General features: G+C 43.8%; 62 protein-coding genes and 1 pseudogene (1 of these 63 running past the window's edge). 40 read left to right on the top strand and 23 right to left on the bottom strand.

Annotation, left to right across the window (positions count from 1 at the left end):
- From AOC28_RS06985 to AOC28_RS06945, 9 genes and pseudogenes are all read left to right on the top strand, one after another.
- Positions 1-988, top strand: the 3' portion of a protein-coding gene (locus tag AOC28_RS06985; protein ID WP_072583256.1) for a hypothetical protein. 368 nt of this gene lie to the left of the window's left edge; only the last 988 of its 1,356 coding nucleotides appear in the window; its start codon lies off the left edge, out of view; the stop codon is at positions 986-988.
- Positions 978-1,724 carry a glycosyltransferase gene (locus AOC28_RS06980; protein ID WP_072583255.1) on the top strand — a complete coding sequence of 249 codons (747 nt, stop codon included), beginning with the start codon at positions 978-980 and terminating at the stop codon, positions 1,722-1,724. The genes AOC28_RS06985 and AOC28_RS06980 overlap by 11 nt, the downstream gene beginning before the upstream one ends.
- Positions 1,717-2,316 carry a DapH/DapD/GlmU-related protein gene (locus AOC28_RS06975; RefSeq protein WP_072583254.1) on the top strand — a complete coding sequence of 200 codons (600 nt, stop codon included), beginning with the start codon at positions 1,717-1,719 and terminating at the stop codon, positions 2,314-2,316. The genes AOC28_RS06980 and AOC28_RS06975 overlap by 8 nt, the downstream gene beginning before the upstream one ends.
- A complete protein-coding gene (locus AOC28_RS06970) occupies positions 2,313-3,413 on the top strand; it encodes a glycosyltransferase (RefSeq protein WP_072583431.1) in 1,101 nt (366 codons plus the stop codon). The genes AOC28_RS06975 and AOC28_RS06970 overlap by 4 nt, the downstream gene beginning before the upstream one ends.
- On the top strand, positions 3,414-4,226 hold the full coding sequence (locus AOC28_RS06965; protein ID WP_083564257.1) for a hypothetical protein: 813 nt from the start codon (positions 3,414-3,416) through the stop codon (positions 4,224-4,226). It begins immediately after the preceding gene.
- A gap of 172 nt (positions 4,227-4,398) precedes the next feature.
- Complete coding sequence (locus AOC28_RS06960; RefSeq protein ID WP_143143902.1) at positions 4,399-4,581, top strand: hypothetical protein; 183 nt, start codon at positions 4,399-4,401, stop codon at positions 4,579-4,581.
- Between the two features lie 65 nt (positions 4,582-4,646).
- A pseudogene (locus AOC28_RS06955) lies at positions 4,647-4,907 on the top strand (transposase); the annotation flags it as partial.
- A 421-nt stretch (positions 4,908-5,328) separates the two neighbouring features.
- Positions 5,329-6,120 carry a transcriptional regulator gene (locus AOC28_RS06950; protein WP_072583252.1) on the top strand — a complete coding sequence of 264 codons (792 nt, stop codon included), beginning with the start codon at positions 5,329-5,331 and terminating at the stop codon, positions 6,118-6,120.
- Positions 6,120-6,953 (top strand): nucleotidyl transferase AbiEii/AbiGii toxin family protein, encoded by an 834-nt coding sequence (locus AOC28_RS06945; RefSeq protein ID WP_071467093.1) that lies wholly within the window; start codon positions 6,120-6,122, stop codon positions 6,951-6,953. The genes AOC28_RS06950 and AOC28_RS06945 overlap by 1 nt, the downstream gene beginning before the upstream one ends.
- A 127-nt stretch (positions 6,954-7,080) precedes the next feature.
- Here the strand turns inward: AOC28_RS06945 and AOC28_RS06940 are convergent, their stop codons facing one another.
- From AOC28_RS06940 to AOC28_RS06930, 3 genes are all read right to left on the bottom strand, one after another.
- Positions 7,081-8,004 carry a tyrosine-type recombinase/integrase gene (locus AOC28_RS06940; RefSeq protein WP_072583251.1) on the bottom strand — a complete coding sequence of 308 codons (924 nt, stop codon included), beginning with the start codon at positions 8,002-8,004 and terminating at the stop codon, positions 7,081-7,083.
- 46 nt (positions 8,005-8,050) lie between these two features.
- A complete protein-coding gene (locus tag AOC28_RS06935) occupies positions 8,051-9,022 on the bottom strand; it encodes a hypothetical protein (RefSeq protein ID WP_072583250.1) in 972 nt (323 codons plus the stop codon).
- Between the two features lie 276 nt (positions 9,023-9,298).
- Positions 9,299-10,255 (bottom strand): tyrosine-type recombinase/integrase, encoded by a 957-nt coding sequence (locus AOC28_RS06930; protein WP_072583249.1) that lies wholly within the window; start codon positions 10,253-10,255, stop codon positions 9,299-9,301.
- A 239-nt stretch (positions 10,256-10,494) separates the two neighbouring features.
- Here AOC28_RS06930 and AOC28_RS06925 point away from each other — a divergent pair, with 239 nt between their 5' ends.
- The gene (locus AOC28_RS06925; RefSeq protein WP_072583248.1) at positions 10,495-10,713 is read left to right on the top strand and encodes a helix-turn-helix transcriptional regulator; all 219 of its coding nucleotides are present in this window, start codon (positions 10,495-10,497) and stop codon (positions 10,711-10,713) included.
- Positions 10,714-10,783: 70 nt separating this feature from the next.
- The gene (locus tag AOC28_RS06920) at positions 10,784-11,407 is read left to right on the top strand and encodes a hypothetical protein (protein ID WP_072583247.1); all 624 of its coding nucleotides are present in this window, start codon (positions 10,784-10,786) and stop codon (positions 11,405-11,407) included.
- A gap of 300 nt (positions 11,408-11,707) precedes the next feature.
- On the opposite strand, the gene AOC28_RS06915 is transcribed toward AOC28_RS06920, so the two are convergent.
- The gene (locus AOC28_RS06915) at positions 11,708-12,436 is read right to left on the bottom strand and encodes a nucleotidyl transferase AbiEii/AbiGii toxin family protein (protein ID WP_072583246.1); all 729 of its coding nucleotides are present in this window, start codon (positions 12,434-12,436) and stop codon (positions 11,708-11,710) included.
- Positions 12,423-12,932 (bottom strand): helix-turn-helix transcriptional regulator, encoded by a 510-nt coding sequence (locus AOC28_RS06910; RefSeq protein ID WP_237767763.1) that lies wholly within the window; start codon positions 12,930-12,932, stop codon positions 12,423-12,425. Before AOC28_RS06910 ends, AOC28_RS06915 begins: the two co-directional genes overlap by 14 nt.
- An 88-nt stretch (positions 12,933-13,020) precedes the next feature.
- On the opposite strand from AOC28_RS06910, the gene AOC28_RS06905 reads away from it, so the two are divergent.
- On the top strand, positions 13,021-14,589 hold the full coding sequence (locus AOC28_RS06905) for a DUF5677 domain-containing protein (RefSeq protein WP_072583244.1): 1,569 nt from the start codon (positions 13,021-13,023) through the stop codon (positions 14,587-14,589).
- Positions 14,590-14,911: 322 nt separating this feature from the next.
- Here AOC28_RS06905 and AOC28_RS06900 read toward each other — a convergent pair whose 3' ends face one another.
- A complete protein-coding gene (locus AOC28_RS06900; RefSeq protein ID WP_072583243.1) occupies positions 14,912-15,529 on the bottom strand; it encodes a hypothetical protein in 618 nt (205 codons plus the stop codon).
- Positions 15,530-15,639: 110 nt separating this feature from the next.
- Complete coding sequence (locus AOC28_RS06895) at positions 15,640-16,728, bottom strand: glycosyltransferase (RefSeq protein WP_072583242.1); 1,089 nt, start codon at positions 16,726-16,728, stop codon at positions 15,640-15,642.
- Positions 16,729-17,389: 661 nt separating this feature from the next.
- Between AOC28_RS06895 and AOC28_RS06890 the strand changes: the two genes are divergently transcribed.
- Entirely contained in the window at positions 17,390-17,578 is a 189-nt protein-coding gene (locus tag AOC28_RS06890; RefSeq protein WP_072583241.1) for a hypothetical protein, read from the top strand.
- 30 nt (positions 17,579-17,608) lie between these two features.
- Positions 17,609-19,927, top strand: a complete 2,319-nt coding sequence (locus AOC28_RS06885) for a hypothetical protein (protein WP_072583240.1) — start codon at positions 17,609-17,611, stop codon at positions 19,925-19,927.
- 38 nt (positions 19,928-19,965) lie between these two features.
- Here the strand turns inward: AOC28_RS06885 and AOC28_RS06880 are convergent, their stop codons facing one another.
- The 3 genes from AOC28_RS06880 to AOC28_RS06870 all read right to left on the bottom strand — a co-directional run bounded on the left by AOC28_RS06880 (position 19,966) and on the right by AOC28_RS06870 (position 21,676).
- Positions 19,966-20,670, bottom strand: a complete 705-nt coding sequence (locus tag AOC28_RS06880; protein ID WP_072583239.1) for a hypothetical protein — start codon at positions 20,668-20,670, stop codon at positions 19,966-19,968.
- On the bottom strand, positions 20,661-21,074 hold the full coding sequence (locus tag AOC28_RS06875; protein ID WP_083564272.1) for a hypothetical protein: 414 nt from the start codon (positions 21,072-21,074) through the stop codon (positions 20,661-20,663). Before AOC28_RS06875 ends, AOC28_RS06880 begins: the two co-directional genes overlap by 10 nt.
- Before the next feature lie 128 nt (positions 21,075-21,202).
- Positions 21,203-21,676, bottom strand: coding sequence for a type II secretion system protein N (locus AOC28_RS06870; protein WP_158009040.1), 474 nt, complete (start codon positions 21,674-21,676; stop codon positions 21,203-21,205).
- A gap of 287 nt (positions 21,677-21,963) precedes the next feature.
- Between AOC28_RS06870 and gspG the strand changes: the two genes are divergently transcribed.
- The 15 genes from gspG to AOC28_RS06795 all read left to right on the top strand — a co-directional run bounded on the left by gspG (position 21,964) and on the right by AOC28_RS06795 (position 36,605).
- Positions 21,964-22,398 carry a type II secretion system major pseudopilin GspG gene (gspG, locus tag AOC28_RS06865; protein ID WP_072583429.1) on the top strand — a complete coding sequence of 145 codons (435 nt, stop codon included), beginning with the start codon at positions 21,964-21,966 and terminating at the stop codon, positions 22,396-22,398.
- Positions 22,373-23,038 carry a prepilin-type N-terminal cleavage/methylation domain-containing protein gene (locus tag AOC28_RS06860; RefSeq protein ID WP_072583236.1) on the top strand — a complete coding sequence of 222 codons (666 nt, stop codon included), beginning with the start codon at positions 22,373-22,375 and terminating at the stop codon, positions 23,036-23,038. Before gspG ends, AOC28_RS06860 begins: the two co-directional genes overlap by 26 nt.
- Complete coding sequence (gene gspI / locus AOC28_RS06855) at positions 23,035-23,463, top strand: type II secretion system minor pseudopilin GspI (RefSeq protein ID WP_072583235.1); 429 nt, start codon at positions 23,035-23,037, stop codon at positions 23,461-23,463. The genes AOC28_RS06860 and gspI overlap by 4 nt, the downstream gene beginning before the upstream one ends.
- 214 nt (positions 23,464-23,677) lie before the next feature.
- The gene (locus AOC28_RS11515) at positions 23,678-24,334 is read left to right on the top strand and encodes a DUF6088 family protein (RefSeq protein ID WP_072583234.1); all 657 of its coding nucleotides are present in this window, start codon (positions 23,678-23,680) and stop codon (positions 24,332-24,334) included.
- Positions 24,321-25,262 carry a nucleotidyl transferase AbiEii/AbiGii toxin family protein gene (locus tag AOC28_RS06845; RefSeq protein ID WP_072583233.1) on the top strand — a complete coding sequence of 314 codons (942 nt, stop codon included), beginning with the start codon at positions 24,321-24,323 and terminating at the stop codon, positions 25,260-25,262. The genes AOC28_RS11515 and AOC28_RS06845 overlap by 14 nt, the downstream gene beginning before the upstream one ends.
- A gap of 102 nt (positions 25,263-25,364) precedes the next feature.
- Positions 25,365-25,598: a hypothetical protein gene (locus AOC28_RS06840; protein ID WP_072583232.1), complete on the top strand. Its 234-nt coding sequence runs from the start codon at positions 25,365-25,367 to the stop codon at positions 25,596-25,598.
- 203 nt (positions 25,599-25,801) lie between these two features.
- Positions 25,802-26,590 carry a prepilin-type N-terminal cleavage/methylation domain-containing protein gene (locus AOC28_RS06835; RefSeq protein WP_072583231.1) on the top strand — a complete coding sequence of 263 codons (789 nt, stop codon included), beginning with the start codon at positions 25,802-25,804 and terminating at the stop codon, positions 26,588-26,590.
- Positions 26,587-27,561 carry a type II secretion system minor pseudopilin GspK gene (gspK, locus tag AOC28_RS06830; protein WP_158009039.1) on the top strand — a complete coding sequence of 325 codons (975 nt, stop codon included), beginning with the start codon at positions 26,587-26,589 and terminating at the stop codon, positions 27,559-27,561. The genes AOC28_RS06835 and gspK overlap by 4 nt, the downstream gene beginning before the upstream one ends.
- A gap of 38 nt (positions 27,562-27,599) precedes the next feature.
- Positions 27,600-29,018, top strand: coding sequence for a type II secretion system protein GspL (locus tag AOC28_RS06825; RefSeq protein ID WP_072583229.1), 1,419 nt, complete (start codon positions 27,600-27,602; stop codon positions 29,016-29,018).
- Complete coding sequence (locus AOC28_RS06820; protein WP_072583228.1) at positions 29,015-29,758, top strand: type II secretion system protein M; 744 nt, start codon at positions 29,015-29,017, stop codon at positions 29,756-29,758. Before AOC28_RS06825 ends, AOC28_RS06820 begins: the two co-directional genes overlap by 4 nt.
- Positions 29,759-29,769: 11 nt before the next feature.
- The gene (gene gspN, locus AOC28_RS06815) at positions 29,770-30,600 is read left to right on the top strand and encodes a type II secretion system protein N (RefSeq protein ID WP_072583227.1); all 831 of its coding nucleotides are present in this window, start codon (positions 29,770-29,772) and stop codon (positions 30,598-30,600) included.
- Between the two features lie 50 nt (positions 30,601-30,650).
- Positions 30,651-32,942, top strand: a complete 2,292-nt coding sequence (gene gspD, locus AOC28_RS06810; protein ID WP_158009038.1) for a type II secretion system secretin GspD — start codon at positions 30,651-30,653, stop codon at positions 32,940-32,942.
- A 46-nt stretch (positions 32,943-32,988) separates the two neighbouring features.
- Positions 32,989-34,416 carry an ATPase, T2SS/T4P/T4SS family gene (locus tag AOC28_RS06805; protein WP_083564253.1) on the top strand — a complete coding sequence of 476 codons (1,428 nt, stop codon included), beginning with the start codon at positions 32,989-32,991 and terminating at the stop codon, positions 34,414-34,416.
- 33 nt (positions 34,417-34,449) lie between these two features.
- Positions 34,450-35,670: a type II secretion system inner membrane protein GspF gene (gspF, locus tag AOC28_RS06800; RefSeq protein ID WP_072583226.1), complete on the top strand. Its 1,221-nt coding sequence runs from the start codon at positions 34,450-34,452 to the stop codon at positions 35,668-35,670.
- Positions 35,671-35,690: 20 nt separating this feature from the next.
- Positions 35,691-36,605: a M23 family metallopeptidase gene (locus AOC28_RS06795; protein ID WP_158009037.1), complete on the top strand. Its 915-nt coding sequence runs from the start codon at positions 35,691-35,693 to the stop codon at positions 36,603-36,605.
- Positions 36,606-36,635: 30 nt separating this feature from the next.
- On the opposite strand, the gene AOC28_RS06790 is transcribed toward AOC28_RS06795, so the two are convergent.
- Positions 36,636-37,655, bottom strand: coding sequence for an ionic transporter y4hA (locus AOC28_RS06790; protein WP_072583224.1), 1,020 nt, complete (start codon positions 37,653-37,655; stop codon positions 36,636-36,638).
- Between the two features lie 90 nt (positions 37,656-37,745).
- Between AOC28_RS06790 and AOC28_RS06785 the strand changes: the two genes are divergently transcribed.
- The 3 genes from AOC28_RS06785 (at position 37,746) to AOC28_RS06775 (ending at position 38,883) form a co-directional block, all read left to right on the top strand.
- On the top strand, positions 37,746-38,114 hold the full coding sequence (locus AOC28_RS06785; protein WP_072583223.1) for a CbiX/SirB N-terminal domain-containing protein: 369 nt from the start codon (positions 37,746-37,748) through the stop codon (positions 38,112-38,114).
- Positions 38,115-38,176: 62 nt separating this feature from the next.
- Positions 38,177-38,512, top strand: a complete 336-nt coding sequence (locus tag AOC28_RS06780; protein ID WP_083564252.1) for a DUF6516 family protein — start codon at positions 38,177-38,179, stop codon at positions 38,510-38,512.
- Positions 38,509-38,883, top strand: coding sequence for a hypothetical protein (locus tag AOC28_RS06775; protein WP_072583222.1), 375 nt, complete (start codon positions 38,509-38,511; stop codon positions 38,881-38,883). Before AOC28_RS06780 ends, AOC28_RS06775 begins: the two co-directional genes overlap by 4 nt.
- Positions 38,884-38,888: 5 nt before the next feature.
- Here the strand turns inward: AOC28_RS06775 and cobA are convergent, their stop codons facing one another.
- Genes cobA through AOC28_RS06760 form a run of 3 tightly spaced genes read right to left on the bottom strand, consistent with a single transcriptional unit; the run spans position 38,889 to position 42,001 of the window.
- A complete protein-coding gene (gene cobA, locus AOC28_RS06770; RefSeq protein ID WP_072583221.1) occupies positions 38,889-39,704 on the bottom strand; it encodes a uroporphyrinogen-III C-methyltransferase in 816 nt (271 codons plus the stop codon).
- 18 nt (positions 39,705-39,722) lie between these two features.
- On the bottom strand, positions 39,723-40,289 hold the full coding sequence (locus tag AOC28_RS06765) for a DUF934 domain-containing protein (protein WP_072583220.1): 567 nt from the start codon (positions 40,287-40,289) through the stop codon (positions 39,723-39,725).
- A complete protein-coding gene (locus AOC28_RS06760) occupies positions 40,286-42,001 on the bottom strand; it encodes a nitrite/sulfite reductase (protein ID WP_072583219.1) in 1,716 nt (571 codons plus the stop codon). The genes AOC28_RS06765 and AOC28_RS06760 overlap by 4 nt, the downstream gene beginning before the upstream one ends.
- 179 nt (positions 42,002-42,180) lie before the next feature.
- On the opposite strand from AOC28_RS06760, the gene AOC28_RS06755 reads away from it, so the two are divergent.
- Complete coding sequence (locus AOC28_RS06755; protein ID WP_072583218.1) at positions 42,181-43,458, top strand: serine hydrolase domain-containing protein; 1,278 nt, start codon at positions 42,181-42,183, stop codon at positions 43,456-43,458.
- Positions 43,459-43,606: 148 nt separating this feature from the next.
- Positions 43,607-43,921 (top strand): hypothetical protein, encoded by a 315-nt coding sequence (locus AOC28_RS06750; RefSeq protein ID WP_072583217.1) that lies wholly within the window; start codon positions 43,607-43,609, stop codon positions 43,919-43,921.
- A gap of 28 nt (positions 43,922-43,949) precedes the next feature.
- Here the strand turns inward: AOC28_RS06750 and AOC28_RS06745 are convergent, their stop codons facing one another.
- The 4 genes from AOC28_RS06745 to AOC28_RS06730 all read right to left on the bottom strand — a co-directional run bounded on the left by AOC28_RS06745 (position 43,950) and on the right by AOC28_RS06730 (position 45,231).
- The gene (locus tag AOC28_RS06745; RefSeq protein WP_072583216.1) at positions 43,950-44,321 is read right to left on the bottom strand and encodes a type II toxin-antitoxin system death-on-curing family toxin; all 372 of its coding nucleotides are present in this window, start codon (positions 44,319-44,321) and stop codon (positions 43,950-43,952) included.
- Positions 44,321-44,551, bottom strand: a complete 231-nt coding sequence (locus AOC28_RS06740) for a hypothetical protein (RefSeq protein ID WP_072583215.1) — start codon at positions 44,549-44,551, stop codon at positions 44,321-44,323. Before AOC28_RS06740 ends, AOC28_RS06745 begins: the two co-directional genes overlap by 1 nt.
- Positions 44,552-44,632: 81 nt before the next feature.
- The gene (locus tag AOC28_RS06735) at positions 44,633-44,992 is read right to left on the bottom strand and encodes a hypothetical protein (protein WP_237767762.1); all 360 of its coding nucleotides are present in this window, start codon (positions 44,990-44,992) and stop codon (positions 44,633-44,635) included.
- Between the two features lie 14 nt (positions 44,993-45,006).
- On the bottom strand, positions 45,007-45,231 hold the full coding sequence (locus tag AOC28_RS06730) for a hypothetical protein (RefSeq protein ID WP_072583213.1): 225 nt from the start codon (positions 45,229-45,231) through the stop codon (positions 45,007-45,009).
- A 186-nt stretch (positions 45,232-45,417) separates the two neighbouring features.
- On the opposite strand from AOC28_RS06730, the gene AOC28_RS06725 reads away from it, so the two are divergent.
- The 6 genes from AOC28_RS06725 to AOC28_RS06705 all read left to right on the top strand — a co-directional run bounded on the left by AOC28_RS06725 (position 45,418) and on the right by AOC28_RS06705 (position 51,468).
- Positions 45,418-45,996, top strand: coding sequence for a DUF308 domain-containing protein (locus tag AOC28_RS06725; protein WP_072583212.1), 579 nt, complete (start codon positions 45,418-45,420; stop codon positions 45,994-45,996).
- A gap of 34 nt (positions 45,997-46,030) precedes the next feature.
- Positions 46,031-46,207, top strand: a complete 177-nt coding sequence (locus tag AOC28_RS11380; protein ID WP_158009036.1) for a hypothetical protein — start codon at positions 46,031-46,033, stop codon at positions 46,205-46,207.
- 31 nt (positions 46,208-46,238) lie between these two features.
- Complete coding sequence (locus tag AOC28_RS06720; RefSeq protein ID WP_083564251.1) at positions 46,239-48,398, top strand: TonB-dependent receptor; 2,160 nt, start codon at positions 46,239-46,241, stop codon at positions 48,396-48,398.
- Positions 48,399-48,507: 109 nt separating this feature from the next.
- Positions 48,508-49,743 (top strand): PQQ-dependent sugar dehydrogenase, encoded by a 1,236-nt coding sequence (locus AOC28_RS06715; protein ID WP_237767761.1) that lies wholly within the window; start codon positions 48,508-48,510, stop codon positions 49,741-49,743.
- A complete protein-coding gene (locus AOC28_RS06710; RefSeq protein WP_072583210.1) occupies positions 49,740-50,339 on the top strand; it encodes a c-type cytochrome in 600 nt (199 codons plus the stop codon). The genes AOC28_RS06715 and AOC28_RS06710 overlap by 4 nt, the downstream gene beginning before the upstream one ends.
- A 40-nt stretch (positions 50,340-50,379) precedes the next feature.
- Positions 50,380-51,468 carry an acyltransferase gene (locus tag AOC28_RS06705; RefSeq protein ID WP_072583209.1) on the top strand — a complete coding sequence of 363 codons (1,089 nt, stop codon included), beginning with the start codon at positions 50,380-50,382 and terminating at the stop codon, positions 51,466-51,468.
- On the opposite strand, the gene yjgA is transcribed toward AOC28_RS06705, so the two are convergent.
- From yjgA to AOC28_RS06680, 5 genes are all read right to left on the bottom strand, one after another.
- Positions 51,465-51,992: a ribosome biogenesis factor YjgA gene (gene yjgA / locus AOC28_RS06700; RefSeq protein WP_072583208.1), complete on the bottom strand. Its 528-nt coding sequence runs from the start codon at positions 51,990-51,992 to the stop codon at positions 51,465-51,467. The two genes, AOC28_RS06705 and yjgA, sit on opposite strands and share 4 nt — an antisense overlap.
- A 59-nt stretch (positions 51,993-52,051) precedes the next feature.
- Complete coding sequence (locus AOC28_RS06695; protein WP_072583207.1) at positions 52,052-52,819, bottom strand: glycosyltransferase family 2 protein; 768 nt, start codon at positions 52,817-52,819, stop codon at positions 52,052-52,054.
- 3 nt (positions 52,820-52,822) lie between these two features.
- Complete coding sequence (locus AOC28_RS06690) at positions 52,823-54,784, bottom strand: hypothetical protein (protein WP_072583206.1); 1,962 nt, start codon at positions 54,782-54,784, stop codon at positions 52,823-52,825.
- Positions 54,785-54,786: 2 nt separating this feature from the next.
- A complete protein-coding gene (locus AOC28_RS06685; RefSeq protein ID WP_072583205.1) occupies positions 54,787-55,683 on the bottom strand; it encodes a hypothetical protein in 897 nt (298 codons plus the stop codon).
- 88 nt (positions 55,684-55,771) lie between these two features.
- The gene (locus AOC28_RS06680; protein ID WP_072583204.1) at positions 55,772-56,326 is read right to left on the bottom strand and encodes an integrase core domain-containing protein; all 555 of its coding nucleotides are present in this window, start codon (positions 56,324-56,326) and stop codon (positions 55,772-55,774) included.
- Positions 56,327-56,372: the final 46 nt, after the last annotated feature.

Raw genomic sequence — 56,372 nt, 5'->3', positions numbered from 1 at the left:
TAGGTTGAGTTTTGTTAATGGTGATCAAGATATATATTTTTTATCTAAAATTGGATCCTTATTAGCAGGCTTTGTATTTTTTATTTTCACTCAGCATATTTATGAGAAGTCTAAATTTTCTGCTATTGAAATAGCATCTATCTTATTGTTATTAACCATTCCATTTTTCATGGCTGGGCGACAGATCTTTCTTCAAGCACTTTTAATTATTATATTTTCTTTGGCTGTTAAACGACGATTTAAAAATAAATCGAATATCAGCCTTAATGGCGGCAATATCTTTCAGGATAAATTTATTTCATTAACCATTTTTCTCGCTTTTCTGGCAATTTTTTTGATGACACTTTTTCGAGCTGGCAGCATAGATTTAACTACCTATCAATCTCGACTTGAATTGTATGGGAGCACTAGCGGTATTGAATTAAATGATAATTATGAGGCAGTTTACTCATTGATACCCGTCTACGCCCAGGATATTTTAATTGAATCGACATATTATTTCTCGGCTCAGATTGCAAAATTTTCTGAATTTTTTAATCTCTATGATATTAGCGTCATAGATTATGGGATATTTGAAAAATCACTATTCATAAAGAACAATATTGTTAAGATTTTTGAGTTATTTGGTGCCGGAAGCCCGTTTCCTAACCGTCAGCTTGAATTAAGTTTGGGTTTCTTGCCAGCCGCATGTTGGGGTACCGTAGTTCAAACAAATTTAATGCTTTTTGGTTTTATTGGAGCTCTGCTGGTGCAAATTATATTCGGTGGAATATGCGCCATATCCTTTAAATCAGTTCTTAATAATAAATATAGCTACTATAATTTTAATTTTTATATAGCAAACTTGATTATAGTTTTTTATTCAATTTTAGATAGTGTTTTAAATGAAATATACTTCTTAATATATTACTTAATATCTATTGCATTTTTTATATTAACTAATAAATTTTTTATTAAAGCGGGGAAAAATTCCAATAATGCAATCTAAAATTTTTGTAATTACAGCAACTTACAATTGTGAAAATTTTCTACCAAGATTAATTCAATCTTTGCAAAAGCAAACTGACAATAATTTCACTTGGATCATAGTCGATGGAAATTCTACTGATGGAACTATTGAAATTATTAAAAATATTTGCAACATTAAGGTACAAATAATCATTGAGCCTGATTTTGGAATTTATGATGCGCTTAATAAAGCTGTTAAAAAAATTGATAATGGCTATTATTTGACAGTTGGGGCAGACGATATTTTGGATAAGCGGGCAATTAGTAATTTCAGGTCGGCTATGGTGGAGTCTAATGGTTCTGATTTAATAGCGGCTGCGTATTTGGTCAACGATAGAGTTTGTTACCCTGGGATGGAATTAGGTTGGCTTTATGGCATGCCTGGGATTGCTTCAAGTCATTCGGTGGCACTGCTTATTAATAAGTCCTTGCATGAAAAAATAGGCCTCTATACAAAAAAATTACCTATTGCTGCCGATCAGTTGTTTGTGTTAATGGCATTAAAGAAAGGGGCGACAATATTTCGAAGTAACTTTATTGCCGGTCGTTTTTCAACAAAAGGGACTAGCGGTGTTGATCAGATAGGAATGGTTACTGAGCTTTTTAGGGTTCAGGTCTTAATTGGTGAATCTTTTATGATTCAGTTTTTTTTGCTCTCAGCGAGGTTAATTAAGATTAGAGTGCTCGCCTTTATAGGGGCGGGTAAAATTGTTTAGTACATTTCAGACTTATGGATTGTTTGGTTTCATAAGACTCCTTGGGGATCTTTTAAGAACTAAGATTTTTTACCATAATGCAAGACTTATTCGAAGTCCTAATTATTTCAGGGGTAAGCCTTATATTTACTTTGGAAAGAATTTGACTACTGGCATTGGGCTTCGGTTAGATGCTTTTCCTGAAAAGAATTCAAATTTTTTAATAAAGTTTGGATCCAATGTTCAAATTAATGATTATGTGCATATTGGATCTATCTCATGTGTTGAGATAGGCGACGATGTTTTAATTGCCAGTCGAGTGTTCATTTCCGATCATAATCACGGTGCTTTTAATGGAAATAATCAATTCTATTCTCCGGAGATTGCGCCCGCATTGCGCCCCTTAACTGGAAGCCCTGTTTTCATTGGAAGCCGCGTTTGGATTGGTGAGGGCGTCTGCATTCTGCCGGGCGTCTCAATTGGGAGTGGATCTATTATTGGTGCAGGCGCAGTGGTTACTAAAAATATACCTGAGAATTCAGTAGCCGTTGGTAATCCAGCTCGAGTTATAAGGCGGTTTGATAGGACGATTAATGAGTGGAGAAGGGTTTGACAAAGAAACGAGTTGTCATTTCTGCAGTTAATTTTACAGAAGGGGGCCCTCTAACCGTCTTGCTAGATTCTCTGCGTTCTGCTGTTGAAGTGCTAGGTAGCAACTGGCAAATTTTTGCAATTGTTTCAAAAAAAGAATTAATTAAGGGTTTAGAGGTTAATTTAATTGAGTTCCCAAAATCTAAGCGATCTTGGTTAGTCAGAATTTGGTTGGAATACTGGTATTTCAAGAAATTATCTAAGCAGTTGCAGCCTGATCTTTGGCTGTCCTTGCACGACATATCGCCGAGGGTTGAGGCGAGGCGACAAGCAGTTTACTGCCATAATCCATCAATTTTTTATAGAGTCTCTTTTAGGGAGGCTATGTATGAGCCAAAATTTTTGCTTTTCAATCTGTTTTATAAATACTTATATCGCATAAATATTTACCGGAATGATTTTGTAATCGTTCAGCAGGACTGGATTAGGTCAGCCTTTAGAAAAATATATGGCTGCAAGAATATTGTAGTTGCCCATCCTGTTGGAATAATCTTTAATGATGAGTCGTTGCCACAAAAAACTCCATCTTCGAAAATAATTTTCATCTACCCGGCGCTACCTCGAGTATTTAAGAATTTTGATATTTTATGTGAGGCAGTTGCTAGCCTTCCTCCTGTTATTTTGGATAATATTGAATTACGTATGACTATAGATGGTAGTGAAAATCGTTATGCTCGTGGTTTGGTAGAGCGTTATCGAACCGTATCTGGGCTTCGATTTATTGGCAGGCAAGGAGTGGAAGATATGAAAAAACAATATCTTGAATCAGATGTAGTTATGTTTCCATCGAAGTTAGAGACTTGGGGTCTACCCATTGGCGAGGCTAAGACAATGGGAAAACCATTGCTTGTTGCGGATTTACCTTACGCAAGGGAGACGGTAGGCTGCTATAAAAATGTTTCATTTCTTAATCCGGATGATCCAAGGCTTTGGGCTGATGCTATGAAGTTAATTGCTTTGGGGTGTTATGGCTATGAGGGTAGTATTGAGACTATCCCTTTGGGCTCATACGCACCAGATTGGCACAGTCTATGGAAGCTACTTGTCAGGGGGTTGTGAATGATCATTTCAGGCTCGCTAGTACTATTTCATAATGACCCAAGTATTTTTGGTCAAGCAATAACCTCCTTTTTGGAAGGTTGCGATGGTGTTTTATATATAGTTGATAATTCTGAATATCAATCACATCACGAACTGTTTGAGAATTCTCGTGTTAAATATACCTTCCTGGGATGTAATATAGGATTCGGTGCTGCGCATAATTATGCGATCCATAGGCTGTTTCCAATTTCGGATATTCATTTAATTCTCAATCCAGATGTTAGGTTTAAGCCTGATGTGCTGCCCTTCCTCAGTAAGAAAATGGAAGCTGAGTTAGATATCGGCGCGATGATGCCAAAAGTGCTCTATCCCAATGGTGAGCTCCAATATTTGTGTAAGTTGCTTCCATCCCCGGCTACTCTTTTCTTTCGCCGTTTTATACCTATTAGCTATTTCCAGAATATTATCAATAGACGATACGAGCTTCATGCCCTTTCTGAAGAGCATTCCGCTGAAATCCCATCTATATCTGGCTGTTTTATGCTCGCACGCACATCTATCGCCCTCAAAATTGGGGGCTTTGATACGCGCTACTTTATGTACATGGAGGACGTTGATCTTGTTAGGCGCATCGGCGATCATGCTCGGATCTTATATGAGCCTTATGTATTTGTAGAGCATGGATATGCTAAAGGTTCTTATAAAAATAGAGCATTACTAATAATTCACTTGAAATCAGCAATTAAGTATTTTAATAAATGGGGTTGGTTTTATGATCCTATACGGATTCTTCGTAATAAAAAAGTAATACGTTTAATGCACAAATTATAATTATTTAAATATTAAGAAATGTATTTTTGATCCACATAAATGGCGTGAATTGAAAATTTGACTAAAGTATTTTTTAGTGGCGTTAATAAGAAGGCTAGAGTGAGTGCGGTGGCCCGGAGAAATGTTTCATGCCACACCTTCATATTTAAGTCTCATAAATTTAAAAGGCTTTATGACTAAAAAAACCGATTTAATTCTAGCATTTCTTATAGGCGTAGTTTTAGCCTGGGCTTCAATTGGATTTTCCAACTCCGGCTATTACGTAAGCACTTACGATGATGCAGCTTATATGATTAGGGGTTTGAATGCCGACATTAATGCCAGTAATGGCGGTTTAACTGGGTTGGTATGGTAATCCCCCCACCCCTTAACCTGACTTAAAAGTAGAATTTCTAAGTTGTTTGATTTAAAGGAAATTCTATGAAAACCTCCCGTTTTACCGATAGCCAAATCATGGGCATCCTCAAGCAAGCCGAGGCTGGCATGCCAGCCCCAGAGCTATGCCGTGAACACGGCATTAGCATTGCTAGCTTTTACAAGTGGCGCGCCAAGTATGGCGGTATGGATGCCTCACTAATGTCTCGCGTCAAAGAGCTTGAGCTAGAGAACGCTCGATTAAAGAAGATGTATGCGGAGGTTCAGCTCCAAGCTGATGTCCTTAAAGAAGTCTTACAAAAAAAGTAACTCGGCCACCATACGCCCCATTTTCCAGCTGGGGTATTTTCCAGTTGAATAGGAGTTAGACCGCTTTACTATTTTTCTAACCCTGACTTGCCCTATTTCCAGGGTGTAGATGGCGGTAATGCGATCTACATTTAAGTTGGCGTTTAAGTTTTGTTGCATTATATGTTTCCTTGTGGTTTCGCTGGCTAAACCTTTTATTACTTTTTAAAAAAGATGTTTAACTAACTTACAAACAGTTTAGCCCGCTAAACCCACTTTGTCAAGTAAAATTTAGGAATTGGGGTGAAATAGATGCAGGTGGTTTGTAGATAGTGCTATCAAGATCAAATAATGTTATATTCAAATCTCTATATATATCTTTATAGGATATAAATTGCACATAAATAATAATAATTCATCTAAAACTCTAGGCCCTCGCATGGCGGGGTTATTTACACGCCTATATGAGAAGGGGCTCTTAACGTTTAGGGTGGCTGACGCCGTCAAATACACGGGATTGTCTCCAATTGCAGTTAGTAACTTATTGCACAAAGCTCAACAGCGCGGGGTTGTTACACGATTAAAGCCGGGTCTATTCAATCTAGTACCTTTTGAGTTGGGGGGTGTGTCAGAGCATATTGATAGTCCTTACATCATCGCCAGAGAGCTTGTAGGGGCGGCACCCTATTTTTTATCGTATGGCACCGCATTTGAATTGCATCGGATGTTTACGCAACCGATGTTTACGACATACGTTTCATCCACTAAGCGTATGCGCTTCCAGACTGTTGGGGGGTATGAATTCAAGTTCGTCAAAGTGAGCAGCGATCAAGTCTTTGGGGTAGAGAAATACTGGGTGGATAAAGAGCGATTTGTGTTGATCAGTAATATTGAAAGAACACTCATTGATGGCTTGAAGCACCCAGAGTATGTTGGGGGGGTTACGGAGGTCGCAAAAGGTTTGTGGATGAAAAAAGACGCAATTAATTTTAAGACTCTGATTGAGTATGCAAAACAACTAGGTGTAGGTGCGGTAATTCGCCGACTCGGATATCTATTGGAGAGGTATGAATTGGTGGATGAAAGCATTTTGCGAGAATTACAAAAGCAGTTAAGTGCAACCTATCAGCGCTTAGATCCACAAATGCCTGCGCAGGGGATATTTCTTTCGAGATGGAAATTGCAACTGAATGTGAATCAAGAAGAGCTTGATGCCGTGAGGTTTGGATAATGATTCCGCAAAGAAATATTTCTCTAATTGCTAATAAATTATTAAAAGAGGGCGGTAAACGTGTTCCCGAGTCCGTGATTGAGCGCGACTATGTGTTGGCTTGGTTTTTGACCGGGCTTGCCAATCATCCTTTACGTGAGATATTGGTCTTTAAGGGTGGAACAGCCCTACGACGTTGCTGGATTGATCACTATCGATTTTCAGAAGACTTGGATTTCACTTTAACAAAACCCATTCAATTTTCAGAAATCTTAGTTGGATTAAATGAGGTATTTGAAAGCGTATATAGGGAGTGCGGCTTAAAAATAGAGTTCGATAGAGAAGATCGGGCCAGCCATCAAAATAGCTATACTTTTTATCTAAAGTATCAAGGACCGTTGCCAGCATCCAATGATGTCAAGGTGGATATCACGATTAATGAGGTATTTTGTTTTGGCGCACAAAGCAGGCCCATCTTTCAAACCTACGATGAGTTCGAAGATCTGCCACAGGGACCAATTCTCAATGTATATTCCATTGAAGAGATTGTGATTGAAAAGGTCGCAGCCCTAAGTGATCGTGCTAGAAATGAACCTAGAGATCTTTATGACCTTTGGCATTTATTTGGAGAGCATTCGATTGTTCTTCAAGAGTTACGCCCTGAACTTGTGCGCAAGTTAGCGCATCGCAATAGGCTCGTAAATGGTCTTGAGCAAGCAATTGCCGTTAAAAATGAGCGTTTAAAGCGTCTTTGGACAGGCCGCCTAGCTCATCAGATGAGTGCTCTTCCAGAGTTTGATGGCGTTTTCAGGGATGTTATGAGGGCAATTAGAGCTGCTGATTTACCGGAATGAAGGTATTTTTTGGATGAGGTTCATTTAATAAGGGCAGTTCATCATCAAAATTCAAGGCAGCTTATAAGTGGCAATCCGAACCCTAGAGAAAACAGTGATTTTGCTTATGATTTTTTCAAGGGTATGCCTACGGTAAATAATTGATATGCTCCACATACCTCATGACGGTATCCGTTTTTGACCATCGACCCATGCTCATGATGATGGGAAAGCTGGCTCCCGAAACAACTAAATCCTGGGCATGACCTACTCGCATTGAATGACCACTAATTCTGGCTACAAAAGATTCATCTAAGCCGGCTTTTCTGGCAATTCGCTTGAAGATCCTGTTAATTTGACCTCCACCCAGATGTGAGGATATCTTCTGCGATTTTCCAATGCCACGAAATATCTGACCCTCTTGATCCCCAATTTTCGCTATCCACTCCTTTAAGGCAAGATGAGCTCGTTGACAAACGTGTAGCCATTTGCCAGTAGAGTCTTGATCGGTTTTGCTTTTCCTAAGTAATATAGTCATAGATTCAATACTATTTTTAATAGTAATTTTGACATCTTGGATTTGCAGGGAAACTAATTCGCTTCGTCTGCATAGGGTGTCATAGGCAACCAGCAGAAGCGCTCTATCTCTAATGCCCATATTATCTGCATCGGTTGCGCTAAGCATCTGCTCTAAAACATCTTGATTAATTCCTTGAGCCTGTTCGGACGCGCGCCCTAGTTTTCTATGCATTCGCCTCATTTCCAATGTGACATCTGGATCTTTGCTTGGATCGTCAAAGCGATTTAACTTATGGATTGTGGCGATCCCTGTAATTGCACGTCGAATGCTAGCGGACGTTCTGCCGCCATTCGCAAGCATAACAATATAGTCGGCAAGGATTAGCGGGTCAACTGGCAGGGCAGTTTGATTGTGCAGACTGCAATAAGTAATGAAATCAATAAAGTCAGCGCGATATGCCCTGATGGTCGAGGCAGAATAGGCGCCATCAATTTTTAGAACTGTTTTGGCCAACTGTTCGCTTGGGCTGAGTATTATTTTTGGTATTTCCATAATTGTCTTTTACAGTTTAGCTAGCTAATGTACCGTAGCCAAAAAATCACTTCCTCATAAATTTAATTAATAAGTTTTTAACAAAACTCAATTGCGCCTCAGCAGAAGTTTCATTACGCGTTGCAGCTTTAATGATGTCAATTTTCTGACCCTTAAATTCCAACAAGCCAAATTCACTAGGAATCTGCTTGGCTCCCACTTTTGGGTCGTAATCGTGAAAGGTAACCCACACGAAGTCAAAATAGGAGCTAACCTTTTTTAAGGTGTCAAACTTAGTTACAGGCGAATTATTTGATTTGATTTCAATGCCGTGTAATTCAATAGGGCCATCTACATTCATTTGAACTATTGCAATCGCATCGATGTAATAGAATTTAGACTCATAGATGGCTAAGCGAGCTACCTCGCCCCTTAGAAGTTCAAAGTGAAATGGTTTTGGTGTTTTGAGCCAAGAACCTGCACTTTGAGAGAGGGCAGTAAACACATGCGCTTCTAATAAGCTGTCATGTTGGGCCTTATCTTTTAAATCTACTCTAGGAATAGGCATGCCCATACCCCTAGCTGTTCTTCCCTCAAGAATGGGGCGATAGATTAACCAAGTTTGTCTTAAAGAATCACGCGTAATTGCCGCGGAAATAACCTGGGCGGCTAATTTGATAAAAATATCATTGGGCATGACTCGCTCTAGCTTACCCAAAATTTCTATATTTTCAGGGCTGACCTTGGTGGGGAGTTCATTAAGGAGGGGATTGGTAATCTGATTTTTACTTAAAAGAGGCTGAAGCTCTTGATAGTATTTGCCCGCCCGATAGTAGCGCCAAATGCTACCTTCTTTAAGGCCAATGCTTTGCCCAAATGAAACAAGCCATTCAGTAAAGGAGCGATGACTGGCTTCCCAAAAGTTATTTTCTTCAACTTGTAAAACTATAAGAGCAATTTTTGTCCAGGCGCGAGCATCATCAGCGTTAAGACTTTTAATTGAACTTACAATTGTTTTGGTAATCTCTTGCTTGGACATATATATAGTGGTTTAAAGTAATTAGTTAAGCTTGTAGTCTAGCTCGCTAAAGTATTTATTGTCAAGTTAATAATAGAGATGCAGTGTTTATAAGGCTCGGCGGCGCTTGCACTTTATGGTCTCTCAACTTGCAGCTTATGGGGGGGCAACTTGCACTTTATGCATGAACCCACAGGTGTATCAACTTGCAGCTTATGGGGCCCCAACTTGCACTTTATGAGTACACCCGCATTGGGGGATATGGAGTATTGAGATCGTTATTCCCTGCTGAAAAATTTAAATATGCTCAACATACCGCATCACCGTATCTGACTTAGACCATCTCCCCCGTTGCATCATGATTGGCATGCTTGCGCCAGAGCTCAATAGATCTTGAGCGGCACCTACTCGCATCGAGTGACCACTGATCCCCTTAATAACTGATTCATCCAATCCAGCTGCTCTAGCTATCCTCTTGTATATGCGGTTAATCTGGCCTGCCCCAACTTCAGAACCAATGACATTTGCCCTATTAATACCAGTGATGATTTTTTCCTGCCCCTCGGGAAGTTCCTTTATCCACTCCATTAATGCAACGCCGCCCCTTTGACTCAGGCGCAGCCATTTGCCCATGGAATCTTGATCTGTTTTACTTTTTCTTAGCAAAATTGAAGTGCTCTCAATGCCATTTTTGATATGGATTTTGATGTCTTTGACTTGAAGTGATACTAATTCGCTACGCCTACATAGTGTGTCATAGGCCACAAGCAATAAAGCGCGATCACGCAGGCCCCTGATGGAATCATCGGTAGCGAGGAGCATCTCGTCTAGGGTATCTAGATTAATGCTACCTGCTTGTTTTGCGGAGCGCCCCAACTTGCGATGCATTCTGCGCATTTCGATGGTGACATCCGGATCCTTGGTTGGATCATCTAAGCGATTGAGTTTATGAATGGTGGATATCCCACAAAGAGCTCGACGAATACCGGCTGAACTTCGCTCGCTGTTTGTGAGCTTGGTAATGAAATTAGCTATAACTAAGGGGAGGGCGGGCAATGCATCTTCATTGCATTCCTCGCAAAATTGGATGAAGGCATTGAAGTCAGCTCTATAGGCGCGAATGGATGCGTATGCGTAGGCACCCTCAATTTTCTCAAGGGTGCTGGCCAATAGCTCCCTGGGATCAATTCTGATTTTTAAGTCGCTCAGATTTGCATGGGTTAATGCTGATGCATTGTTTGATGGGTTCGTCATATATGGCTTTCTGTGGTCGGGATTGGCTTTTGAGGTATGAGGTAAATCGCCTTTGGGCTTTATTACATGCTTTATCTGTCTAGGTAATTAAGTAGATAACTCCTTAGTTATTGATAAAATTAATGAAAATTTTGTATATTTAAAGATAAATTTAATCTTCTATAGATGATTATAAATATATTTTGATCTTTTGCAAGTCTTTTATACTATTTAATATAAAAATTAATCATTAGCAGGTTATTTTGAGAGTTTATCTATCCAGATTACTTGGAGAGCATAAGAAGAAAATTTCTGATGTCGCCAGGGATACCGGCATTAATCGCGGGACGCTAACTAGGATGTATTACGAAGATGCTGAGCGCGTGGACTTGGAGGTATTGGATATCCTTTGCCAGTATTTTGGGTGCTCCATCCAGGACTTGCTTGAACCAGAGCAACCTAAAGCAAAGTTGAGCTAAGCTAAGCTAAGCCAGTCTTTAAGGAGGGCATTACAAGAGAATGAATTTTTAAAATGGCATCGATAGTTATATGAAGCATTCCGTAACTAAGTTCACAAGCCTCAAGGTTGCGCTCAAAGAATTGAAGCCGTTTATTAAGGACGGGACTCATTTGCAATCAGGAAGACCATTCACACTATTTGGGGGTATGCGCTCTAGAGAGGCCCTTGCAAACTGGTTGATATGTGCAGTACTCAATTTTGAATACAAAGCAGAAAAATATTTTTTCACTAGCGATCCCACTGGAGCTGACGGTATTGTTGTTAATTCGGAGACGGGCGCAACGTGGTTAACTGAGCATGTAATGGTTCCCCAGTTACGTAATAGCAGAGAAAGGAATAAAGATATTGTGACTAGGGTTGTAGAGGCTGTGAATTCAAAACGAGACAAAGGCGGATTAGCATACGCATCAGGTAAGCAGCTCGTTGTTTTTTTGGATGATTGTCGAGGTGAGTGGCGACCAAATGAAGTCGCAAAACAGCTGCCACAGCCGTTGTATTTTGAAGATGTATGGGTGGCTGGCTTGCAGATTGCTGATGCGGGTGAATATTGCTACGGTATTACTCAGCTAGTTTCCGCTTATGAGAACGCTCCTACATGGACCTTGAATATTAATAGGGGCTTCGAAGCCTGGAGCATCCATAGAATTCAGTAGTTGACCCTGCTTCATTTAGAGTAATTTAAGTTAAGCGTCCCGCAACTAGAGGCTTATAGACAGACGATTCTGCATCCTCTGCCCTTTCGAGCGTTACTGAGTAAGACCTAACGAATGTATGGACCAGCCAGACCCCTCTTTGCAGCAGAACATTTGATAGGCAGCTTCTTTAAAGTAGGCATGTCAGGCCAGCAGACTTTTGCCTAGCAACCTAACTACGCGCGCTATGCGGCATTAGCATCCCATAGGTTTTCTCAGGCGCTCCAATGATAATTTTGATTTGGGGTGCAACTCAATCAGCTAAGATGGGACTCGCTTGGGCAGCACTCTAAGTAAGTTGTTGAGTTGTTTCCAAACAGTGGCTTTAGGCACATTCACATCCATCACCATCATGCAGCGATCTAACCAGCTGTTATCGTGGTCTTGCAGGCGGTTAATCGATTTTTCAAGTGACTGAAGTATGGATTGTCCATAAGGCTTTTCGGCTTTGACTATCGCATCCCTTAGCAATGGGAGTGACGGATTCATCATTGCCAGATCGATAATGTCTCGACTAAATACCCCATCGTCTCTCCAGCGATCTGCATTAGCGAGTAATTTACTGGTTGCCATATCCAAAGGGCACAAGGTAGTAATTCCGCATATTTCATCTTTAGCCCCGGGAATTGCTAATACGATTCGCCCTTCTAGAACAATTTCAAATTTGATTGTGCTGTTGCCTATCTGTACTTTCGTTCGAATGCCATACTGATCAGCGCGGATATCCCCGATTTGTTCCAGAGGATTTGCATCTGCGCGAACGATCGCAGAAATTCCTGCTGGGCTGGTGAGTAGTTCTCGTAAGGTGCGATACTGATCAAGATTCGATATCAAAAAATCGATATCAACAGATTCTCTATATTCGCCATAACGTAGTGCCATTGCCGTGCCGCCCGCAAAGTAACATTCATGATCTTTAAGGAGTGGCCCATTTAGCGCTTGAAGTACCTGAGCAATCTTCTGATGGTGCGGGCGTTTAAAGTTTTGCATGATATTCTCCGAGGCCTAAATGGAGTGCTTCAACTAATTCTTTCTCATGGGCAGTTAATGAGCCCTCATCTATATGGCGCCAATTGCGATCGTAAATGCTCAGTGCTTCAGTTGGGGTTAGTTCGTCGGTGCCGTGTACCTGCCAAGCAAGTTGTTTGAGTTGTGGGTAATCAGCTAGTCGTATGCGCGCAGGTATCCAGCCACGATGATCATCATCGCGGCGTGGTGCTGTAGCCTCTGGAAGTTCTATGGGGACAATTCCAAAATTGATCCCTAAAGCCGTCATGGCGTTGAAGTAAGCGCCCATGGTGACAGAGGGTTCGCCAGTTTCAATCCTATGTAGGGTAATGCGTGACATTCCAGCGGCTTGCGCAGCCGTTGTTGCACTAATGCTTAGCGCTTTGCGATAAGCTCGGATTTGCTGACCAAGGGCCGCAAGCTTGTCTGCTGTTGCTTGAGTAAGGTGATTTGGGCGTGCTGGCATAATGTATCTCATTATATACATTAATACTTAAATGTCAATAATGAGATACATATTTATATAAATGATGTTAAGCTGATAGAAGTAACTTGGGGCAAAAAGTATGGCTAGAGGCGCTAAAAGGAAAGTCAAGAAATTAAGGGATCGTGAAGCTAGGCGGCAGGATTCGCGTTTCTCTTCGCTAAATATCAGCATGCTCGGTGACCATAAGCATGTTGGTAGCAGGCTGATCCCTCCTCTAGCGCAGATGGACAAAATGAAGACCTCATCGTGGGTTGATCAGCATATGCCAGAAATGCTATGGGCAGTTTTGTTGACGGGCGTATTGGAGCGTCGCGAATATCTTGATATTTTTCGAAAGATGGCGGCACATTGCCGCCGCTGGTTCCTGCAGGAAAGTGGCGAGAGGATCGACGAGAAACCAGTCGATCCAGATGTGGGTTTTGATTTCACAATTATGGTCGATCAAACCAAATTGGCGGAAGTTAGCGATCAAGAGTTCCATGATTTTATTTCACTAGCTTTAAACCATCCTCTTGGGTGCGCGGCATTAAGGCCAATTCTTCTTATACAAAATCTTCCTGGACTTGAAAGGTGGAGAGCTGAGCTTAATGTGGAGCCCAATGATGAGGATTGGAATACGCTGGCCCTAGCAGTTGCAAAAGTATTCGACCATCAGTCGGAGGCATCTACTGATATTCGATGGTTCAAAGTGATTATTCCTATTATTTCAGGTCGAATGCAATTTCCTTCTTCGTTTGCAGAGACGCTTGAAGACTTCAGGCTTTTCCCAGACAGAGGCGATATGCGATCTGTTCGCCCTTCAATTCGGGCGATGGAAATGACGGTCCGGCGGAGTAATCCAGGGGAATGGATTGAAAAATTCTGGGCTCAGGCACTTCATGATACCCGCTGTATTGATCCATCAGCGGAAGAGCTCTATAAGTTCATTGATACTGAAATAGACTGCAATGCTTTATATGCAGCCAGAGATAGTGTTGTTGAAAGTTTTAGGAAAAACATCCGGGCAGGACGTGTAGATGCCCGATTAGATTCTGCATTTGGGTTGGTTCTGTATGGGTTGAGCATTCTTGAAGAGATTGGGATGCATCGTATTCATGCGCGGATTATTGGTGTTATTTCGCTTAGAGCCATAGTAGAGAGTGTCATTACGCTTAAGTATCTTGCAAGCTTAGATTCGCCAGTAATGTGGCAGTCTTACCGCGTTTACGGCGCAGGCCAAGCAAAGCTGGCATTTTTGAAGATTCAGCAAACACACGGGGATCTGCCACTCTTTATGGATGAGGGGGCTCTCCACTCAATGGCTAATGAAGATATGTGGCAAGAGTTTTTGGATATAGATGTTGGTCACTGGGCTAGCAGTAACCTAAGAAAACTGGCGAATGACTGTGGCGCTAAGGATGTTTACGATAAGTACTATGATTGGTCGTCTGGCTTTATTCATGGGAATTGGGCCGCGGTGAGGGATACCAATTTTGTAACTTGCCATAACCCACTTCATCGACTGCATCGCATACCAAGAGTGGCCCATAGAAGTCTAAACTCGGTGGAGCCGGACGCAATCAACCTAGTTAACGATATGATTTCCATCCTTGAGACACTCTTTCCAGATGACAAGCTATTACTTCGCGTCTCAAGTAATGGTAGTTAATTACTTTGGGTATCGGCTGAAATTGCTTGAGAGCCTAACATTTTTACAATCTAGATTGAGTTGTTAAAGCGTGTCCACACACTCTTTAAAAAATGACGCAATCTCCATTTGCCTCTGAATTAAGAAAATATATTCAAAACTTTTTAATTTTTTAAAGCGAGCAAAATCGTTTTTGAAGTCCATTTTTTGTTCTGAAATCGCAAAATTGACCCAAATCTTTTTTCGACCTTGGGCGCTCTAAAGCAAATTTCAAAAATGTGACTTTGCCATGGGTCTATATGGTATATGGACCAGAAGGCGATAAGCCTGCTAACACCATGTATCAAGTATTTCTTGGGGTTGCAGCTACAGCCGGCCCTCCCTTGGGAGTAATTCTGAGTTTATTGCCTTTATACAGTGTCTCTATATCTATATTTTTTGCAATAGAGAAAACTTGCTCACCAAGAACCTTTTGTTTTTCAACAATATATTGTTGGGCAAATTCAGCTAGTCGCCCTAACTGCTCAATCCCATTTATATCATAGGCTGTAAGTGAGCTTGTTAAGTATGCCAATCCAGTTACTTCACGGTTGGAGGAGTTTTCGGGGGATAGAGTGGCTCCAATTATCATCTCTTCGCAAGCATTTACAGAGTGTGCAATGTGTTTATCTCTAGTATCTTTGTATTGCTGGTGGCAAATTATCGGCTCACCAGGAAGTGACTTGTAAATGTCGCTTGTTAAAGAGATTCTCTTGCCAGAAGTAAAGCAGCGGATATAGATTACAAGTGCGGCAGTGAATAGTCCTCTCAAGACCACTTCATCCTTACTTCCCTCATTTAGCATTGAAGATAAGGCTCTGGTTGATTTGATGACAAATTCTAAATCCTGAAAAATTGATGCGGTCTCTGCTAGCTCAAGTGCTTCTGGAAATTCGAGCTTAGAAATTGGCATGTTGTGCATAGCCTTTATCCTATTTCAAAAGCATTAAGAGGTCTCTATTCCTGGATCTTTTCATACTAAAAACAGGGCTTTTAATTGGATATCCATGAGTCAGAATAGACGACATAAAGCTAATTAATTGGATGCATCCAGGTCGGAGTTTTGAAGCACACAATTCTTTTATAGAGCCATACATAGCTGAATATATAAACGGTAAAAAATCCCATCAAAATAGGGGTTGATTGCCACCAAAGAATTGCCGGAATAATGGCTAGACTGGTTAGCATCCAAAGGTAAGGTGATGTTCTGGCGTTTGCTGTAAACCAATCGTCTTGTTTTGCGCCACTTTTTCCTGAACTCAGGACGCGTCTAAAAATTAATGAATGAAAGTGAATGCCATCGGGCTGACCAGGGCTCTTACCTTGGTGAATTTTCCTGCGATAGATCGTAAATAGGGTTTCTAGGATTGGATAGCCGTTCACTAGCAAGGCAAACCATGGGGATACGTTGCTATGTCTCGATACCAGCATGATGCTAATAATGGCAATCCAAAAACCTATCAAATAAGCGCCACCATCACCGAGAAAGATAAGTCCTCTGGGGTAATTCCAAACAAAGAAGCCAAGTATGGCGGCCACCATAATAAAGCTTAAGGAAATCAATATTGGATCAGCAAGTACGTAGCCCATGTATCCAAGTGCCATAAGGGTAATCATCCCCACCATGCTCGAAAGACCGTTGAAGCCATCAATGATGTTGTAGGCATTTGATAGTCCAGTTACAGCAAATACAGTAAATACAATTGCAATTGGCGAAAATCCTAAGAGGTAATCAACCCCAGGTATATCAAGCTTGGCGATCTGAATGTTTAAAAGATTGATTGCTAAAAGTGCACCAATAGCCACGAACAAAAGCCTCATACGCACACTAATTTTTTTGGTGAGATCTTCTGTTAGTCCGGTGGCAAAGACTGGAATAGCGCAAATGAGAATGGTTGATTCAATGACGGAAGTAGGTTGTGCTTGAAGCTTCAGAAGTATGGCAATCAAGATGCCTAGGGCAATACCAATGCCCCCAATTCTTGGTACGGCTTTCTTATGGAACTTTTGGGGGCCCGATAAATCAGAGTCTGCAGAGATATGGCTATGTAGATGCTCAAAACGAATAATGAGCAAAGTTGCAATAAAGGATGCAAAAAAGGCGGACAGTAGACCAATCATGAGTTGATTATAAGTTCCAAAATCATTTGTTGAAAATGAAACTCAGTAGACATCCTGGCTTCCTGCTAGGGCTAAATGAACGGTGGGAAAGGGTTTCGATTCATTAGGTGGGTTGGCTATTCTCGAATTGTCTTGTGCCAATCATCCAATTCCGTCAAATCAATGCGTAATTACCTGATAACGAGATCTTTAGCTTGGTTTACCCTAATTCTTTGGGTCATTACTAAAGGGGGTTGGCATGCTGTCTATTGAATATGTGAACAAAAGAGTACGCCTATTTAGACTGGAATTGAGCCCACTGATTTTAGCTGTCATTGGGGTTTTGGTCGTTATTTGGCATCTGTTAAGTTTTTTGCGGATCCTTAAATAGTAGGGCAAGCGCTTATTAGCTCAAGGTAGGGGCATTTAAATGCGCTTGTGCTTTTAGGAATTCCTCATTTTTATATGTTTTTGCACGGCCATTTGCTGGCTCAATAACTCCAAACACGCATGATTACCCTGATCTAAGCGTTAATTTGTGCCGCCATCACCTTTTTGGGGCTTCTTTTCATATTTCTTACGATTAATTAGTTATAAATTTTGGTATATTACTGAAGAATGTCATTTTTATGACCCTGTTCCTCATTTCGCTTAAAAAGAGAAAAAGAAAGAGAAAAAGACTATGTCTAATCGAAATTCCAATATCAACATCTTCCGTAGCTTCTTGCTAGTGGGGTTGGTGGCACTAGGTTTATCAGCCTGCGGTGGTGGCGGTGGAGGTAGTAGCAGTGCATCTACTACGCCAAGTGGAGCAGCAACATCTAACTACACATTACCTACTGCTATCTCAGCGGTTCCTCCCCAAAAATAATGCTTACTCTTCTTAACGGGATATTGTTCAATGAATAAATCGATTCAATCTCTTTTAATTGGTGCGCTGGTCTGCTGCGGAATCAATGTTTCTTCCGCCGCCAGCTACCCAACGCCGCCTGCAAACTCTGCATACATGACGAATCAACAAACGTCATATGCCAAGGATCCAACAAGCGGCACCTTTAGTGGTGCCGGCAATATTAGCTGCATGATTAATCTCATGGCACCTGAGCAAAACGTAGGGGCTGGTCAGTATGTTGCTTTAATTGACCAGAATCTCTGTAATGACACCAGTACTAGCACCACTTCAGGGGGTTCAGTCGGCTCGGATCCATCATGGGTTAATGCAGTGTTGACAGTAACTCAAAATGCCGACTCATCAATTGATGTTATCGGCAGTCTTTTTATTCAAAAAGATGGTGATGGCCGTAAAAAGAATATTCAGATTCATGGCACTGTTTGGGGTGACGCAGCGGTATACGCTCCTTATGGTAAGTGGACAATGAAGTTTTGCAGTTCTCTCGCCTCTTCAGCGGCTGGTAGCTGTGATGACGGTTCTGGATATGTTTCAGTAGACACCACAGGTATCACCACTTATCAGATAAATGGCGGCAATCATCAGGCGGGTACTGTGGTTTATACGTCTCTCACTACTGGCTACGGCATCATTGACGATACGAGTAATAGTCCAAAAGTGAGTGGTAGATTTCGCTTTGGTAATGGTATTTACCTTTGGAACGATACGCAGTCAGGTACACAGTCTTGCTATGACCCAAGCTTAAGTAATCCCAATGTGCAGTACTCAACATGGCAAAATTATTTATACGACCAAAACACTGGCGCTAAGCTTGCTTACACAAACTCAGGATTTTTTATTAGTGAGCATGGCTCAACTAACCAGATTGGTGAAGCAAACTATGATGGCTTGAATTTCTGGTCTCAAGATACGCCGGCTCAGCTCAATGCAACAACTGTAGATGGCCCAGATGGAACTGCATACACCGTTCATAAGATGCCGGGCACCTTAAGAAAAGTCACAACCAATGTGGGTAATTTTGACCAATTGGATGGCTTGGGTATTAATTTTGGATTCTGGGGCGACCAGGTTAATGGTGTTTATGGAAATATTGCGATCGTTAAACAGATTTGTAACTTAAGTGCATGCCAGTCTTTAAGCTCTAGTAATAATATTGGGCTTATCGGTACTTGGTCGAAAAGCACGAGCAAATTTACTTTCACAGGATTTGCTGACTGGAATAACAACGGCTCAATTACAAACTTTCCCTCTACCGAAGTGAGCTTTTCTGACTTGACTGACAGCACCTACAAAATTCGGGGTGGTGGTGGTTGGATCAATGGTGCAAATACCAATTACAACTTCCAAATGTCGCAATGGAATTGCAGTGGCGGCTCATGCGCTTACAGCACCTACACACCAGCAACTGCACCAGTTATAAAGCAGTCTCAGCTCAATATCAAACCTTCCGAATTAGCAGCGCAAACCCTCTATTGTGTTGGCGGAACCTGCCCAGCATGGACAACGACTTTGACCGATGTGAACACCTTTAATGGTAGTCCAAGTGCGAGTAAGCAAAATATTGGATGGGATCCAGCTACAGGCGCACCAACAATTGGTGGACATGCGATTGATTGGACATCAAGTACTTTGAATCCAAATCAACAATCCCACTTCTACAATTTGTATACCGCTGATAATTTATCAGCTATGGCTTGTACAGCAAGTGGTGGTGTAGCTGGAGCGGCTTATTGCTCTAATCTCATCAGCAGTCCATCCAGTGGAAGTACTACTTACTACACATGGCAGTCTGGTGGTCAGTGGGATAACTATGCTTATTTAACCAATCCTAGTGGTAGTTCACCGACCTTTGATCCGCCAATTAACTTGAGCTATACAGTTCCAGCGTTGCCTGGGAACACTGCATCTTATGTTGGCGGAACCATTAGCTTTCAATCTCCACAGCCTGGCAATTTATGGGTTCCAGGACATTGCATTGATAGTTCTGGTGCACAAGCGGCTTGTAATTCCAATAATCAATGGGTGAGTGATGTGAACATTCCGTTTGCGCAAGATGCAACTGGTACTGTTAATAAAACAAACTCTGATGGATCTGCCACTTCAACGAGTTATTACGTTAAATGGTTGCAACGTGGCGTGTATTTCACAACGTTGCCAATGGCTCAATGTAGCAGCTTGGATTTATCTGTAGTTGGCGGTCTGACATTGCCTGGCTCTAGCTTGATTGATCCCACTGTGGCGCAACAGCCAGTTCCTGCGCAAAGCGTGTTTCAGAGTAAACCAAGTGTAGTGAATGGAGCTGCGCAATAATCAGTATTGCTTGAGGGCTCTTTAGTGGATCTCTCAACTTAGTTTGAATGTGTGGGCTGTCCTAATATGCGAATATTGGATAGCCCATTTTTATTCTCTTGCCAGCGAATGGGCGTCCCAGAAAGCATTCCCCGAAGCTCCTGTTGAAGTCCAGCTGGCTCGCAAGAAAGATAGGCTGCGGAAAAATCTTCATTCAGGCTAATCTCGCAGAAATATTGCCTTCCCCTTTGTGTTTGTTGGGCGTCAAAAGCAGCAATAGCTTGATTCAACTGAAATTGACGTTGCTGACTTTGAGCGCGTACCTGTGTCTCCCAACGCCGGTCTTTGGTATGGGATTCTTCTTGAGTGTTTGGGCTGGGCAATGATTTGTTGAGCGAAGAGCCAAAAAGATTTTGTCCAGGAGTGGGCCTCATAAAAAAGGGTGCATCGACTACTTTAGAGTTTGCTTGCTGATTGGTGGGGGTTGAAGATGTTTCTGGGGGTAGGGTCGTCGGTATCAGAGACTTGCTCTGAATTTTGTTTGCCTCTGATCCTTGTTCAGGGCTGTCATTTGCATTTAATAAGAAAATCTTGAGCCATCCATGACTTTTGCCAGTGGGTAGTGGCTCATAATGCGGTAGCATTTTCCAGGCCGCTATATGCAGGGCAATGCTTAGTATCAACGCAATGAGTATGGGGAACTCTAAGAGCCTCAGAAGAGCATGCCTCTTCAACATCTCTGGGCGGCGTAATGTTATTCCCATACCTTTAGCTTTAGTTGTAGCGATATCGCCCCATGCACCCGATCCCCAATAGTCGGAATAATGAAGACGTTGGCCCCAACCCACTCACCTTCCCAGGATAAGGCAGGCAGTGCTGCAGCAAACCAGCCGCCATTATTGGTTGCGGGATAGCCATTAAAACCTCCAAATACAGCGCCAATTTTGATTGGGCCAATAGCAATTGGTTGATAGTAGATGCCTGCATAGTTTGAGTAAGCGCGATCGCTGTTATAAAAGCGTCCTGCTGTTACTGAAGCAACGGTATTGAATCGATACTCTAGGCCTGCACCCCAATTACCACTGTTATAGTTTTTGCTTTGATCAAAGTGATAAGAAGCCATGCCTGGATTGATCCAAAGCTGGCTCTTGGTTTCTGGTTGAACCATGTGAAAGATATCATCAGATTCGGCGGCTAGGCAAATGCCAGAGTGTAGGGCTACCGCACTAAAGATAGCGGCTAAGATTGCCTGATGAAGCCGAGGGAGTGCGTTCGGTCTCATACTGACTGGAATGCTTATTTCTTATTAGAGCTACTAGTTTTATCGCTCTTATCTTTAGTGGCCTTGTTGAGCTTGAAACTCAGCCTCTGACCCTGATAGAGGAGGATGGCAGATTCATCACCAATGCTTTGCAGGCTCAAGCCCTTACCAATAGTTTCACCAACACTAATGGCATTGGTTGGTTTTCCATCAATCTCAAAAATAGCAAAGCCATCAAGTGAGCCATCAGGGTTTTTTGAGGTTGCTACAACGCCACGCAGATAAATATTCTCAGTCACCAGTGGCTTACTACCAAACAAAGCGTAGCCAGCAGTTGCATCCTGATTCGAATACAAAGTCAGGCCTTTAGAAATCCCATTACTTGGCTGATTTGGTGTTCCCGGAATTTGAACCAACCTCATGAGCCAATAGGTTGCTGAGATGGCGCATGCAAGCATCAGGAGATAGGTTACGAACTTGGTGAGATTGGCTGGGCTAGTAGGGATCAATCGGTTTAAGGAAATTGCCAAGGGACTTTGAGCATAGTTTGGCTTGCCCGATTTTGAGGCAGCGTCAGGTTCTTGCTTCGGGGCCTGTTTAGAGCTCTTTAGCCTGTCCTGTATTCGTTTGATAAATTCGCTCAAAGTGACAAAATACCTATAAAATTTAATTTAGTTTAAATCATTGAAAGCGCCACCATATGTCTCACTTTATTGCTCGCTTCATGTCTGCCAGTAAGCCTGCTTTTTTGACTCAAAAGTCACCCTCTAAAGCCTCTGGAGCTACTCGTTTTGCTATGTCCGCACCGAAAAAGGGTGGAGATGCTGGCTTTACCTTAATTGAGATCATGGTGGTGATCGCCATTATTGGTATTTTGGCGACTTTAATTGTTCCGAAGATCATGGGGCGCCCTGATGAGGCACGTGCGACAGCTGCTAAACATGATGTAGGCACTCTGGTGCAGGCATTCAAGCTTTATCGTCTTGATATCGGTCGCTACCCCACCACTGAGCAAGGCATCAGAGCATTGGTAGAAAAGCCCACTTCAGAACCTGTTCCGCAGAACTGGAAAGTAGGTGGCTATTTAGATTCCATTCCAAAAGATCCATGGGGTAATCCATATCAATATGCCAACCCAGGTACTCATGGCGAAATCGATGTCTTTAGCTATGGCTCAGATGGTAAGCCAGGCGGAACCGGAAACGATGCCGACATTGGCAATTGGCAGTAAGTCTTTAGTTGCATCTAAGCTAATTCGGTTGAATGTAGTGGCGAAGAGTATGTTGGCAAGCTATTCCTCAAAAATGAGAAGAGCTGTAGACGCTGGCTTTACCTTAATCGAGTTACTTGTTGCCATTGCCATCATGGCAGTGATGCTGGGTGTAGCCGTTTTAGCTATTCCAAATCATGATGAGCGTTATTGGAAAGACAATCTTGATCAACTCGTCTCATCACTCAATCTTGCTCAAGACGAAAGCGCTATGTCTGGTACTCCGATGATTGCGCAAATTGATTCAGCAGGCTGGCGATTTTTTGTTCCTAATAGTAACGGCGCCTATGGCTCTCAGGGATCTGCAGGGTCTATGAGCTCAAGTTCCAACGCAACTGGCGGCCAAGCCATCTCACTTGCTGGCAATGGTGCTGTAAGTCCAGTCAACAATCCTTCAGGTCTGATGCCTGATGTGTATCGTCCTCAGTCTTGGTATAAGCCTGTTGAGATTGCTCCACTCCAACTCACTTTAGGTGGCGAGCAAGTGGCGCAAGTTTTGCAAATCCCCATTAAGCAAGTCACCGGAAGTGGTGCTCAAGATACCAGGCAGGCAATATTGACCCGTAATCGTAATGGCCGTTTTAGTTGGACAAAGTTATGAGTGAATCCGATCACACTCATCAAGCTCTGCGCCATCGCAATGGCTTTGCACTTATCGAAGTGTTAGTGGGTTTAGCAGTTTTAAGCATTGCCATGCTTGCTGGTTTACGTGCGATTGCAAATGGTGCAGATACGCAACTCGCAGTCTCACAAAGAACCATGGCTTTATGGAGCGCTGACAATACGCTTTTAGATTTGCGTATGAGTCGTGCTTGGCCAGAACTAGGAACTACTACCTTTAGTTGCCCTCAAGCGACTTATGTTTTTGTCTGTCAACGCAAAGTGCTCAGCACCCCCAATCCAGCCTTTAGAAGAATTGAAGTCACTGTCTACTTATCTAGCCCGAGTAGCGCAGATGTAGCCAGCGGCCCCCGTCTAGCTTGGTTGACTACCGTAGTCTCCAATCCGTCTGGTGGTGTGATGTAATCCTGCTAGCGCAGTAATTTGCCTTGTTGCAAATAAGATGCACCCCTATTGGGAAAGCTTTCTGTGGATGGGGGAAGCATTACTTCCTAAAATCCTCCCTATGGTCTTAAAAAGCCGACCTCAGATGGTATTGGGTGATAAATGTCTAGGGACAATCTTGGTTGCAGTTTTGTAGGTGATACGCTAAAATTGCATGAAATTTCAATAAAAAATCATGCAAAAAGAGCCAGTAAAACCCTCCTTGAGTACCTCACCTGAAGTGCGCGATAGCGCATTGGGTAGACTTCGCTCGCATTTAAAGAGTGGCCATGTCTATAGAAGAGAAGACTTTTTAAGCGGCTCTAATGCGGTTGATCGCCATTTAAAGCAATTAGTTGATGCGGGTGATTTAGAAAAGCTTGCCCAAGGACTGTATTACTCGCCCAAGTCCTCAGCGTTTGGTAGGGTGCCTCCAAAGGACGAAGATCTAGTCGAAGCTTTTTTAAAAGATGAGAACTTTTTATTGCTTTCACCCAATGGCTATAACTCTTTAGGTCTAGGAACAACCCAGCTCTATAACAAGACCGTGGTGTACAACCATAAGCGTCATGGCATTTTTAAATTAGGCAATAGAAGTTTTGAATTTCGAGTAAAGCCGCGCTTCCCCAAAAAAGTGGATAAAGAATTCCTGTTGGTAGATCTATTGAATAATCTAGATTCGCTTGCCGAGAATAAAAGCGACGTATTGGCTATGGCAGAGAAACAATTAAATAAGTTTGAAACTGCTAAGTTGCAAAAAATGGTTAGTACTTATGGTGCAGGCAGAACTAAGAAGCGGGTTTCATCTTGGTTGCGTGCCCCCCAGAAAGCGGTACTTAATGCTATTGCATGACCACAAGGACTTCAGGGATCTGATTGCAGCAGTATCAGATGCTATGGGTATTGATCCTACATTGGTTGAAAAAGATTACTGGATCATGCATTGTCTGTGGGGAGTGCAGCAACAAGGGTTCGCATTTGAATTAAAAGGCGGAACTTCATTATCCAAAGGGTTTGGACTCATCCATCGCTTTTCCGAAGATATTGATATTCGTATTGAGCCGCCAGCAGGCATGGATGTTAAGACTGGAAAAAATCAAGATAAAGAAGTGCACATCAAATCTCGCGCAGACTATTACGATTGGGTTGCCAGTGAGCTTAAGATTTCTGGCATACAAGAAGTTATACGAGATCATGCATTCGATGATCAAGAAAAAATGCGCAGTGGTGGGATTCGCTTAAATTACCTATCTACAACACCATTGCTTAGTGGTTTAAAGGATGGCGTTTTATTGGAATTGGGTTTTGACGATACAGCACCAAATCAAGCGGTAGATATTTCATCATGGGCATACGATTATGCGATTAAGTACGTCAAAGGGCTTAATGACAATAGAGCTAAAGACGTCCTTTGCTACCTGCCAGAATATACATTTGTAGAGAAGCTGCAAACCATTGCTACAAAGTATCGTCAATACAAAGAAGGGAAGATATTTCCTAAGAATTTCTTAAGACATTACTACGATCTATATTGCCTCTTAGACTGTCCATCAGTGTTAGGCTTTATTAAGACTGATAGGTATCAGACTAGAAAGATAGAGCGTTTTCCCAAGTCCGATAACTTAGTCATTTCTCAAAACCCAGCTTTTCTTCTGAGTGATTCACAAGATCGAAAGTTATTTGAATCTGAATATCTAAAGGTAGCTAGCCTGTATTACCAAGGGCAGCCAAGTTTTGGCGATCTACTAAATCGCATTGGCCAGCATATACATAGCCTCTAAACATCAGCTTTTTAAATCAAGGACTGCTAGCAAAAATAAGTTTGCGAAATTCCGCCATGCCTATCAAAGAAGATATCATTCATTTATCAAGAGGAGTAGATCATGGATGCAGCTCACATCTTTAAAACTGGCCAAAGCCAAGTGGTAAGTTTTTCCAAGGAATATCGCCTAACTGAATCAGAGGTCGCTGCTCAGCATTTTGGCGGTGGACTTCTCCTTTCGCCCAAAAGTAGCCTCTTTACATTTATTTCTGCTTCTTTAGCCAGTTTTGAGCCGGGCTTGCAATTAATACGCGAGCAGCCAGAGCAACAAGGCCAGTCGGAGATTGCTTCTTGATTTTGCTAGATACAAGTTTGGTATCTACATCACCGATCAAAAACTTTCCTCTGTTTTGGAGCGCTTTAAGGGATTAAGCTCTAGTCACTAATATCAAAAAGAGTTTTCAATAGTGCCAGGATTGAGACCGGAAAAATAGGTTTGAGAGAGGTGAAAATTATGTCAAATCAACTCAGTCTTGCTGGATTATTTTATTGCGCAATATGATTAATCTAAAGCCGAATAAACAAGGGCTAAATTCACAAGAGCATGGCTTCGCTTTACTGGAAGTCATCGTTGCGCTCGTCATCATGGCTTTAGTAGGCTTAATGGCATGGCGCGGTATGGATGCCATGATTCGGGGGCGCGAAGTGATTGATCGACGCGCTAATCAAGATGCGGATTACTCACAACTCGTGCGCCAGTTTGAAAAAGATTGTCAATCGGTTTTAGTACGCGATGAGCTCAGTAGTTTGGCAAATTCTCAAGCGGGTGGTGGTGCTAACGGAGGTGCAGTTTCTGCTGTGGCATCTGGTGCTAAAAATATTTGGTTCTTACGTCGCTATCGCGCAGACAACGTAGACGCTTGGGTAATTGCTGGCTATGGCATGGGTCCTTCTGGATTGCAACGCTGGACCAGCAAGCCTTTATTGCAAAGATCTGATGCGGGCGCATTGTGGTTTGGCATCTCTCGTGATCCTGATTTGGCATCAAGTGATTTACTGTTAAGTCTGGAAGTACCCACAGTAGTACGCCAAGCATTTCAGGTGCAGACTTCGGTGCTCAGTGGTGCCGGTACCAGTGGCATTAGTGCCTCTGGCACTGGAAGCCCCAACGCTACTACTAATGCTTCTACCTCCACTGCCACCACTCCCTCCACCAATCCTCCTGCTAACAGCGCTCCTAATGTCAGTAATTTACTTCCTGAACAACAGGGTGTTGTCATGCAGTGGTGGATTAAAGATGTTGCATTACCCATTACACGATCATGTTTAATGGGAGGTGCTCTGTGACATCTTTAAGAGTGCGCTCTTTACTTCCTATGTGCAATTCATCTCATCGCGAGCGTGGCTCAGCAACAGTGACTGCATTGATTGTGGTGGGTGTGGCTGCTGTACTTTTAGCGGGCTTGATGTGGCGTCAGCAAATTCAGATTCGAACTCTTGAGAATGCACGTGATCAAGTACAAGCGCAGTGGTTGCAACGCGCAGCAATTGATTTTGCTCGCCTGGTCTTAGTGGAAGATCAGCGCAATAGTCAGATTGACCATTTGGGTGAAGCTTGGGCTTTGCCCCTTGCCGATGGAAAGGTAGCGGATTTCTTAAAGAATACGGATGTGCCAGACGAGATAGCTGCAGTCACTTTGCAGGGGCAACTCATCGATGCTCAAAGTCAGTTCAATCTAGCCAATCTCTGGGATAAGAGTTTTAAAACAATCAATCCCCCTGGGGTGCAGGAGTATGGACGCCTCCTTGACGCTTTGGGCTTAGATAAAAGCCTGGCCCAGCAGACTGCTCAGGGTGTTTTGCAGATGGATATGCCGATTTATGACTTAGAAGGCCTGCTAAAGCTGCCATCCTATAGTTCTGCCATTTTGGAACAGATAAGACCTTTTGTAACGATTTTACCGATTTTAACAACAGTTAACGTCAATACGGCTTCTACAGAGGTATTAATGGCAGCAATACCGGGGCTCACAAGGTCGGCAGCGGGGGCTTTTGTGCAGCAAAGGGCGGCAACCCCCCTCAAAAGCGCCGATGAAATTACCACCCTATTAAATAAGATGGGCGCCAGTCAGGGCATTACCCTAGATGCCTCCTTAGTCGATGTACGTTCCCAATTTTGGCTCGCCCGCTCAGAAATACGTATGGGAAGAGGTATATTTGTTAGTTCGGCACTAATTCAGAGATCCCAGAACCCCTTGCCCAGTGGTAATTTCACGCAAGTGATCTGGAGTAAGACTGGCAAAGTGATTTCTGACTGAATATCAGCAAATAAAGAACCATTCAAAGAACAAAGCATTTGAGCTTATTAATAGTACGTTGCCCCCTAAAACCATTTTCTGGTTCTGGATCCCCAGGGGATTCTGCTCGAGAGTGGTCTGAGCTTAATTGCGCAGAGCGATTTGAATGGTGCTTAGTTGAGGGTGACGATGCAACTCTAGAAACAGGCGCTTTTGAGTCTGGTATCGGCACTACCGAATCCATGCCTTATGCAGATGAAGTATTAGTCTTATTGCCGACAATCGATGTGCGTCTGATCGAAGCAAAAGTACCCTTGGCAAACGCCAAGAAGTTGCAACAAATACTTCCCAATCTCATTGAAGAGTATGTGCTCACTGGAGCGCAATTACTTGCAGTGCAAGCAATGCCGCCGATGCCAGGCAGGCCTGCATTACAAAGAGTCATTGCGCTCATTGATCGCGCATGGTTTGCATGGCTCACTAAACAACTAGAGAGCTTAATCAGTCAACGCGTTCGTTTAATTCCGGAATGTCTATTGCTTGCTATTCCAGATTCTGGGAATGTCTCTGACGTACCATCTATTGCTTATCAACGGGTTGAACAAGCTCTGATTCTGACTCGGCGTACTGGCTTACAGCTAGGCGTGGCCTGGGTTGAGAGGGCGGACGACCATGATGGTGACAGTATTACTCTTCCCAAAGTATTGCAGGACTCATCAGCGGTTGAGCTCTCTTGGAGCTGGTTAGCACCTAGTGCAAAACAGTTCTTAAAAGATAACGCATCATCTAAGTCAGCCAATTATTCTCTTAATTTGCTACCTAAAACATTTAGACGCGAAGCAGGTAAAGGTTTATCAAATCTATCTAATTACCTAAAGCGTAAACGCGTAGATGGAAACCAAGTAGTTAGTGCAAGCGCAACTTGGATAGACCCAGCAATCTGGCGTCAGTCTGCACAGTGGTCAAAGTATTTAATCGTCAGCATTGTTGCTGGATATCTCTTGCACTTAGGTTGGTTGGTAGTAGATAACTGGCGGTGGGGAAATCAAATCGAAGTCTTGGCAGCCCAGTCATTAACACCAGTGTCTATTACCAAATTTAATCAAGAAAAGGCGCAAGACAAATTACAAGATAAAGCCATAGGCATAAGCAGCTCGTCTGGAAATTCTGTAATCACTGCATTTACAAAACAAGTGACCCAAGACCAGCGACGCCAAGGCTTAGTATCGGATGCAGACTTTGCGCCAATGGCGGCCAAACTACAGCAACTCAAGACTGCCTTTGGGCCAGAGGTTTTGCAAAAGCTTGATTACGATGGCTACGCTATCAATTTTGAATTTAAGCCCGGGGCGCTAAAAGGATCAAATCAGCAGGCCAGCGCTGAAGTCATGCAAAAAGCCCGCTTGTTAGGCTTAATGGTTAAAGCGCTAAGCGCTAATCGCTATCGTCTAGAACCATATTCAGGGCTTGGACAATGAATCAAAGTCCACTAAATCAGTTCGCTGAAAAGTTATTTACTTTCTTGAAGAAGGTAAAGGAGCTATTGAGTAAAGATTACTCAATGCAAGATTTGAAGAATCTCAAATCTCTACCTAAAACACTGCAGCAGAAGTTTTCTGAAGTGCAGGGTGGCTTCAGTAAAACATCTGCAAGTGCCGCGCTGGTTTCATCATCCTCAAAGTTTGACATCAAGCAATTGCCATCTCTACTACAGCGCTTTGTAATTGAGCGACGCAATGCAGTTGTGCTGTTATTTGTAGTTTTACTATTATTACTAGTTAATTTGTTTGCTATTGCCCCATACAGTCAGCGCGTTCAGAATCAATTGGATATGCGTCCTGCACAATGGTCTCAATTGCAAAGCTTAATTAAGCTGGCTAAATCCTCAAGCTTCTCCTCTCAAGCTCCATCCTATAGTCCTGGGATTGCGACAGTAACCCTGCTGGACGATATGGAGATGCAAAAAATTCGGGGTGTATTGACCACGCGTGGTTTAAAGCCAAGCGTTCTTCGCCTAACTGCTGATAACCCTCCACGGATTGAGTTTCAAGCTAGTGATGCCATGTTCTCAGTGCTGCTTGATACGCTAGATGAGTTGCGTATGACCTGGCGCTTATATCCAGAGCAACTGAATGTCATCTCTACTAGTGGTGCAGGTATAGTAAATATCAGCGGTGTCCTAGTGCAGTACGGTGGTCAAGCCGGTATGAATAGGTAGATGACTATTTCATGAAACTCGTCCTCGACTTTACTCATCCCAAGTTGCCTAAATTATTTTGGGCTGCATTGGTGTTTGCTTGCCTGGTGGTGATGGTTCGCCAAATGCCGATCAGCTGGGTAAGTGGATCGCTTGCATCCCAAACAGGTTGCCGCGTGATGTTGCAACAACCCATTGGAACGATTTGGCAAGGCAGTGCGGCTTTGGCATTTTCCGAGCCCAATGCCACGGAAGGTGGATGCCGCGATCCTATGTCCGTTACCGAACGCTTCCATTGGTCTACTGGCTGTAAGCTGTTATCCATGACTTGTAATACCGAGCTGCAATTTGCCGCTTTCGAGCAGCCTCAATTGATTAGTTGGAGTTTGAGTAAAACCCAAATTGCCTCTAATGAAATCAAGCTGCCGGCCAATGTTTTGGAGGGATTGGGTAACCCTTGGAGCACCTTACGCCCTCGCGGAGAGCTTGGGGCACGCTGGACCGATATCAATTTAGCGGGCTTAATGGCTAACTTACCCGCTTTCGGGGCTGGAAATACCCCATCGTCAGGAGTTATTCGAATTATCATAAGTAACCTGACCAGTCCTATAAGCCCTGTAAAGCCATTAGGCGGTTACGAGATTGCTGCAAATATTGCTGATACGGGTATGAATTGGACCTTATCAACTACAAGTGGCCCGCTCTTATTAAAAGGGCAAGGAGAATTTAGCAATAAGGCTGGTAGCAAAGGAATGCAATTTTCTGGTGAAGCAAGTGCCTCACCGGAGTCACAAGAATCCTTAATTGGGTTGTTGTCATTATTGGGTAAAAAAGAAGGTGATACGTATCGCCTGAAGTTTTAAGTTTTTAGATGAATTTACAAGTGAAGAATAGCGGTAATAAAGAAAATAGTATGCAAAAAGTATTCAGTCAAATGCAGAAGAACCTGCAACTCAACTTTAAGAAGCGCTTAGCGATCTTGGTTGTTATTTGCTTTGTCGGCGAGAGTGTCGTCATGCCTTTGGCTTACGCGCAAGCAAATCGCGCACCTTCTTCTGATAGCACTGTGCCTGATGAGGGCGCTGTAACTTTGTCCTTCTCTAATGCTGATATTGAGTCTGTTGCGAGTGTTTTAGCGAAGGCAACTGGCCAAACGATTTTGGTTGACCCTAAGGTTAAAGGTACTATCAATCTCATTAGCAATAGACCGCTCACCAAGGCTAAGGCAATTGATGCCTTCTCTACAGCCCTGCGAACATCAGGCTTTGCGCTGGTAGATGTGAATGGCGTTTACCGCGTAGTTCCTGAGGCCGATGCTAAGCTCATTAGTAACTCAGTCACAACGGGCAAGAGCAAGCAAGAGGGTGATCAGATCATTACGCGTGTGTTCAGACTCAATTTTGAATCTGCCAATAATTTACTGCCAGTGTTACGTCCACTTGTATCGCCGAACAACACCATTAATGCGTATCCCGGTAATAACACGATTGTGATTACTGACTACGCTAGCAACATTCAGCGTATTGGGCAATTGATCGAATCGATTGATGCACCGACTTCAAGCGACGTACAAAGCATCAAACTCAACTACGCCATTGCCTCAGATATGGCCACCATCCTCAGCAAGGTATTGGATACCGCTTCAACCGGTGGTGCCGATCCTTCGCTCAAAACCATGATTTTGGCTGAGCCACGAAGTAACTCTATTTTGGTACGCGGTCCTAGTGCAGAACGTATTCGTCAAATTCGTGTGTTGGTTGCTCGTCTTGATGTGCCTACCGCTAATAACGGCAACATTTGGGTAGTTCCGCTCAAGAATGCGGAAGCAGTTAAATTGGCGGTTACCTTACGTGCAATTGTGGCCGCCGATGCTTCTTTGTCAGCACAAGTAGGCGGCACTCCGGGTCAGCCAGGTGCCGTCAATCCTGCAGCCAATCTCAATCAGCAGACCGCTAATCAACAAGCCAGCACGGCTCCTGGTGCTTCAGGATCTTCTGCTGCTACTTCGGCTTTAACGAGTTCAAGCAACCCAACTACCGGCGGCATTATTCAGGCAGAGCCAGCTACCAATTCCATCATCATTACTGCTAGTGAGCCTTTGTATCGCAATCTGCGTCATGTGATTGAGCAACTAGATCGTCGTCGTACTCAGGTCTACATCGAGTCTTTGATTGCTGAAGTGAGCTCAACCAATGCGGAAGAGTTGGGAATTCAGTGGCAGGGCTTGGTTGGCTCTGGTAATCAAAACGTTGGCTTTGGTGGCACCAATTACACCAATGCTGAGGGGCAGACTGGCTCAAACATTATTGGGCTGGGTTCCAACGTCAACAATATTCTCAATCCAAGTAATGCAACTGGCATTGTTGTTCCGCCCGCACCTGGTTTGAACTTGGGCTTACTTACCAAATTCAATGGCACTTATGGCATGTCAGCCTTGATTACTGCTTTGGCGACAACCCAAGGCACGAATATTCTGTCAACACCAAACCTCATTACTTTGGATAACGAAGAAGCCCGTATTGTGGTGGGTCAGAACGTGCCGATCATCACTGGTTCGTATGCGCAAACAGGCTCAACCAGTACTGTTACGCCATTTCAAACCTACACCCGTCAAGACGTTGGCCTGACTTTACGAGTGCGCCCACAGGTTTCTGATAACGGTGTAGTGAAGATGCAGATTTATCAAGAAGTGTCTTCCATCTATAACCAAAACTTTGCGTCCGGCATTATTTTGAACAAACGTAATATCGAATCTAATGTCCTAGTGGATGATGGCCAGATCATTGTGCTCGGTGGCTTGATTGAAGATAAATACAATGATGGCTCCAATGGCGTGCCATTTTTAAAAGATATTCCAATTATTGGGGCGCTATTCAGGTCTGATTCAAAGACGAGGACCAAAACCAATTTGCTCGTCTTCATGCGTCCTTATATCTTGCGTGATAAAGATCAAGCTGCCGACATCACTACCAACCGTTTGAACTTAGTCCAGCAAACTGAAACTGCATTTAAGCAAGCGCCAATGCTCTTGCCTAAAGAGGATTTGACGAAGATGTCCGATATTGAGCCGCCATTGATTCCGCCTGGTAAACCAGTGAATCAGACGCCAAATAATCTGCCGTCTTCTGGATTAACTAAGCCAATTCCGGTAAGACCGTCGTCTGTTCCGGCTTTTGGTGCACCAGTGCCCATTCCGGTTCAATAAGACGATTCAATAAGACTATCCAGCAAGACGAGCTCAGCCCGAATCCATGCAGCACCTTCCCCGCGTTCCCTTTAGTTATGCCAAAGCAAATCAGATTTTGCTGATTAAGGGCGCGGTGAATGAGGGTGGTGAAGAGAGTGTTCCAACCTTAATTCATAGTCCTGAGACAGATCTTTCAGTCTTACAAGAGATCTGCCGTTTAGTGGGCCCCATTCTTCGTGTTGAGCAAACCAGCGAAGAAGTTTTAGAGGCGCTGAATGCTGCGTACTCCGAAGGTGATCTCAATGCGTCTCAAGTAGTAGATGAAGTAGAAGAGGCTGTAGACCTATCTCGCCTCTTACAAGAAATGCCAGTCTCTGAAGATTTATTGGAGATGAATGATGATGCTCCAGTGATTCGGATGATTAATAGTTTGCTTAAGCAGGCTAGCCGTGATGGGGCATCGGATATTCACTTGGAAGCATTTGAGCGCAAGTCCGTTGTGCGCTTTCGGGTGGATGGCAATTTGCGCGATATCGTTGATATGCGTCGTGATCTACATGCCGCTTTAGTTTCTCGTATCAAGATCATGGCTTCGCTCGATATTGCTGAGAAGCGGATGCCACAAGATGGTCGTATCTCTTTGCGCGTCGGTGGGCGCGCGATTGATGTGCGTGTATCTACATTACCTACATCGCATGGTGAGCGTGTGGTGCTGCGTCTGTTAGAGAAGAATTACGATCGCCTAGACCTGCGTGCACTAGGCATGGCCGAAGACACCTTTAATCAATTTGATCAGCTTATTCATCGTCCGCACGGCATTGTTTTGGTGACTGGCCCAACAGGTAGCGGTAAGACCACCACCTTATATGGCGCATTACTGCGCTTGCGTAACAAGATTAATAACATCATGACGGTGGAAGACCCGATCGAGTACAATCTTGATGGTATCGGACAAACCCAAGTCAACTCCCGTATTGATATGAACTTTGCCAGGGCCTTGCGCGCGATCTTGCGCCAAGACCCGGACATTGTGATGATTGGTGAGATTCGTGATTTAGAGACTGCGCAGATTGCAGTGCAAGCTTCTTTAACAGGCCATCTAGTATTAGCAACATTGCATACCAACGATGCCCCTTCAGCAGTTACGCGTTTGATTGATATGGGTATTGAGCCATTCCTACTATCATCTACTTTGTTGGGTGTATTAGGTCAACGCTTGATTCGGATGTCCTGTTCGGCTTGTGGCGGCAAAGGTTGCCCTACCTGTGGTGAGTCTGGCTATAGTGGTCGCGCCGGAATTTATGAGCTCATGACCACGAATGAAAAGATTCGGGAATTGATTCATCAGCATGCGGCTGAGAGTGATATTCGTAAGCAAGCTTTAGTAGCTGGCATGCGTACCTTAGCTGACGATGGCAAGCGCTGGGTAGCTGAAGGCAAAACGACTCCAGAAGAAATTCTGCGTGTTACTGGCTCAGTAGAAGTTGACTAAGCAAATCGACTAACTCAATCAAATAAATGAGCTATGCCACGCTATCGCTTTGAAGCCCTAACTTACGCAGGTAAGAGCGAGCGCGGTAGCGTTGAAGGCGAGAGCGTGCGTGCAGTGCGTCAGGCCCTGATGGCTAAGCAATTAGTGCCTGTCACGATTGATCTCGAAACCGAATGGGGCAAACAGCGTTTTTGGAATAAATGGTTTTCAGAAAACAAGCCGCTTAGTCGTGCAGATCTCGCGATCATTACCAAGCAAGTGGCGATCTTGGTGCGATCGGGCGTGCAGATTGATGAAGCACTCTCTGTGCTCGCTGAAGAAGCAAGCCAAGCCCATGTCAAAACAGTTTTACAGGCAGTGGTTGCTGAGCTTCGTGCCGGGTTACCTTTATCTAAAGCAATTGCAGGCCAACCACTTTCATTCGATCCTTTGTATCAAGGGGTGGTAGGAGCAGCAGAGCAGTCAGGCAAGATGGGGCAAGTACTTACACAGTTAGCTGAGTTCTTGGAGAAGCGTCAAGCCCTCAAAAACAAGGCAATGGGTGCCCTGGCATACCCGGCCATGCTGACGGGTGTGGCATTCATGATTGTCTTGTTCTTGATGACGTATGTTGTTCCGCAAATTGCGCGCGTGTTTCAGAGTACTAAGCAGGCTTTACCTTTTTCCACTCGCTTCATCTTGGGTTTATCAGAATTCATTGTGAACTGGGGTTGGTTGTTGGTGATATTAGTTGCCGCCGCTATCTTTTATGGGCGTCGTGCTCTCTCTAAAGAAGACATTCGTTTAAAGGTGGATCGTGCCTTACTGAATGCACCCTTATTAGGCCCGCTACTTTTGGGTTTTGAGACGGCGCGCTTTGCAAACACGATGGCAATGTTGGTTTCTGCCAATGTGCCTATCCTGACAGCCCTACACAGTGCTCGTAGCACTTTAGGTAACTCAGTCTTGCGTGCAGCGATTGATTCAACAGAAGTCAGATTACGCGAGGGCACCAGCTTATCCAGAGCCTTGGGTAGCCAAGGGGTGTTCTCACCAATCTTGATCCACTTGATTCGTTCGGGTGAGGCATCTGGCAAGTTAGATGAAATGCTGAAGTACGGGGCGGAGAACGCTGAGCTCGAATCTGAGCAAAAAACCAAAATATTTACCAGTTTGCTCGAACCTTTATTAATATTGGCTATGGGCTTAATGGTTTTGGGAATCGTAATGGCAGTGATGCAACCAATCTTAGAAATGAATTCAGGGGTAAGGTAATAAAAATGCAAATATTAATCATGACTGGACCGCACAGCAAAGTGAGAGAGATTTCTCTTACGGCTCGCCATTTGGTTTTCGGTGGAGCACTCAGCTTGGCCTTGCTTGTAGGCGCAAACGTTGCTATTAACGACGTTACCAATGAGACCAAAGATATCTTGCATGCGATGGAGAAAAAAGATCTTTTAGAGAAGCGCTTTATTGCAAACTCAGAAGATGACTACGAGACCAAGCTCATGGAGCTTCAAGCTAGATTGGATGAAGCCCAGCGTAACTTGGCTCAGCTAGACGACTTGCGTATGCAGTTAGCAAAAACCAATGGTGTGAATTTAGCTAGCAACTCAAGCAACTCAATTAACTACGGCAACAATGTGGTGGATCTCGGTAATGCTCAAGGTGGCCCACTCAGCCCGGCAAATGCGGTGATTAACTTAGGCAATCAAGGTGAGCAGTATGGTGCTCGCTTAGATCGCACCGTACAAGACTCCATTGCACTGAGCAATCGTGTGCAAGAAGTGCAAAAATCCCTGACACAAAGTTGGGATGTATCGAGCTCAATTCCTACGGCCTCACCATTGCCACTCATGCCTCAAGCTTCCAGTGGCCTAGGCTATCGCATTGACCCGATTACCCAGCAAACGGCTTGGCATGAAGGAACAGACTTCCCGGCAGCCTATGGCACACCAATCCTAGCAACGGCCGAAGGTGTAGTGATCCGCGCAGCCTGGGATCAAGAGTATGGCTATGTGGTCGATGTGCAGCATAAGAACGCAGTGGTAACAAGATATGCCCACGCCCAAGAGATCCTGGTAAAGCAGGGTGACTTTGTAAGACAATCCCAGGCGATTGCTAAGGTGGGCTCAACTGGAAGATCGACTGGTCCCCACTTACATTATGAGGTCTTAAGGGATGGTGTTACCTTAGGCAAGAACTAATAATTAGTAGCGCTTCGCTTGATTGCCTATTTAAGGAACTAAGCTTAAGAACAGATACTCTAAGAAGATGATGATATGAACTACACCTTGCAAGAGGGTAGTTCTACCAATCGCTAGAGTGAGTGCGCCAATAAAGAATGACAAATACATCAATGTCATATTGAGATCACTAATACCCAGACTTAGCGGGAGATTAAAAAAGATCGCAATGGCTGCAACTGTCGGAATGGTTAAGCCAATGCTGGCTAAAGCCGAACCCAAAGCTAAGTTCAAACTGCTTTGCAAGCGATTGGCCTTAGCCGCTCTAACAGCCGCAAAGCCCTCTGGCATTAATACCAACAGTGCAATCGCAATACCTACAATCGTTTTGGGCGCGCCTGCAGCTGCAACACCGCGCTCAATGGCCGGACTAAGAAGCTCTGCAAGACCTACTACAGTAATCAGGGATAGTAATAATAGAGCGCCACTAACTGCCGTCTTCAGTCCACTGGGCTTTTGAGCATGAACGTTACTATCTGTTTTCTTATCTTCCCTCTTCGGCAAGTAGTAATCGCGATGACTAACTGTTTGGAAGAATAAAAATGCAATGTAGAGTGCAAATGAAGCTATGCCTGCAAAAGCAAGCTGGCTCTTTGTGAAGTCAGGACCAGGTGTGCTGATAGTCACAATTGGCATGACCAAAATAAAAGTAGCCAATGCAGTTAATACTGCTAATGCTGAATTAGTTCCTTCATTACGAAAGCTCATCTCATGATGGGTTAAACCACCCATAAAGATGCAGAGACCAATCACGCCATTAATCACAATCATCACCGTAGCAAATACCGCATCTCTGGCAATGAACTCAGATCCTTCATGACCAGTGAGCATCATTGAAATAATGAGTGACACCTCAATAATGGTGACGCTAATAGAGAGTATTAGTGTGCCAAATGGCTCACCTGTTTTATGGGCAATCACTTCGGCATGGTGAACAGCAGCTAGAACTGCTCCAATCAGCGTGACGCTCATGAGCGCGATGAACCAAGTTTGGCTGAGTAAGTTAGTCATGGGCTGTCTGATTTGATCTTCAAAATAAGGTTAAGCTATCGGTAAATCGTATAACAGTTGAGTCATATTAAAGAGAGTGTATAGCCATCCATGAAAGCCATGATCTTATTTGGGCACGGTGCCCGTGATAGCCGCTGGCGTGAGCCTTTTGATCGTCTGGCTGCTTTATGGCAAGAGCAGCATCCCAGCATACCTGTAGAGTTGGCTTTCTTGGAAATGATGCAGCCTTCACTAGAGGAGGCGGTTGCTAGCCTGAGCGCTAAAGGCGCTACTGAATTGACTATCGTGCCAGTTTTCTTTGGACAGGGTGGCCACTTACGAAATGACTTCCCAGTTTTACTAGAAGAGTGCCGGGGTAAATTCCCCAACGTTCAATTAAGCGCGACGCCTGCTGTTGGTGAGGATTTGGCTGTCTTGCAAGCGATTGTCGATTTTGGGAGTCGAAATATAGGGTTGTAGTCATTAGCCATGCTTGTAATACAGGTATGTAATATAATTACATACCTGTATTACAATGAGCCATGACAAAAAAAGTTAGGCCTAAGCTTGAATCCTTAATTGAAAGAGAAACATTTAAGTTAAAGGCAGGTAGCGGTGTTTTGAGCTTTGAAGTTTGGGGTTATATCAGTGAGGGTAAAACAGTAGTGACTCGCTATAACCTGGCATATATCAATCGGTTGATTTGCCAAAAAGATAATGGCAGAGCGCTTGGATTTGACAATGCTCATGATTATCACCACAAGCACTACATGGGTAAGGTGACCCCAGTATCTTTTGTAAGCTATGAAAAAACATTAGAACGTTTTGAAAAAGAGTGGCAAGAAATTATCAAGGAAGTAAAAAAGGGTAAAAAATGACAAAGATGATAATTCGTACCGATACCGTTGAGGGCTTCTTTGATCGCGCTAAAAAGGCCGCCCAAAAAAGTGATCGTGGAGAGGCGCTCAAGAAATCGGCCACCTTTTCGTTTGAAGACCCGCAAGAGATGTTTATGGTGCTATCCGAGGCGCGTAGACGTCTAATGCTGGAGGTGATGAATGAGCCTAAAACTATTACGCAATTAAGTCATAAATTGCACCGTGATCGCTCTGCTATCAATAAAGATATTGGGATGTTAGAAAAGATTGGCCTTTTGGTGTCACAAAAGATTAGTAACCCAGGGCATGGTATCGAAAAGATGGTTCAAACAGTTGCGCCCAAGATTGAGATGATTGCAACTTTAGGGTAACCGTTTTAGCCTGCTTTCTGCAGGCATTCATCAATTTTTTCCTCAGCAGTATCTGAGGCTAATGTGATGGAGGTTCTCAAAGCCTCACCAATCATAATAAGTGCAGGTGAGGCGCTATCAAACCATTGATCTGCTTTGCCAGCAGCCAACTCTTGTAAGGTGCTTATCCATAAACGCTCGCGTGCAGTGCTCACTGCTTCCAAGATTTGTACCGGTGTATTGCTATGTTGATTGGGGCTTTGTTCAATCAGTTGTTGTGCAATACGCGCAGCATCTTTGCGGCCCATGTAATACACCAGAGTGTCAGCTGAAGGATTTGAAATCGGCTGCCCTGGAGCGACATTCTCAGTGCCCTGAGCTAAGGTGATAAACGCCACACTACGGGATACTCCGCGCAATGTCAGTGACTGCTGAATGCTTGCTGCGCCAGCCAGGGCGGCAGTAATTCCCGGCACAACCTGAACTTCAATCCCAGCAGCTTTGAGAGCCTGGATTTCTTCATCGGCACGACCAAAGAGCATCGGGTCGCCACCTTTGAGGCGCACAATCACTTGATGCTTTTGTGCGGCGTCTACTAAGCGCTTATTAATAAATTGCTGTGCTGAAGACAGCTTGCCACAACGCTTACCAACCTCGATCTTCTCGGCTTGTGGACATAGCGCCAGCATCTCAGGATCAACCAAGGCGTCATAGAAAACAATGTCCGCTTGTTCCAATAGTTTGGCACCACGAACTGTAATCAGATCCACGGCACCCGGTCCGGCACCCACTAAATACACTTTGCCAAGCGGATTGTTGTTATTGGTAGGCGTTGTTCTCATAGTCACGGAATCTATTTCCTAGGCGCTTAATGTTGAACGCTGATCACGCCAGCTATTTTGGGTGGTGACTGTATACAAATCAAACTGTTTTAAGGCGACATCCAGTTTTTGATCAGGACGTAAGCCAAAGCTATCAAAGCCAACACGAGCGCCCTGTAGGAGCTGATCAATTAACACATCACCAATGGCGCGGATCTCACCTTGCCAAGCAAAACGGTTACGCAATAAGGCGGCAGTACTAAAGCTGCGACCATCTCTAAAGATAGGAAAGTGTGCTGCCACTAAAGGCCAGACCTGTTTGCCTGCATCAATCACATCGGCATGTTTCAGAATGTCATCATCAGTAGCAAACCACACACCAATCTGACCATTATTGGCTTTAGCAGCTACATCCACTTCATGATGATGCTCAAGCCACCATGTAAACGGCACCAATACTTTGTGGGCGCCATGCTCCAGGTCAGGCAAACCACCTTCATCTTGGCTGCCGCTCCATACTTGCCATTCATTTGTGGCGAGGGTGGGTTTACCGCCTTTAGGGAAATGCAAAATCTCTTGATGGGAGGTGATATTGAGTTGACTCATGCAACACCCCCTTCAATCGCTCTCTCTTTTTTCTTAGCGTTCTCACCTTTATCTCTATAGGCCGCTTCTTTAAAGGGTGCTACCCCAACGCGACGATAAGTCTCAATGAATGGCTCATCGCCACTGCGCTCACCTACATAAGTGTTGATTACATTGGTGATGACATCTGGAATTTCATCGGCGTAGAAAGAAGGGCCAATCACTTTGCCGATAGAGGTGTCATTGCCTTGCTCGCCACCTAATGTGACCTGATACCACTCTTCTCCGTCTTTATCCACACCCAGCACGCCAATATTGCCAACGTGGTGATGACCGCAGGAGTTAATGCAGCCGGAGATGTTTAGGCTGATATCGCCTAAATCAAATAGGTAATCTAAATCATCAAAGCGCTCTTGAATCGCTTTGGCAATCGGCAAGGACTTGGCATTTGCTAATGAGCAGAAGTCGCCGCCAGGACAGGCAATGATGTCAGTCAACAGGCCAATGTTTGGTAGGGCGACTTTTTGCTTCTTGGCCTCTTGCCAGAGTTCAAATAACTTGGCTTGCTCAACATCGGCTAATACTAAGTTTTGCTCATGGGTGACACGTAATTCTCCAAAGCTATATTGATCAGAGAGATCAGCAATAGCATTCATCTGCGCAGTAGTAGCATCACCAGGCGCTACTGTGCCATGTGGTTTGAGTGACAGAATGACGCTGGTATAACCTGGGATCTGATGTGGCTTGACGTTACGTTCAATCCAACGAGCAAATGCAGCACGCTCTACTTCTGGGGCACTAGCTAAAACTTGTTCAGCGCTCAGTGCAGACAATGTTTTGTATGCCGGCTTTGTGAAATGCTGCGCAACACGATCCCACTCGGCTTGAGTGAAGTTGTCATCACCATTTTTGATGTGAGCCCATTCACCCTCGACTTGACGTGCGAATTCTTCTGGGCCCAAAGCCTTCACCAAAATCTTGATGCGGGCCTTGTAGAGGTTGTCTCTTCTGCCGAAACGGTTATAAACACGTAGCAGGGCGGTGAGATAGCTTGGCAGTACATTCCAAGGGAGCCCTTGTTTAATCAGGGATCCAAGGATCGGAGTGCGACCCATGCCGCCGCCAGCGTAGATGTCAGCAGTTAATTCTCCAGCGGCATTTTTCTTGAGCTCAATACCAACGTCATGGCAAAGCAACACTGTGCGATCTTCTTTTGCACCATTGACTGCAAACTTAAATTTACGCGGTAAGTGGGCAAACTCAGGATGCAAGGTTGACCATTGGCGTAAGAGTTCACAAATAGGACGAGTGTCTACATATTCATCAGCAGCAACTCCAGCAAAAGCATCGCTTGTAATATTGCGAATACAGTTTCCAGAAGTTTGGATTGCATGCATTTCCACTTTAGCAAGCTCAGCCAAAATATCTGGAGTGTCTTCTAGTGTTACCCAGTTGTATTGAATATTTTGACGTGTAGTGAAATGACCATATCCACGGTCATACTTTTCAGAGATGAGTGCCAGCGTGCGTAATTGCTTTGCACTAAATAAACCGTAAGGAATGGCAACGCGCAGCATGTAGGCATGCCGTTGGTGATACAAACCATTTTGGAGTCGTAGCGGACGGAATTCTTCTTCGGCAAGAGTGCCGTCTAAGCGTCGAGCAACCTGGTCGCGGAATTGGGCAACCCGTTGATCTACAAGGGTTTGGTCAATGGCATCGTATTTATACATAAGGAGGCTATTGTCATATTTGACAGATATTTCTACAAATAATTAAAAGTTGATCCTATATATCTAAATACATATAAAGATGCTGAATTTGATCGCTTTCTAAAAAGTCTGCTTCAATAGGCTCAGAGGGATAAAAAGCCCCAAGAATTGCATTAAATAAACAATAGCGGAGACAAAAGATGAAGAAATTAAGGGCGATCAGCCTTATTGCTGGATTATTAGCCAGTACAACCCTGTTTGCAGCGGATACCTCAAAAGCACCATTGCCTTTGAGCGCCACCCCAGGGCAAGGATTTAGCCAAGAAGGTCTCAAGAGAATCGATGCGTTCTTTGCAGATCAAATTGCTGCCAATAATATGGCTGGCGCCGTTCTAGCGGTCTCTAAAAATGGCAAGCTCACGATCTTTAAACCTTATGGCTACTTAGATAAGGCCAACAACAAGCCTATGACTACGGATGCTATTTTCAATTTGGCATCGATGACCAAAGTGATGTCCTCAGTGAGCGCCTTAACTTTTTACGAGGAAGGCAAACTTCCTTTGAATGCACCGATCTCTAATTGGTTGCCGCAATTTAAGGACATGAAAGTAGGCCAAATTGATAGCGATGGAAAGCTTAATTTAATTCCAGCTAAAAATCCGATTACTATCCAAGATCTCATGCGCCATACCAATGGCTTAACGTATGGCGGTCGTGGTGCTACACCAGTGCATAAGACATATCCAGCTGGCTCTGCGCCAGCAGCAGTGCAATACACAGCAGCAGAGTTTATTGATAAGTTAGCAAGCAACCCATTGTTATATGAGCCTGGTACAGCCTGGGATTATGGTTTTGGTCTTGATGTACTTGGCATTATTGAAGAAAAAATTGCCAGCAAATCATTGGGCGCGATCATGCAAGAGCGAATTTGGAATAAGGTTGGTATGCCGAACACCACCTTTGATCTTGCCGAGAAAGACCGTCCGCGTTTAGCGCAGCCGCTCCCACTGGATCCATTGACTGGCAAGCCACAGAAGGTGGATATTCATTCGCAGAAAGTGAAGTTTGATTGCGGTGGTTCCTGCGCTTATTCCACTGCGGGTGATTACATTCGTTTTGGGCAAATGTTGCTGAATGGCGGAAGCTTGGAGGGTAAGCGTGTGCTTGGACCGCAGACAGTTGCGTTCATGACTTCAAATCATCTCAATAAAGATATTAAGAACAATGTGAGCGGTACCGAGCCAGGACGTATGGGTTATGGATTTGGTCTGGGCGTTGCAGTGCGTACCGATAGAGGCCTATCAGCTATCAACGGTAACGTTGGAGATTTCACCTGGAATGGCGCTTACGGAACCATCTTTTGGGCCGATCCAAAAGAGCAGATGGTTGTAGTGATGATGGGTGTTGCGCCAGGAGAAATTCGTAAGGTGCATCGTGAGCAACTTAACGCAGTCATTTATGGAGCCTTAGAGAAGTGATTCATCTAGGTACCATTATTTGAGTATGGTTTTTCCGCTCTTTAAAATAAACGCAGTCACTAAATATGACTGCGTTTTTTATTGTTTAAATTTTTTCGAAGGAGATCGACATGATGTAACTAGTAAATAAAAGTAAGAGGAGTTTGTTATGTCGAGAACGTTTAGACGTAAAAATCAAAAGCATGAATATATTTGGGTGTTAAAAGATTGGGATACCTTTTTTAAGGGGGTGCGTACCGTTCACCATAGCCCGCAATCACCTGCTGGACGTAAAGCAATCGCAGTTTTTCACTCAGATGCACAGGTCACCATGGCAAGTGCGGCACCTCGTTGGTATCGGAGGGCATTTGAGCATCGGCGCCGCACAAGAAACAACAGGGTAATGAGGCTATGGCTTAAGGGTTTGGCAGATCCGATTTTTGAGGTCCGCCATAGACATGATGCTAATTGGTCATGGTGGTAATGCCGGCAGTCAGGTAATTTTTGGGGGATTAAATCGGCTGACATATTGTGCGCAACCACGCATCAATAAAGTCGAATTTTAATTCACCCTTTTCAAACATTGAGATAATTTTGTTATGCAATGTCTTGGATGTAGCATGGATACGAAAGCCGTTTAATCGTAAAAAGGTATCCATGACAGCAAATGCAATTCTTTTGTTTCCATCAACAAAAGGGTGGTTAATGGCAAGACTTTCGAACAGCGCGGCTGCTTGACTGATCACATCCTTGTAATACCCAGATTGTGGGCGATTTAGGGCGGATTCAAGTGCGGCGATATCTCTTATGCCTGGTGAGCCGCCGAATTGATGTATCAAGACGCCATGCATCGACATGACCTCTTTGGTTGAAAGATAAAGCACTACTTAGCAAGCTCTTTGTAGAGATCTTCGAATTCTTGAAGGCTTTGAGCAAAGTGCGACATCGCTATGCGGCTGTTGATGGAAAAACCTTTTTTATTAAGGTAGTCACGGAAGGCCTCATCTAAGACAGCATGAAACTTGCGGCCCTCGGAATCAGCTATTTGGTGCAGGCCATTTAATACATCTGGGCTGGCCTGAGATGAGAATTTGCTTAAATTTAGGTTTCCCATGGGATTTTCCTCGCTTTTCAAGATTATTCTTGAAATTTCATGAAAAATCAAGAAAAGTCAGTCACCCCTTAAATAGCAGGTTTAAAGCCCGTATTCTCGATAGTGTCTGTAAAGATTGGCGATAGATGCAAAGCCAAGAACCACAATCAGTACGGCAAATAAATATTCAGTTGTGAGGTAGGTAAAAATGCCCAAGTGAATCAAGACGGCTGCGCCTATAAAGGCGGCAATCGAGCCAAAAGCCACAAGTCTGAAATTGGGTATAAAGGCGCCCAAGGTAATGGCGACAAACACGAGGTAGAGCTCCGATACCAACTGATCGGCAGTTACAAAAATACTATTGGTAAGTTCTGGATTGGTAAATTTCCCCAAGACAGCAATGATGAGGATAGAAGCCAAGACCGCAAAGTTCAATTGCGCTTTAACTAAGATTTCTTTCAATGGGATGCCCATTTTTATGAAGCACTGCCGTTAAATACCAGGCTCATCCCAATCCAAAGGATGACAAAGGCAACTAAGACGGTGGAGCCGATTTTCTTTAGGAAGTACTCTAGGGTATCCATATAAGCCTCATCGTTTCGGCCGAAGTAATGGTCAAAGCGCTTCCAAAAAAGGCGGCCTACGACTAGAGGCAGAAGTATGGCAACGATGCCTAAGATAACGGTGAGGGTGTTATTCATGGGGGATAACCTTCTTTGCTAACAATCCCCATTGCTGAGGGTGTAAAAGGATAAAGAATACCCTTTTTTGTTTTTTGCCCTGCTAGGCACTGGTTCAGCGATCAAATTAGCAATATTCGTGCTCAAACTGGGTTTGTTGATACAGTAGAGGCTACTTTTGTAACTACTTCAACAGAAAGCATTCATATGGCCGAACTCAACACCGCACAGATTAATGAAATTCGTACCAAAGTATTGGGCGCAGCCGCCAAGGTTCCTGGCGCTTTAATTGGCCTTGGAATTTTATTTATCGTGCTTGGCATGATTGGTATCGCAGGTCAGACATTGTTTTCTTTTATCTCAATAAATATTCTAGGAATCTTCTTATTTGCTGGCGGCATCTTGCAAGGCGCTCATGCTTTGAAATCACAAGGCTGGAAGAGTGTTGGAGTGCAACTCGTTTTAGCGGCCCTTTATATTGCAGCCGCAATCTTTACTTGGGCCTTCCCAATTCCAGCGCTTGAGGCAATTACCTTGTGGCTAGCTGCCATCTTTTTTGTGACTGGCGCATTGCGTTTGATCTCGGCATTTCAGCATCGTCACTTCCGTGAATGGTTCTGGTTGGTGCTGTCTTCAGCAATCTCTATCTTGATGGGTGTACTGATCATGAATGGTTATCCAGAGTCTAGCCTTTGGCTACCTGGCATGTTGATCGCCATTGAGCTTTTGCTGCAAGGTTGGTCATTGCTCTTCATGGGCTTAGCAGCTCGTTCATTGATTAAGTAATTGAGATTCGTTCGCTAGAGTAGAGAGCTTCATCATGACTATGAAAAAAACGGATCTCTATAAGAATCTCGCACTGAAAACTGCGCAGGGAATGAAAAACGCTGCCAAGTCTCCTAAGCTCGGTGTTGCTGAGAAGGCTAAATCCAAAAAAGAACTAGCAAATGCCAATCCTTTGCTAGCTTCTTTAATGGGTAAGACTAAATCCAAGTAGTTGCTTACTTAGGTGTAGAGAGGTATTGGATATGCATCAGAGGGCACTCCTCAAATCATGCGTATCGACGCTGATTTTGTTGGTTGCATCCGGCGCAGTGAATGCACAAATTGCACCCCCGCCAGATTACGATCAAAAACTCAGTGATGTTGTAGTAAGTGCAACTCGCTCTGGTACGCCGCTGGATCAAATGTCATTGAATACAACGATTCTGACAAAAGAAGTTTTAGAGTCCTCGCCCGATCAAACCATTGATCAAGTTCTCAAGAATGTGCCTGGAGTTTTCTTAAACGACGTCCCTTATTACCAAAAAGATCCAACAGGTCAAAGTATTAACGTCCGTGGCTTAGGCTATGGACGCACCCTTGTTTTAATTGATGGCCTGCCAGCGAATGATGCCTTCTACGGAACGGTGCAATGGAATTTAGTTCCCATGTCATCGATTGAGTCGGTTGAGTTTGTGCGCGGGGGAGTCTCTAGCTTGTGGGGAAACTATGGCATGGGCGGCGTGATTAACATCAACACAAAGACGCCTAAAAATAGCGGACAAGACGTCTCTGCTAGTTATGGATCATTTGCTGCGGGCAATGTAGCGGCCTCAAAAGATTTAATTGTTTCAGATGCGATGCAGATGCGTTTCTCGGCAGACTACTTCTCTAGTGAAGGCTTTCAGAACTACGCGACGATATCCCCAGGATCTACCAGCAATATTAAAAATGGCATGGGCACCGATGCCGTTAAGAATTCTAATGTCCGGCTCCAAAATTACTTTAAGCCAACGCAAGATACCAATGGGTTTTTGAGGATGGGTTACAGCACAATGGCGGATCTCAGCAATAACTATGCCATCGCCCCCAACTTAATACAGACGGCCGATGTGGCTGCTGGATCAACTACTAATTTGGATGTTGATAAAAAAGTCCAAGTTAATGTGTACTATCAGGCTACTAATTTCTATAAGCAGACGGCAAACAATTTGAGTGCAGCGCCTTATAAGCCTTATGTCAATGCGAACTACACTGATCCTTATTCGACTGTAGGCGCGTCAGCGCAATACACCCATGACCTAAAGGCAGCAGGAATTGATCAATACATTCTTGGGGTTGATGCTAGAAATATCTCTGCATCGAATCAAACTAATAATTTGGCGACCACAGGCGTAGTGAGTTCGGTGAACTACGCGCAGGGTCAGCAAAATTTTTATGGTTTATTGGGGCAATTAAAGTCAAATGCGACCGCTATTCCGCTGGAGACTACTTTGGGTGCGCGAATCGATTCATGGAATAGCCAAACTCCAACATCCTATAATGCGGGCGCGAATGGTGTAAGTCCTTTGTATCAAGCCATCCCTAATCAAAGTAAGACGCAGCTGAGTCCATCTTTGGGATTACTTTATAAGGCAACCCAAAACTGGGACTTACGAAGCGCAGCTTACCAAGCCTTTCATGCGCCAAGCATGAATAACACTCTACGTAGTTATGGAAATTCAGTGAGTGGCTATTCTTTAGCAAATCCTAATTTAACGCCTGAGACGATGACGGGGTATGAAGTTGGAACAGACTATCGATGGAAGAGTGGTTTTGCGCAACTAACGGCTTTCAATAACTACATTCAGAACGCTATTGCGAGCTACAGAATCACCAATGCGAATGCCGCTTCCGCTACTAGCCTTTGTGCTACTGCGGGTATTTCGGGTTGTAGCGCAAGTACGGGGGGCTACACAAATGTTAGCTACTACACTAACCAGCAAAATCTCTTAAGTAGAGGTATTGAACTGCAGTATCACCAAGATGTAAATGCGCAATGGGCTCTTGATGGAGGTTATAGCTATACAAATACTATCCTGACTTGGACTGCAACAACCGATCCAATTAATACGCAGGTGGGTGGTGTGCCGAGAAATATGGCCAATGCTGGCCTAACGTATTACCCGGTCCCACGAGCAAGTTTGACTACAACAGTTCGGTATGTCGGCAATTCATGGATGTCTACGGGATCCTTGCCGGTACCGGCTTATGCACTCGTTGGTCTCAAGGCGAACTATGAACTGACACCGCAGGCTTCAGTCTTTGCTTCGGTGGTGAACTTATTTAATCGCCAATACGTTACCTTCAACATTGCCTCTCAAGCCTCGGCTTATCAGGCTGGTATGCCTCAGGCAATCACCGTGGGCGCGCGTCTTCAGTTTTAAGTAATCGATTTGTTGCGCTGCAGTAGATTGAATGGGTTAAATTAGATGCACAAAAATGCTATAGCATTGCTTTATTAATAAAAATAAACAAAATTATGGGAGATTCAGAATGAAGCAGAACATGAAGCACAACACCCTTCAAGCACTAATGTTTGCTGCCGGCATGGCAGTTGTTAGTATTGCTGGCGCACAAGCTCCTGCTGCTGCATCAGCTAGCGGGATCCCGCCAACCTGGGCCCAAGGCAGAACAGCCGATGGCATGAATCCTTCATTGGCACCTAATCCTCCTGGCATCTCTGCTATGCCTGCGGATGAAATTCCTGTTAGCAAACTCAAAGTGCCTGCTGGTTTTAAGGTGGAGCTCTGGGCCTCTGGCATGCCTAATGGCCGCTCAATGACAGAGTCTCCAAGTGGCACTGTTTATGTAGGTACTCGTTTTACTGGCAATGTTTATGCAGTGGTAACGAAAGATGGCAAGCGCGAAGTAAAGACCATTGCTAAAGGCTTGCATCGTCCTAATGGTGTTGCATTTGTGAATGGCTCGCTTTATGTGGCCGAACTCTCACGCATTATTCGTTATGACAATATTGAGAAAAATTTAGATAACCCACCAGCACCAGTAGTGGTATTCGATGCGCTTCCTAAAGATGAGCCGCACGGTTGGAAGTTCATGACATTAAGCCCTGATGGACAGTATTTGTATTTCCAGATCGGTACGCCAGCTAATATTGTTGTACCGCCATACACTCATGCTGCGATAGTACGCTTAAACTTGAAAACTAATATTTTGGAATACGTGGCTACTGGTGTACGTAACAGCGTTGGTATGGATTTCCAAAAAGGTACAAAAGAACTTTGGTTTACCAACAATGGCCGTGATTGGGCAGATGAGAACCTACCAAACGACACCTTAAATCGATTGGCTCATAAAGGTATGAACTTCGGTTATCCATTCTGTCATCAAGGCGACTTCTTGGATCCTGAGTTCGGTAAGGGCCGTTCATGCGATGAGTTTGATAAGCCAGAAATGAAACTAGGCGCTCACGTTGCTGCTTTGGGTATGCGTTTTTATAATGGCAATATGTTCCCAGCAGAATACAAAGGCAACATCTTTATTGCTGAGCATGGCTCTTGGAATAAAACGAAGAAATCCGGTTATCAAGTTGTACGTGTAGTTTTGGATGGTAAGAACAAACCAGTCAAGCTAGAGCCATTTATTACTGGCTGGGTTGAGGGTGAAAACTTTTGGGGCCGTCCAGTAGATGTACAAATGCTCAAAGACGGTTCTATGTTGGTATCCGATGATGAGACCGGTGCAATCTTCCGCGTGTCTTACGGTAAATGAAATCAGTAATCAACACTAAGGCCATCCTCGGGGTGGCCTTTTTTACCACTCTTTGTTTATCACCGGTTGTCTATGCTGCACCTCCTGATGCAGTAGCTGGAAAAGTAAAAGCACAAACTTGTTTTGCTTGTCATGGTGAGGATGGTCTCTCTATATCCCCAGAAATCCCCAATCTTGCTGCGCAGCCACCACTTTCTATTACCTATCAATTGATTCAGTTCAGAGGGCAGCAGCGTAAGGGCGGGGCGATGGAAGCTCTTGCTGCACCACTCAGCGATCAAGATATGCGAGATATCGCTGCTTACTTTGCCAGTTTGCCTGCACCGCCTTCAAAATCAGGGAATGCCGATCAAATTGCCAAGGGACAGCAAATCTCTAGTACCCAGTATTGCAATTCATGCCATGGTCCACAGCTTCAAGGTCAGAAACACATTGCACGTTTGGCTGGGCAATCCAAGGAATATCTCATTACTCAGCTAAAGAATATTCGATCTGGTGCTCGAATTGATATGGATGGCACAATGGGAAGTGCGGCACGCGGCCTCAGTGATGATGATATTGATGCCTTGGCTGCCTATGCTGCTTCTCTGAAGTAGTTCAAGCGGCCCCCGATCAACCCTTTATTCAATATTTTCATTGCAGTCCAAAAACCATTTTCTTCTCGTCGATTTTTTAAAGACCTTCGCAGCCTTAATCATTATTCTTCACCATTTTTCGAGTTATGGCCAAATTGCAGAAGATGCCAGGCTACTAATCCCGGGGGTGATGACTTGGTTGTTTGAGTATGGCCGTTACGCAGTGCAAATCTTTTTGGTCATGGGCGGGTATCTTGCAGCCCAATCATTGACGCGCTCTAATGACCTGAAGAGTGCTCGCAATGTGTTGAAGGTAATCTTTAATCGTTACTTGCGATTATTTGCGCCCTATGTAGTGGCGCTCATTCTTACGATTGTTTGCGCCTGGATTGCGCGCTTTTGGGTGCGGGATGAATTTGTTGGTGAATCAGAAACCCTAGGACAGTTCTTGGCCCATTTATTTTTTCTGCAAGGCATCTTAGGTTTAGATTCGATTTCTGCCGGCGTTTGGTATGTGGCGATTGATTGGCAGCTTTATGCCATTCTGGCAATTATGTTGGGGATGTTTCCCGGCTTACGCTCCCTGATATGGACGCTGTTGGTACTCTGCGTAGCATCCTTACTATTTTTTAATCGCTCTGGCGCTTATGAAAACTACTTCATTTACTTTATAGGGGCCTATGGACTGGGTGTGCTGGCACAGCTTTGCAAGAATTATCCTGACCCCACGGTAAATCGATTTGCCAAAATCATGTTTGCAGGGATTGGCGTGGTCATTATTGTTTCTAGCTTTCACCAAATGTGGCTGAGAAATATATTGGCTTATATAGTCGCCATTGCCCTAATCCTTTGGGGAGACTCGGCCTATAAAGATCAGAAGCAAGACCAGAAGCGCCCTCAACACCAATCCAGAAAACACAAGCTGGTAAATGTCATTCTCTGGGGGAGCAGAAGATCATATTGCGCTTTCTTAATTCATTTCTCGTTTGTATTGCTGGCAAACACGCTGTATATCGCTTGGGGAATGAGCGGCTTTCATGATGGCGTCATGGCGCTTGCTTTGATGTTGGTTGCTATTGTTGCTAGCTGGGTGACAGCAACCTATCTCTATCGCTGGGTAGAAGTGCCTGCTCGCAAGATTAAGCTTTAAAGACCCATATCTTTCAGAACGCGAAAAATTTCGCGGTAGGCTTTAGGCGGCTTGTTTTGTTCTTTCTCGCGACGCGCATTCCGAATTAAGGTACGCATATTCTGAATATCCATATCGGGATATTGCTCAATCATCTTCGTAAACGCTTCATCATTTGCAATGAGTCTATCGCGATAGCTTTCCAAGAAATGTAGCTTGGCAGTCTCAGCTTTGCTCACACCTTGAATCGCATCTAAACGCTTCTGGATCGCATCCAATTCTTCGTCGTCTAAAAAGCGCATGAGTTTGCCAAGATATTGCTTATGACGACGAATCGCTTCAAAACTCTTAATTTTGTTAGTCTCTGCAATAGCGGCCTTAATTGCTTCATCAAGAGGGATAGTCTTCAAGGCATCGCTACTGAGGGCGGCCAACACTTCTGCCAATTTCTGGCGTTCAGTCATTTGGCGCTTTAGTTCTGACTTGCTGGGCCCATCTTCAGGGTCAACTAGCTTGGGAGTGCGATTCTTCTCATTAATGTGCATGCCATCATTTTAGACGGGCATTGGAAAAAAATCTGGGTTTCAGGGGATCTCGGGCGCTCTTAGTTCAGCTGAATAAGCTTCGAAGGATCTTCTTTTAAGAAATTTGGTTTAAAAATACCCAATTTAGCCAATCTGAACTGAATGCTAACCTTAACTACTCCGAGTCCATAGGTGATGCTTCTAGATAGATTTATGGAAGAGGCGTCTGAAAAGTATTTGGTGGGGCACGACACTTCTCCAATTGAAAATCCAAACCATATACATTGGGCAAGCATTTGATTATCAAAAACAAAGTCATCAGAATTGCTAAGTAGTGGAAGGGTTAATAAAACTTTACTGTTCCAAGCTCTATAGCCCGTATGATATTCAGATAATTTGTGACCGCATAAAAAATTTTGGAAAGCCGTAAGACAGCGATTGGCAATAAATTTATACATAGGCATTCCGCCTGAAAGAGCACCAATACCAAGGATGCGGGATCCTAAGACGACATCATAGTCAGCCTCGGCAATCATAGATGCCATAGCGCGAATAAGTTTTGGCGAATATTGATAATCAGGGTGAAGCATGACAATAATATCTGCATGCTGTTTCAATGCTTCTGTATAGCAAGTTTTTTGATTTCCGCCATAACCCTTGTTTTTAGGATGACGTACAACTATTAAGTTGAGGCTTTTTGCCAGGGCTGCCGTGCTATCGTTACTAGCATCATCTACCAAAATCACTGTATCAACGATATCTAGAGGAATCTCTTGAAATGTTTTTTGGAGAGTTTTTTCTGCGTTGTAAGCGGGCATCACTACCGCTATTTTTTTATTATTCAGCATTTTTTATTTGCAAGTAACAGTAGGTTTTGAAGGGCTCTGGCAAAGATCAATAATCCTATCTCGGCCGTCGTCATAAATTGGTTTATAAATTTTACCTAATTCGAGAAGTTGGTTATTAACCAGCTGCTCTCGCTCGGCCAAGGTTCTTCCCCATTGGCCAGCAGCATTTAAGCAATATTTAATAAAGTATTCGCTATTACGCTTAGAGATCCAGTGCCTATAGGAGTGCATCACATATCTAATGTTGTGGGATCTTAAGTATTTAGCCATATCTTCAGCAGATTCATTAAATGGCAATTTTGTGGGCCCCGCGTTCCCAGGGTAGTCCATTACATATATTTTATTACGTGAAAAGTCTAGGAGAAAGGGCGCCTCTACCTGGCTTAATATAATTTCTTTATTCGGAACAATTGCCTGCATTTTTTTGTACCGGGATGCATTTTCTGAAATGTGGGCAGACAGAATGTCGGTATCTGCCGCCGTACTCCTATCAAACACATACATTCTGGTGTACATGCCATCGGTAAATAGATGTCTACCAACCCGCTTTGTTTGGTTAAGCATCAAAATAGAAGCGATGGTTAAAGTGAAAAAAACTAAATACTTTGTATATCGCAAGTCAAGAGGGCGGAGGGGATTTCTAATTTTGTCGCCGAGTATGCATAAGTTATTAATAATTAAGAATGCACACGGCGTAGCAAGAATGACATAGCAGTATCGATACATGCCTGCGGGGGTAAGTGCTAAAACTAATGTAGACGGTATAGTTAGTGCACAGAGAATCGTAGCAAATCTTCTGTTGTCGGAACTATTGGAGCGCGTCCAAAAAGTTAGCCAGCTAACTAGTAGCAAGCCATATAGAGGAAGAAATTCGCTAACAGCATCTAAAAATTCTGGTTTCGTAACGAACCCAAACCCACCTGAGTGAGAAAAGCCTTTACCTAATAATGGATAAAAATACGTGCCATGGTTTGTATGGCTAGCCAGCATCCATGGAGTGAGAATCGCGACCAGTCCTACTAAGGCAATCAAAAAATTTCTTAGTACAGAGATTTTTTGATGCCCAATAATCTGAGAAATTGCGGCAACACCTACAAACAGAAATGCGGGAGCAATTAAATTTCCCTTTAATAATATGAGTCCTCCACAGAGCAGGCCTAATAGCGCACCTTCTCTGGGGGTATAGGATGGGCTCAGTTTTTGTCCGAAAAGTAAGATTCCATACGCGATTGCGCACCCCAATAAAATTGGGGATACATTCGTATATTGGGCAAAAATAGCCACAATAAGCGCTACTAAAAAAGCTGCATAAGAGACCCAAAATTTTTTGCCGCTTAAGAGTACATGGTCAATGCAAAGCAATGCGAGCAGAAGAAAGCCTGTCCCTGCCTCTGCTATATGAAGGTGGGCTAAAGGGGCGGCGCTAAAAATGAGCGCATTGATATAGTCGCCCCCACCTAAGCCATGTTCAATCCCTCGTTGATTGAAGTAATCGCCCCCCGAAAACCCTTCGCTTAATATTCGGATCGGAAAAATAATATAGCTGCTGTAATCATCTCCTGGATTAAAAGGGTAATAAATTGCGTTGAGGCAGTAAGCAAAAATAAGGGCACTAACCGAAAAAATCGCCAACCATCTGCCGTACTTAAGACGTGAGTTAGAGTTAAGTGCTCTTGACTCTTTAGTGGGTTTAATAAGCCTGAGAAATTCGTTGATATTCACCAAAAATGCTATACAAACCCCAATGACGATTAAGTTGCGAAATAATTGGTAACTACCCAGGCGGAAAAGCTCGATATAGCCGCTCAAAATTAAAAACGTCAGAACCCCTAGTAGGGTTTTAAATCCGAAATAAGATTTCCACTCCGGGAATGTGACGCGAGAAATTAGTGATCCGTACCCATAAAATGATATGAAGGCAGCCCCAAAATACAAAAAGGTTTGTGCTATTTCGGAAAAATTCATTTTTATTGTTCGGTTATCTTTAAATAGTGCTCTTTCGACACTTGTAATTGTGTGGGAATGTTTTCATCATGTTCCAGCATCAGTGGGTGGACTATCAGAGCTCCACTTTTCACTTGTAATGCAATAAACAGGGCCTCAGCCCTCTCTGTGTAACCCCCAAGAACACCCCAATGGGTTTCATAAGGGGCTTTGTTTGCCCAGGGCGTTACTTCATCGACAAATGCCTTAAGCCAACTTGCAAGCTTTATAAAAACTGGTCTTGGCAGTAGATAGGTTTGCCATAGAGTCAAGGGTTGGTTGCGAAGGTCGTTCATAGACCAATGAGTGCCAAAGAAGTTGTTATAGCTCTCAATGAGATAGGGCCAGTTAAATGCATAGGATGCAGTCATGGGGCTTAGTTGCCCAGTGCTATCCATGATCTTTCCATCGACTTGTGCATAAGCAATTTGTGGAGCAATAAAGGCTGGGTTGATTGCTCTTCTGACAAGCCGTCTTATTTTATTAACGAGCCCCTCTTGCGATTCACCCTTGGCTATTTTTCTGAGCAAGCTCGCAGATTTTTCAGTCCACCGCATATCGTATTGCGTGACACCTATGAGATCTGAATCTGGAAATAGATTATTGGAGAGTATATGGAGAAAGCACGATGTCTCCATATATCCAAGTTGTTGCAGTTCTGGATTATAGATATCTAGCTGATACTCTAATGTGACTCCGGGGGCGTTTGCTAAATCTGTATTTTCAACGCCATCTTTGCCTATCATTTTCTTATTCGTTTTTTCAATATTCACCCCATAAAACACAAACCATTGGGCTATTTCCGCATCCGTAAAATGAGGGAAAATTAACTGTTGATCTAATGTTTGATGAAAAACAATGAGAATTTTTAACGAGGACATTTGGGCGGCGGGCAATTAGAGGGCTGATGATGGCTTTAGTTTTCTGAATTGATGTTTCCGTGAAGTCCCATATATTGTAGTTATCCAATCAGAAAACCCTTTGTGAGAATAAGTATGAACCCATTTTCTGTGTTTGAGGAATAATTGTATTAGTCCAATACATCCTGGACTGCGGTTGCAGTTGAAGTAGATATTCTACGGGTGAGATTGGTAGGTTGTGTAAGGATGTTGTTTTCTTAGGGTTTGGCTTGGTCGACAGGTGGGGTAGCTGCGTGTTGTAGAAGATCAGCCAGTCGCTCATCTTTTCATTAAACAGGGCTAAATCGGTAAAAAGTAAGTCCTCGTGGTAATCCACAAAGCTCTCTTGGATGGTGCGGTTAAAGCGTTCACAATGGGCGTTCATTTTGGGGGTTTTAGGATAGGTCTTCCAGTGTGTAAGCTCATTTTGGGCCATGAGCTGTGCGAACTTACCCTTAAATTCACTGCCATTGTCGGTTAAGGCTTTCGAGCCCGCTAAATCAGGGAAGTTCGTAGTAATCGCCTCATGAAGCTGGGCGGCATGGCCACTAGTGCCCGATGGCGGCGCATAAGCAAAGGCAATGTGGGTTACAGGATCAATCGAAGTGAGGATAAAACGCTTCATGCCTTGGTGTAGTATCCCCCGTCAACCCGACATTCCTAAAGTGTTG

Source organism: Polynucleobacter sp. MWH-Adler-W8, from assembly GCF_001889925.1.
In the GTDB taxonomy this organism is placed as follows: Bacteria; Pseudomonadota; Gammaproteobacteria; order Burkholderiales; family Burkholderiaceae; genus Polynucleobacter.
The sequence above is the reverse complement of the archived record's forward strand: the minus strand, read 5'-3'. Positions and strand labels throughout refer to the sequence as shown.

Coding starts and splice junctions, on each gene's coding strand:
- AOC28_RS06805 (WP_083564253.1), top strand. CDS start 32,989: ATGCAGCACCTTCCCCGCGTTCCCTTTAGTTATGCCAAAGCAAATCAG.
- cobA (WP_072583221.1), bottom strand. CDS start 39,704: ATGAGAACAACGCCTACCAATAACAACAATCCGCTTGGCAAAGTGTAT.
- AOC28_RS06960 (WP_143143902.1), top strand. CDS start 4,399: ATGACTAAAAAAACCGATTTAATTCTAGCATTTCTTATAGGCGTAGTT.
- AOC28_RS06835 (WP_072583231.1), top strand. CDS start 25,802: ATGATTAATCTAAAGCCGAATAAACAAGGGCTAAATTCACAAGAGCAT.
- AOC28_RS11380 (WP_158009036.1), top strand. CDS start 46,031: ATGACTATGAAAAAAACGGATCTCTATAAGAATCTCGCACTGAAAACT.
- AOC28_RS06935 (WP_072583250.1), bottom strand. CDS start 9,022: ATGTCCAAGCAAGAGATTACCAAAACAATTGTAAGTTCAATTAAAAGT.
- gspF (WP_072583226.1), top strand. CDS start 34,450: ATGCCACGCTATCGCTTTGAAGCCCTAACTTACGCAGGTAAGAGCGAG.
- yjgA (WP_072583208.1), bottom strand. CDS start 51,992: ATGCACATTAATGAGAAGAATCGCACTCCCAAGCTAGTTGACCCTGAA.
- gspD (WP_158009038.1), top strand. CDS start 30,651: ATGCAAAAAGTATTCAGTCAAATGCAGAAGAACCTGCAACTCAACTTT.
- AOC28_RS06775 (WP_072583222.1), top strand. CDS start 38,509: ATGACAAAGATGATAATTCGTACCGATACCGTTGAGGGCTTCTTTGAT.
- AOC28_RS06890 (WP_072583241.1), top strand. CDS start 17,390: ATGTCTAATCGAAATTCCAATATCAACATCTTCCGTAGCTTCTTGCTA.
- AOC28_RS06725 (WP_072583212.1), top strand. CDS start 45,418: ATGGCCGAACTCAACACCGCACAGATTAATGAAATTCGTACCAAAGTA.
- AOC28_RS06905 (WP_072583244.1), top strand. CDS start 13,021: ATGGCTAGAGGCGCTAAAAGGAAAGTCAAGAAATTAAGGGATCGTGAA.
- gspN (WP_072583227.1), top strand. CDS start 29,770: ATGAAACTCGTCCTCGACTTTACTCATCCCAAGTTGCCTAAATTATTT.
- AOC28_RS06730 (WP_072583213.1), bottom strand. CDS start 45,231: ATGAATAACACCCTCACCGTTATCTTAGGCATCGTTGCCATACTTCTG.
- AOC28_RS06795 (WP_158009037.1), top strand. CDS start 35,691: ATGACTGGACCGCACAGCAAAGTGAGAGAGATTTCTCTTACGGCTCGC.
- AOC28_RS06690 (WP_072583206.1), bottom strand. CDS start 54,784: ATGAATTTTTCCGAAATAGCACAAACCTTTTTGTATTTTGGGGCTGCC.
- AOC28_RS06845 (WP_072583233.1), top strand. CDS start 24,321: ATGCTATTGCATGACCACAAGGACTTCAGGGATCTGATTGCAGCAGTA.
- AOC28_RS06920 (WP_072583247.1), top strand. CDS start 10,784: ATGAAGCATTCCGTAACTAAGTTCACAAGCCTCAAGGTTGCGCTCAAA.
- AOC28_RS06875 (WP_083564272.1), bottom strand. CDS start 21,074: ATGGTTCAACCAGAAACCAAGAGCCAGCTTTGGATCAATCCAGGCATG.
- gspI (WP_072583235.1), top strand. CDS start 23,035: ATGAGTGAATCCGATCACACTCATCAAGCTCTGCGCCATCGCAATGGC.
- AOC28_RS06880 (WP_072583239.1), bottom strand. CDS start 20,670: ATGGGAATAACATTACGCCGCCCAGAGATGTTGAAGAGGCATGCTCTT.
- AOC28_RS06900 (WP_072583243.1), bottom strand. CDS start 15,529: ATGCACAACATGCCAATTTCTAAGCTCGAATTTCCAGAAGCACTTGAG.
- AOC28_RS06885 (WP_072583240.1), top strand. CDS start 17,609: ATGAATAAATCGATTCAATCTCTTTTAATTGGTGCGCTGGTCTGCTGC.
- AOC28_RS06820 (WP_072583228.1), top strand. CDS start 29,015: ATGAATCAAAGTCCACTAAATCAGTTCGCTGAAAAGTTATTTACTTTC.
- AOC28_RS06945 (WP_071467093.1), top strand. CDS start 6,120: ATGATTCCGCAAAGAAATATTTCTCTAATTGCTAATAAATTATTAAAA.
- AOC28_RS06720 (WP_083564251.1), top strand. CDS start 46,239: ATGCATCAGAGGGCACTCCTCAAATCATGCGTATCGACGCTGATTTTG.
- AOC28_RS06760 (WP_072583219.1), bottom strand. CDS start 42,001: ATGTATAAATACGATGCCATTGACCAAACCCTTGTAGATCAACGGGTT.
- AOC28_RS06895 (WP_072583242.1), bottom strand. CDS start 16,728: ATGATTGGTCTACTGTCCGCCTTTTTTGCATCCTTTATTGCAACTTTG.
- AOC28_RS06980 (WP_072583255.1), top strand. CDS start 978: ATGCAATCTAAAATTTTTGTAATTACAGCAACTTACAATTGTGAAAAT.
- AOC28_RS06750 (WP_072583217.1), top strand. CDS start 43,607: ATGTCGAGAACGTTTAGACGTAAAAATCAAAAGCATGAATATATTTGG.
- AOC28_RS06785 (WP_072583223.1), top strand. CDS start 37,746: ATGAAAGCCATGATCTTATTTGGGCACGGTGCCCGTGATAGCCGCTGG.
- AOC28_RS06710 (WP_072583210.1), top strand. CDS start 49,740: ATGAAATCAGTAATCAACACTAAGGCCATCCTCGGGGTGGCCTTTTTT.
- AOC28_RS06680 (WP_072583204.1), bottom strand. CDS start 56,326: ATGAAGCGTTTTATCCTCACTTCGATTGATCCTGTAACCCACATTGCC.
- AOC28_RS06695 (WP_072583207.1), bottom strand. CDS start 52,819: ATGCTGAATAATAAAAAAATAGCGGTAGTGATGCCCGCTTACAACGCA.
- AOC28_RS06755 (WP_072583218.1), top strand. CDS start 42,181: ATGAAGAAATTAAGGGCGATCAGCCTTATTGCTGGATTATTAGCCAGT.
- AOC28_RS06765 (WP_072583220.1), bottom strand. CDS start 40,289: ATGAGTCAACTCAATATCACCTCCCATCAAGAGATTTTGCATTTCCCT.
- AOC28_RS06840 (WP_072583232.1), top strand. CDS start 25,365: ATGGATGCAGCTCACATCTTTAAAACTGGCCAAAGCCAAGTGGTAAGT.
- AOC28_RS06965 (WP_083564257.1), top strand. CDS start 3,414: ATGATCATTTCAGGCTCGCTAGTACTATTTCATAATGACCCAAGTATT.
- AOC28_RS06930 (WP_072583249.1), bottom strand. CDS start 10,255: ATGACGAACCCATCAAACAATGCATCAGCATTAACCCATGCAAATCTG.
- gspG (WP_072583429.1), top strand. CDS start 21,964: ATGTCCGCACCGAAAAAGGGTGGAGATGCTGGCTTTACCTTAATTGAG.
- AOC28_RS06790 (WP_072583224.1), bottom strand. CDS start 37,655: ATGACTAACTTACTCAGCCAAACTTGGTTCATCGCGCTCATGAGCGTC.
- AOC28_RS11515 (WP_072583234.1), top strand. CDS start 23,678: ATGCAAAAAGAGCCAGTAAAACCCTCCTTGAGTACCTCACCTGAAGTG.
- AOC28_RS06715 (WP_237767761.1), top strand. CDS start 48,508: ATGAAGCAGAACATGAAGCACAACACCCTTCAAGCACTAATGTTTGCT.
- AOC28_RS06860 (WP_072583236.1), top strand. CDS start 22,373: ATGCCGACATTGGCAATTGGCAGTAAGTCTTTAGTTGCATCTAAGCTA.
- AOC28_RS06780 (WP_083564252.1), top strand. CDS start 38,177: ATGACAAAAAAAGTTAGGCCTAAGCTTGAATCCTTAATTGAAAGAGAA.
- AOC28_RS06685 (WP_072583205.1), bottom strand. CDS start 55,683: ATGTCCTCGTTAAAAATTCTCATTGTTTTTCATCAAACATTAGATCAA.
- AOC28_RS06915 (WP_072583246.1), bottom strand. CDS start 12,436: ATGCAAAACTTTAAACGCCCGCACCATCAGAAGATTGCTCAGGTACTT.
- AOC28_RS06950 (WP_072583252.1), top strand. CDS start 5,329: ATGGCGGGGTTATTTACACGCCTATATGAGAAGGGGCTCTTAACGTTT.
- AOC28_RS06940 (WP_072583251.1), bottom strand. CDS start 8,004: ATGGAAATACCAAAAATAATACTCAGCCCAAGCGAACAGTTGGCCAAA.
- AOC28_RS06740 (WP_072583215.1), bottom strand. CDS start 44,551: ATGGGAAACCTAAATTTAAGCAAATTCTCATCTCAGGCCAGCCCAGAT.
- AOC28_RS06910 (WP_237767763.1), bottom strand. CDS start 12,932: ATGAGATACATTATGCCAGCACGCCCAAATCACCTTACTCAAGCAACA.